The sequence below is a fragment of the Streptomyces sp. ITFR-6 genome (assembly GCF_031844725.1).
In the GTDB taxonomy this organism is placed as follows: domain Bacteria; phylum Actinomycetota; class Actinomycetes; order Streptomycetales; family Streptomycetaceae; genus Streptomyces.
In genome coordinates, this window is record NZ_CP134612.1 from 8,288,051 (window position 1) to 8,343,498 (window position 55,448).

Below are 55,448 nucleotides of genomic sequence, written 5' to 3' on the forward strand. Positions count from 1 at the left end.
CTGGCCCGTATCCCGCTGGCCGCCTTCCGCGGCTACCGCTCGGTGCACGCCCAGAACCTCGCCCAGACCAGCATCTCCTCGGCGACCTTCGGTGCCGCGAACAGCCTGTTCCTGCCGATCGGCATCCCGTTCCTGTTCGGACTGCCCGACATGGTGCTGCCCATGCTCATCGGGGTGTCCGCCGCGATGCTGGTGGACGCCTGGCTGCTGTACCGCCTCTTCAACACCCCCGCCTTCCCCGCCGACAACCCCTGGCCGCCCGGCATCGCCGCGGCCGAGGCCATCAAGGCGGGTGACGGGGGCGGCCGCCGCGCCAAGGTGCTCGGGGCCGGTCTGCTGGCCGACGCGCTCGGATCGGCCTTCTCGCTGCCGATGTCGGCCTTCGGCGTCGCCCTGATCGGCGGACTCGGCGCGATGATCGCGTTCGGCGCGGGCCTGCTGACCAGCTCGTACGCGGACACCCTGACCGGCGTCGACCTGAACGCGATCTACCTGCCGCACGGCATGATGAACGGCGCCGGCGTGGTCGCCCTGTTCCAGGTCGGACGCGTCGTCCTCGACGGCCGTACCGGAAAGGCCGCTACGACGACGGCGGCGAGCCGGAACTCCGGGCGCCGCGTCGGCCGTTCGCTGGGCATCGGCGGCGGCGCCTATCTCGTCATCGCGCTGCTGCTGACCCTCGGCACCGGCATCGCCACCCACATGAGCCCCGGCATGCTGACCGGGTTCATCGTGTACGCGACGGCCGCCGCCTTCGTCCACGAGCTGCTGGTCGGGATCGCGGCCATGCACGCCGGCCGGTTCCCGGCCTTCGCCGTCGCCCTGATCACCGTCCTGCTCGGCATCCTCATCGGATTCCCGCCGGAGGCCCTCGTGGTCCTGGCCGGCTTCACCGCCGCCACCGGACCGGCCTTTGCCGACATGGGCTACGACCTCAAGACCGGCCACCTGCTGCGCGGCGGGGACGCCGATCCGGCCTTCGACCTGGAGGGCCGCCGTCAGCAGCTGATCGCCGCCATGATCGGCTTCGGTGTGGCGGTCGTCGTGGTGCTCGTCTCGTACCGGATGTTCTTCGACAACGGGAAGGTGCCGCCCATCGACGCGGCCTACGTCGCCGCGATCAAGGCCGGCCCCTCCGCGGAGACCGCGCGCAACCTCGCCCTGTGGGCGATTCCCGGCGCCCTGGTGCAGCTCCTGGGCGGGCCGCGCCGACAGCTCGGCATCCTGCTGGCCACCGGCCTGCTGATCACCACTCCCATGGCGGGCTGGATGGTCGCGGCGGGCCTGGCCTGCCGGCTGCTCGCGCCACGGGTGCTCGGCCCACGCGTCCAGGAGGACCTGGAGGTCTTCGCCGGCGGCGCCATCGCGGGAGACGCCCTCTACTCCTTCGGCCACGGAGCGTTCGACGCCCTGCGCAAGTAGCCGGACGGCCCGAACACCCGGCCGCCCTTCCGGACAGCCCCCTCAGAGAAGAAGAGAAGAAACGTGAAGCGACAGTTGACCCATGAAGACATCCGCGCGGCCGTGTACGGCGGCGCCGTGCTCGGCGGGGGCGGCGGCGGATTCGTCGGGCGCGGGCTGCGCACCGCCGAACTCGCCCTCCAGGTGGGTGTGCCGGAGCTGTGGACCGCCGACGAGTTCGCGCCCGAGGACCTCACCGCCACCGTCGCCGTGGTGGGAGCGCCCGCCGCGGCGGACCCGCTGGTGCTGCCCACGCATCTGCTGCGCGCCCTGGAGCTGCTGCGCCGCGACCTGCCGCGCCCGCTCGCCGCGATCCACACGAACGAGAACGGCGCCGAGACCACCGTCAACGGCTGGTTCCACTCGGCGATGACCGGATTGCCCGTCATCGACCTGGCCTGCAACGGGCGCGCCCACCCCTCCAGCGTGATGGGCGCGATGGGGCTGCACAAGGAGGACGGATACCGCTCCGTCCAGGGCTACGCGGGCGGCAAGCCGTACACGTATGTCGAGGGCGCCGTCGCCGGCGGGCTTGAGGCCACCTCGTCCGTGGTCCGGCGCGCGTCGGTGGAGGCGGGCGGCTGGGTGGGCGTCGCCCGGAACGCGGTCGAGGTCGGTTACGCCACGCGGCACGGCGCGCCCGGCGCCATCGGCTTCGCCATCGAACTCGGCCACCGGTTCCTGACCGACGGCCCGGCCGGCGCCGCGCGGCACCTGGGCGGCGGGATCGTCGCCACCGGCACGGTCCGGGAGTACCGCTGCGAGCAGCGCGAGGGCCTGGACGTCGGCGTCGCCGTGCTGGACGACGCCGAGGGCACCACGCTGCACTTCGTCAACGAGTACATGACGCTGGAACTGGGCGGCGAGCGCAGGGCCGCGTTCCCCGATCTGATCACGACGTTCGACGAGGACGGGGCGCCGCTGGCCTCCGCCGACGTCGCGGTCGGCAAGGGGCTCAGTGTGCTGTGCGCCCCGGCCGCGAGCCTGCTGCTCTCGCCGACGATGCACATGCCCGAGGTGTACGCCCCGGTCGAGGAACTTCTCGGCTTCTCCTTCGCGCCCGAGGGCAGGACCCTGGCCCATGCCTGAACCCGTAGCCGGACGCGCCGCACCGAGCGGCAGCCGGCCGACTGTGCGCCGGGTAGGCACAGTCAGCCGGTGGTGTGACCTGGGTCACGCTCAGCCTTTGCTTGATTTGCGCAAATTTATGCAAAGCGGTGGCGGTGGAGCGTGTGCGCTGGTGGCGGTACCGGCGACTGCCTGGCGCGGGGTGGCTGATGGCGCCGGATGAGCAAGCGGGAACGTCCGCGCGCCCTCGGTTCTGCCGATCCGTCACTTTCTCCGAATTACGCCTGCACAGTTGTTCGTTGCCAGGTGTTGTTGAGAGTGAAGGGCGCACCACCGCGTACTTCCCGGGCTCGAAGAAGCGCCCGGCTCTCCGCACGAACAGAGGCTCGCGCCTGTGACGATCCACCTCGTAGGTGACCTGATGAGCCTGGCGGTCACGATCCGCGTCTTCGGCAAGGACGCCCACACCCTGCTGCGCCACCTGGCGGCCGCGGGAGTCCGGGCCGGGGTGAGCGAGCTGAGCCGCCGTCCCCGTGACCGGAAGGAAGGCCGGTGACCGAGTACCGAAGCCGCACCCGTCCGGGTACAGAGCCGATGACCCAGCAGCTCCCCGACCTCTCGTTCACCGCCTTCCACCAGATGAACCGGCCGCGCTACATCCACTACGCCGAGACGTTCCTGCACAACCGCCACGATGCCGAAGAGGCGATCGACAGCGCCTTCGAGCAGCTTCTGCGCACCTGGGACAAGGTCCTGCTCGTCGAGAACCCGTCCGGCTACGCGTGGACCGTCATGCGCAACAAGGTCAACGATCACAGCCGCGCGCGCAGGCGCCGGCCCCCGCTGCTCGACGACGAGGCCTTCAACACCTTCGCCCTGCGCGACGCCGTGGATCCGTACGGCCAGATCACCGAGTCCCTCGCCCTCATGCGGGCCATGCGGCAGCTCACCGAGCGTCAGCTCGACGTCATGGTGATGACCTACCTCCACGGGCTCAACGCCCCCGAAGTGGCCGACGTACTCGGCATCACCAGCGCCACCGTGCGCTCCACGGTCCGGCACGCGACGCGCCGGCTGCGGGACATCCTGGGTCCGGACCGCGCCATGGAAGGGCGACGATGACACGCCACATCACGGAGTTCCTCTCCCGCGCACGCCTCGTCACCACCCCCTACACCCAGGACGACATAAACGCCGCGGAGATCCGTCTCCTCGCCCGCCTCCACGCCGCCGGCCCGTCCTGTGCCCCGCCGCCGGCCGTTCCCGTACCGGAGGAGCCGACGGAGCAGGAAGCGGCCCAGAACCTGCAGACCCTCTGCGAGACCGTCGTCACCCGCAACACCGCACTCAGCACCCTGGACACCTTCCTCACCCCGCAACTCCCCGAACCCCCGGGCGCACGGGTCCTGGGCTGCATCCTCCAGCTCGCGGAATCCGAGGAGAACGCCCGCTTCTGGTGGCAGTACGCGGCCGGCGCCGGCGACCCCGCGGCCTCCTACTGCCTCTACCTCCACCACCTCGCACTCGGTGAGCACGGTGAGGCCCGCTGGTGGTACGAACAGACCGAGCAGATCCAGAGCGCGCCCCCCTCCACCGACGGCTTCGCCGACGCCGTGCCCGACGTCACCGCCGACGACGTGCCGGGCATCGTCAGCGACGCGCTCAACGCCGTGACGACCACCGACGCGAGCCTGCTGCCCACAGCGCTGCGCATCCTCGGCGCGCTCAAGACCGAACCGGCCCCGGTGCCCGCCATGATCGGAGCCGTGCTCGACTACGTACCCGCGGCGGTCTGCCACATAGACGACTTCGAGCTGCCCCTGCCCGCCCCCGGCTTCACCGACCACATCCGCAGCCTCACCGCCGGCAGCGCCCCCGCCCCCGGACGGCCCTCCGTGCGCAACCGGCTCCAGCCCCGCCCCAAGTCCGCCCGCCCGCTCATCGCCGCCGCCCGCCGGGAGCCCAAGTGGTGCTGGGGGTAGCGGTGCGCCGCACCGGTCCCGGCGTCAGCAGCCGGTCCGGCCGAGCGCCGCGGCGAGCTCCGGCACGTCGGGCGGGTTGGCCCCGGCCCTCGCGACGGTCACGGCGGCAGAGGCCGCCGCGTGGCGCAGGACGTCGGTGACCGTGGCCCGGTCCACCGCGCGGAGCCGCTCCCGTCCCTCCGCGCCGAGGAGCCCGTGCGCGGCGAGTGCGTGGAGGGTGCCCGACATGAAGGCGTCCCCGGCCCCCACCGTGTCCGCGACCTCGACGGGCGGCGCGCCGGCCGGCACCCGGCCACCGGGCAGGACCGCCAGGGCTCCGTCGCCGCCCCGGGTGACCAGCACAAGGGCCGGCCCGGCGGCGAGCCACCGCTCGGCGACCCGCTCCGGCTCCTCACCCGGGTACAGCCACTCCAGGTCCTCGTCGCTGGCCTTGACCACATCGCTGAGCGCGACACAGCGCTCGACCTCGCGCACGGCCGCCTCGTGGTCCCCCATCAGCTCCGGCCGCACATTGGGGTCGTAACTGACCGTCGCGGCCGTCCGCAGCGATTCGACGGCGGCGACGACGGCGGAAGCACCCGGCTCCATCACGGCCGCGATCGACCCGGTGTGGACGTGCCGGGGTGGCCGTTCCAGGGAGACCGGGCCCAGCGTCCAGGTGATCTCGAAGGTGTACGCGGCCCGCCCGGCGCCGTCCAGGGTGACGGCGGCGGACGGCGTCGGGGCCGTGGCACCGTCCGTGCGGACCTCGACCCCGGCACCGGCCAGATGGTCGCGGATCCGCCGCCCGTGAGCGTCCGGACCGAGCTGGGTGAGGAGGGTGACGTCGTGTCCGAGTCTGGCCAGGCCGTACGCGACATTGGCCGGGCTGCCTCCCGGGTGGACCCGGTCGGCGGCGCCCGGCAGCCGGACGATGTCGGCGACGCATTCACCGATGACCAGCAGGTCGTTTCTGTCGAGCATGAGGGTGGGGTCTCCTGGACTACGAGGGCCGGACCGCCCGCGGGTGGCGCGGGTCCGGCCCGGAGCCTCAGCGGCCGGCCAGCGCGCGGCCGAGGAGCGGCAGCAGCCGGTCCCAGTGTCGCTGAAGCCCGGAGGCGCTGAACGCGTCGGTGTCGGACATGGTGAAGCCGTGGGCGGTGCCCGGGTAGACCTCACAGGTGTGGCTGACGCCTGCGGCGTCCAGCGCCTGGTTGAGCTCGCTGAGGCTCTCCGGCGTCATGTCGCCCTCGGCGAGGCCGAGGTGGACCTGGGCGGATACCTCGGGGAAGCCGTGGTGCGGGCTGTCGGGCGCGTCGGTGACCAGGGCGCCGGGGTGGAATCCGGCGACGGCCGCCACCTGGTCGGGATACGCGGCCGCGGTGCGCATCGCCAGGGTTCCGCCCATGCAGTAGCCGATCGCGGCGACCGGTCCGGCGCTGACCTCGGACCGACTGGTGAGGAACCCGAGGTAGGCCTCGGCGTCGCGCAGGGCGCGTTCGCTCGTGTGTGCCTTGATCAAGGGCATCACCTGGGCGAAGACCGCGGGCCGGGCCTCGGCGCCGATGTGCTCGGGAAGCTCGATGACCGGTGCCGGACCGTGCCGGTAGAAGATGTTGGGGACGAGCACGTAGTACCCGCGCCCGGCCAGTTCACGTGCCATCTCCCCCAGCACCGGCCGCACGCCGAAGGCGTCCGGGTACAGCAGCACGCCCGGGTGCCGCTCGTCACTGTCGGGGAAGACGGCGAGTGCGTCGGCCCGGCCGTCGGCGGTGGGGATCAACAGCGTCTTGGCAGGCACGTTCTTCCTTCTTCGGACTGGTGCGCGTACACCGTCGGAGGGCGACGGGGCGAAGACCTCAACCCGCGAGTCCGGGAAGTCAGTTCACTTTCGCCAGCAAAGTACAACCTGTACGGCAGCAAACGCAATGACTGTTGTGCCTTGCCCGCGGTGAACACCCCGGCCTCCGGCGGCAGCGGTGGCCGAGGAGGAATCGATCCATGACACAGAGCACGGCGGGGGAGTGGCGGGCCGCCCTTCCGGGACCGCAGTGGGCGCGGGCGGACCGGAATTTGCTGCCGCTCACGGATGTGATCCCTCGGCTCCCGCCGGAACCAAGTGGCACGGGCTGATGGGTGATGAGCGATGGATCACGGATGTACCGTGTTCGTACTTGAGTTCGAGCTGGCTGTGGCGGCCGCACGAGGAGACAGAACCATGAATGAGAACACGCTTTCCGCACCGCATCCCGCGAGCGCGCATCCCGCCCGCGTGTACGACGTCTGGCTGGGCGGGAAGGACCACTACGTCGTGGACCAGGAGGCGGCGGAGCTCGCCGCCCAGGCCAACCCGACGATCGTGCCGTCGGTCCGGGCCAACCGCGCCTTCCTCGGCCGCGCCGTACGCCACCTCACGGGCCTCGGTATCCGCCAGTTCCTCGACATCGGTACGGGAATTCCCGCCGCGGCGAACACCCACGAGGTGGCGCAGGAGGCAGCCCCCGAATCGCGTGTCGTCTACGTCGACAACGACCCGATCGTCCTCACCCACGCGCGGGCGCTCCTGGTCAGCGGCCCCGAGGGGCAGACCGACTACGTGCAGGCCGATGTGCGCGACGTGGAGACGATCCTCGAAGCGGCGGCCCGCAACCTGGACCTCGACCAGCCGGTCGGCCTCATGCTCGTGGCGATCCTTCAGTACATCAAGGACACCGAGGACCCCTGGGACATCACCCGCCGGCTGCTGGACCGCCTGGCCCCCGGCAGTCACCTCGTGCTGTCGCACCCGGCCGCCGACGTCACCGCGCCCGAGGTTGCCGAGTCCATGCGGATCTACAACGAGCGGGCCGCCAGCCACGCCTCGGCCACTCCCCGCACCCACGCCGAGGTGCAGCGCTTCCTCGACGGCCTGGAGACCCTGGAACCGGGGCTCGTCACCCTGACCCGCTGGCGTCCCGGTCCGTCCGACATCGCGGACGACACCCTGCCCATGTGGTGCGCCGTGGCCCGCAAGCCGTAACGGCCCGGTTCACCGTCACCAACCGCCTTGCCGGCCGAGTCTTGGTCTCCTACCGGGCGTTGCAGCGTGCGGAGAATGGCCGCGAGGCCATGGGGGTCGCGGCGGGCGATGTTGTGACCGACGGGAAGTTCGTGAACCCGCCATGCCGCGTCGTCACGCAACCGTTCGGTCAGGGCGAGGAACGGGCTGTCCGGCCACCGCTGATGAACGTCCGGGCGGGCCGCGTGTGTCCGGAACCGTCCCGCAGTCCGACCGACTGGATGAAGCTCGCCAGCGGGTGCGGTCGTGCGCGCGGATCGAGCCCGTCGGGGACCGCGACCCACCGGCCGTCGGCGCGGGAACCGGCGACGAACAACTCCCGGAAGCTGTCGCTGGTCGGGGACCAGCACGAATCCCCGTCGTCCGGAACATAGGCGTCGATGAAGACGAGGTGATCGAGGCGGGCGCCGAGCCTGTCCGCGACACCGGCGATCACCATCCCGCCGTAGCTTTGCCCGCACAGCGCCAGCGGTGTCCCCGCGCAGCGCTCGATGATCTCCGCCACCTGGTCGATATGGGTGTCGAGGTTCGGCGGACGGTCCGCATCGGCCGGGCCGTCCGGATCCAGCCCGGCCAGGGTCACCGCCTCGACCTGATGACCGGCCCGGTTCAGCTCGGCGGCCACTGAGTCGAAGGCCCACCCGCCCTGCCAGCCGCCCGGCACCATGACGAATTTCATCGGGCCATCGTAGGCGGCGAGATGCGCGACCGATACCGCTCGGAGCGGGATGCGACCGTGTTAGTACAACGTATTGACAAAGCGTGGTGACGGTTCCTAGGTTCTCAGGCGATCCCGCCCGGCCCGTCATCGCCCAGCAGGCACCCGAGGCGTGCGATCGCCCCGCGCAGGAGACGCCGCCGTGCGCGGACCGCTCTGCCGGCTCTGCCGCGTATCCATGGCCTACTCCCACACGAGGTGAACCATGCACCGCAGAAGGCTCCGAGGAAACTCACGTCGGTTCGGTGGCGTCGCTGTCGCCGTCGCCGGCACACTGTTCGGCTTAATTTCCGGCACCGGAGGCTACGCGGAGGCCGCGGCCGTGGCTTCGGTGGGGGCCTCCGCGGGTGCCCCTGCCGGGAGAGCCGCGACGGCCGGCGCCACGACGCCGTTCGTGACGGTCGAGGCCGAGTCCGGGACGCTCGGCGGTGCCGCCCGCGTCCGCTCGATCAGGCCCGGAGCGACGGTCCCGGCCTCGGCCTCCCTGGAGACCGAGGCTTCGGGCAACGCGCTGGTCGAGCTGGAGGACCCCGGTGACGCGGTGTCGGTGCCGAACAGTTCGGGCCGGAGCGCCAACACCCTCGTCGTACGTGCCTCCATCCCCGACGCGCCGGACGGCGGCGGGATCAGCGCGTCGCTGGACCTGTACGTCAACGGCACGTTCCGTCAGGCGATCACGCTGAGTTCCGCGCAGGCGTGGAACTACCGCGAGGCGACCACGAACCCGGACGACCCCAAGTCGGGCGGGATGCCCTACCGCTTCTACAACGACTTCCCCGTCTGGGTCTCGGGCGCCCCGATCCCGGCCGGCGGCACCATCACGTTCCGCAAGGGATCCGGCGATGCGGCCTCCGTCTACGACGTCGACTCCGTCGACCTGGAGAACGTGGCGTCCGCGCGGCCCCAGCCTGCAAACTCCCTCTCCATGGTGAGTTATGGCGCAGATCCGGAGTCCGGGAAGGACTCCACCGTCGCCATCCAGAACACGGTGGACGCCGCCCGCCGGCAGGGGAAGACGGTGTGGATCCCGCGCGGCAGATACCTGACGAACAGCCTCGAACCCACCCCGCTGGACTTCACGGGTGTGACGGTGGAAGGCGCCGGGATGTGGTACTCGACGCTCTACCGAAAGAGCCCGCTGCCCGCGACGTCGTGGCGCTCGAAGACCCTGGTGGGATCGGGCACCACGCTGCGCGACATCCAGATCGATTCGAACGCCGTATGGCGCGGGGTCGGCGGGACCGGCGGCGCGGATTACGGCATCAACGCCAGCGGATGGCTGGTCCAGCGGATCTGGACGCGGCACACCGACGCCAACTGGCTCTCCGGGTCGAACGGCCTCATCGAGGACAGCCGGACCTCGGACGGCGAAGATCCTCAACAACACCGCGATCGCGCCCTGGTGGGCCAACGGCATCCGGGTGGCCGGCGGCGAGAACGTGGAGGTGCGCGACAACCTCGTGAACAGCGTGTCCTCGAACAGTGCCCTGGACATCGGCGTGTTCGGGGATACCGGACACCCCCTGGAGTCCGCCACGATCAGCGGCAACGTACTGATCGGCGGTGGTGGCTGGAACAGCGTCCGGCACGGGGTACGGATCGGCTCCCCGAACAGCGCCTCGCTGTTCCCCGACGCCTATACGCATGTCACCCTGAGCGACAACGTGATGCGCGGGTCCTTCCGGGCCGGCCTCTTCGTCGACCTGACGCGGGTCGATGTGACGCTGAGGAACAACACCATCGACGGCCCGGCGGCGCAGGGAATCCTGGTCGGCTCCGGCGTCACCGGCACCGGAGCCTTCGCGGGCAACACGGTGACGAACCTCCGTCCGGGCCAAGTGGCGCTGCGGAACGATTCCCCGGCCACCTTCCACATCATCGACTGACATCACGTCAGGCCGGGGCGGTCCGGCCGAGGCCGCCCCGGCGCACTTCGTAAAGTGTATTGACAAAATATGTTCACCGTTCGTACGTTCTTGTCGCACCCAGCCGACGACCGGCCTGAGCAGCGGTAACCCCCGCTTCCCTCCCCCCAATCGGTCGGCCGAACTCGCCCAGACCCCTACCGCCGCACCCGGTATGTGCGGCGCCGACGGGAGCGTGCAATCACCGTGACCACCCACACCAGGCGGGCGCTCGTCGTCCGCGGCGGTTGGAACGGGCACCAGCCCGTGACGATCAGCGACGGATTCCTGCCGTTCCTCAAGGAACGGGGGTTCGCCGTCGAGACCTCCGAGGACCTCGCGGTGTACGAGGACGCGGAGAAGCTCGCCGCCACCGACCTCATCGTGCACTGCTGGACGATGGGCACCATCACCCCCGAGCAGCGCGAGAACCTGTCCGCGGCCGTACGGGCGGGCACCGGTCTCGCCGGCTGGCACGGCGGCATCGTCGACTGCTTCCACGACCACGGTTACCACCTGCTGACCGGCGGAAAGTTCGTGATGCACCCGCCGGGCTTCCACGACCACACCTACAACTTCCGGCCCGAGCGCGCGGACCACCCGGTCATCGCGGGCCTCGACGACTTCTCCGTGCACACCGAGCAGTACTGGGTCCTCACCGACCCGCGTATCGACGTCCTGGCCACCACCACCTTCCCGGCCGCGGAACCGCACGGCGGGCCCGCTGTGATGCCCGCCGTGTGGACCAGGACCTGGGGCGCCGGCCGGGTCTTCGTCTCGACCATCGGGCACAAGCCCGACGACTTCGACGTGCCTCAGGTCCGCACGCTGACCGAGAGGGGGCTGCTGTGGGCGAGCCGCTGAGGCCCTTGAACATCGGCATCGTGGGCGCGGGGAAGATCAGCGGCGCCTATCTGTCCACGCTGGAGCGGCTGACGTCCGTCCGCCTCACCGCTGTCACCGACCTCGACACCGGCCGCGCGCGGGCCCTCGCGGAGCAGGCCGGTGACGGGGTCTCCCTCGCACCGACCGTCGCCGGTCTGGTCGCCCGCGACGACGTGGACGCCGTCCTCAACCTCACCGTCCCCGCCGCGCACGCGGACGTCGCTCTGACGGCACTCGCCGCCGGCAAGCATGTGTACGGCGAGAAACCCCTCGCCGCCGACCGCGCGGAGGCCGACGCCGTGCTCGGCGCGGCGCGCGCGGCCGGACTGCGGCTCTGCTGCGCCCCCGACACCGTCCTGGGCACCGGAACGCAGACCGCGCGCAGGGCCGTTGACGACGGTCTGATCGGCCGGCCGGTCGCGGCCACCGCCTTCATGACGACCGCGGGCCACGAGAAGTGGCACCCGGACCCCGAGTTCTACTACCGCCCCGGCGGCGGCCCCCTGCTCGACATGGGGCCGTACTACCTGTCGGCTCTGGTCCACCTGCTCGGCCCCGTGGTCAAGGTGACCGGCGCGTCCTCCCGGCCCCGCGCAGAGCGGACCATCGGCAGCGGGCCCCGCGCCGGACAGACCTTCCCGGTCGAGGTGGATACCCACATCACGGGCGTCCTGGAGCACGCGGACGGGGCGCTGTCCACGCTGGTGATGAGCTTCGACGTGCGCGCCGCGCGGCTGCCCCGCATCGAGGTGCACGGCACCGGCGCCTCGCTGTCCGTGCCGGACCCGAACCACTTCGACGGCCCCGTCGAGATCCACCGCGGCGAAGGCTGGGAGACGCTGCCCGTGTCGGCCGGCTATCGAGGCGCGGGCCGGGGCGTGGGCCTCGCGGATCTGGCCGAGGCGCTCCACAACGGCCGCCGGCACCGCGCGTCCGCAGAACTCGCCGCACACGTCCTGGACGTCATGCTCACCCTCATGGACGCGGCGGAGGAGGGCCGGGCACTGCGCGTGACCACCACCTGCGAGCGCCCCGCTCCGGTGGCGGACACCAGCCTCTGACCTGCCCCGACCGCCGACGAGCCCCCGACAACCCCCCGCCCGCTCGACAACACCCCGCTCCAGAACACCTCACACGGAGCCCCCGTCGAGCCCCGCGCCCGCTCGCAGCAACAGGAGACCCCTTTCATGCACGACGACCGGAACCTGGTCGAAGCACGCCTGGACCGCGTCCTCAGGGAACGCATCCGCCCTGCCGTCCACCCCGTCACCACCCCCCTGAACGTGGAGATCTGGTCCACGTCGGGCGAACCCGTCCCCGTAGCCGAGGGCCTCACGGCGCCGAACCGTTCCATCACCCCGGGCACCGCGTGGGGTGCGCCATGGGGGATGAGCTGGTTCAAGGTCACCGGGACGGTCCCCGCCGAGTGGGCGGGCCGCACCGTCGAGGCCGTGCTCGACCTCGGCTTCACCCCGCGCGCGCCCGGCTTCCAGTGCGAGGGCCTCGTCCACCGGCCCGACGGCACCCCGGTCAAGGGCCTCCACCCGCGCAACTCGTACGTCCGCGTCGGATCACCGGTAGCAGGCGGGGAGCAGGTCGACTGGCGGATCGAGGCCGCCTCGAACCCCGACATCGACGCGAGCGGCGTGCCGTTCCAGCCGACCCCGATGGGCGACAGGGCCACCGCCGGTGACGCGCCGCAGTACGTGCTGGGTGAGATGAACCTGGCCGTGTTCGACGAGACGGTGTGGAACCTGGTCATGGACCTGGAGGTCCTCGGCGAGCTGATGGCGGAACTGCCGGTCGAGAGAGCGCGCCGCTGGGAGATCCTCCGGGCGGTCGGGCGGGCGCTGGACGCCGTCGACCTCCAGGACGTGAACGGCACGGCGCGGGCCGCGCGCGACGAACTGGCCGGTGTGCTCGCCGCCCCGGCCGTTCCCGCCGCGCACCGCATCAGCGCGGTCGGGCACGCGCACATCGACTCGGCGTGGCTGTGGCCGCTGCGGGAGACGGTGCGCAAGGTCGCCCGTACGACGTCGAACATGACGGCCCTCCTGGAGGACGAGCCGGACTTCGTCTTCGCGATGTCGCAGGCGCAGCAGTTCGCCTGGATCAAGGAGCACCGCCCCGAGGTCTACACGAAGGTCAAGAAGGCGGTCGCGGACGGCCGGTTCGTGCCGTCCGGCGGGATGTGGGTGGAGTCGGACACGAACATGCCGGGCTCGGAGGCGATGGCCCGTCAGTTCGTGTACGGCAAGCGGTTCTTCCTCGACGAGTTCGGCATCGAGAACGACGAGGCGTGGCTGCCCGACACCTTCGGCTTCGCGGCCGGGCTCCCGCAGATCATCAAGGCGGCGGGCTCCAAGTGGCTGCTGACGCTGAAGATCTCCTGGAGCAGGACGAACACGTTCCCGCACCACACCTTCCAGTGGGAGGGCATCGACGGCACCCGGATCCTCACCCACTTCCCGCCGGTCGATTCGTACAACTGCGAGATGAGCGGCCGGCAGATCGCCCACGCCGCAGGGAATTTCAAGGAGAAGGGGGTCGCCTCCCGGTCGCTCGCGCCGACCGGATTCGGTGACGGCGGGGGTGGTACCACCCGCGAGATGGTCGCCAAGGCCGCCCGTATGCGCAGCCTCGAAGGATCGGCCGTCGTGGAGTGGGAGACCCCCGCCGGCTTCTTCACGAAGGCCGAGGCCGAGTACCCCGACCCGCCCGTCTGGGTCGGAGAGCTGTACCTCGAACTGCACCGCGCCACCCTCACCAGCCAGGCACAGACGAAGCGCGGCAACCGGCGCAGCGAATCGCTGCTGACGGAGGCCGAGCTGTGGGCCACGACGGCCGCGGTACGGACCGGGTTCCCCTACCCGTACGAGGAGCTGGACCGGATCTGGAAGACGGTGCTGCTGCACCAGTTCCACGACATCCTGCCCGGCTCGTCCATCGCCTGGGTGCACCGCGAGGCGCGCGAGACCTACGCGCGGCTCGCCGCGGAGCTGGAGGACATCATCGGCGGTGCGCAGCGCGCGCACCCCGGCTGCGCGCCGTCATCCACGCCGCCGGGACCGTCAAGTCCCTGGTGAGCGACGCGGTGTGGGAACGCGGCATCGTGGTGTCGTCGGCCGACGTCGCCGCAACGGCGGCGCGCGCCAGGGCACTCCTGGCCGACGTGCTGTCCCGGCCCGCGCACGCCTCCGCGCACACCCTCTCCGCCGTCGGCCACGCACACATCGACTCGGCCTGGCTGTGGCCGGTCCGCGAGACCGTACGCAAGTGCGCGCGCACCTTCACCAACATGACCACGCTCGCCCAGGAGTACCCCGAGCTGGTCTTCGCCTGCTCCTCCGCCCAGCAGTACGCGTGGATGAAGCAGCAGTGCCCGGACATCTACGCCCGCATGAAGAAGGCGGCCGCCGACGGCAGCTGGGTCCCGGTCGGCGGCATGTGGGTCGAGGCGGACGGGAACCTGCCGGGCGGTGAGGCGCTCGCCCGTCAACTCGTCTACGGACGGCGCTTCTTCGCCGAGGAGTTCGGCGTCGGGCAGCCCGGGATCTGGCTGCCCGACTCGTTCGGGTACACCGCCGCCTACCCGCAGCTCGCCAAGCTGGCGGGCGCCGAGTGGTTCCTCACCCAGAAGCTCTCCTGGAACGAGACGAACCGGCTGCCCCACCACACCTTCGAATGGGAGGGCATCGACGGCTCGCGCGTCTTCACCCACTGCCCGCCCGTCGACAGCTACAACGCCTCGCTGACGGCCGGTGAGAACGCCCACGCCGAGGGCAACTTCGGTGACAAGGGCGTCGCCGCCCGCTCCCTCGTCCCGTTCGGCTACGGGGACGGCGGCGGCGGCCCCAGCCGCTCGATGCTGGAGAAGGCCCGCCGCCTGCGCGACCTCGAAGGCTCACCGAAGGTCGTGGTCGAGTCGCCCGACGCCTTCTTCGAGGCGGCGCGCGCCGAACGCGAGGGCGCGCGACTGCCCGTCTGGCGCGGCGAGCTGTACCTGGAGAACCATCGCGGCACCTACACCAGCCAGGCCCGCACTCCTCAACGCCGGGCCGTACAAGCGCCGCGAGGTCGCCGTCCTCGCCGGCGACTCGGGGTTCCCCGGCGCACAGCGTCTGGCGGACGGGCGTACGGCGGTCCTCGCGGAGACCGGACCGCTGGCCTCAGGCGGCACGGCCGAGACCCACGAGCCCGTCACGGCCCGCGCTCAGGACGGCGGATTCGTCCTCGGCAACGGGGCGCTGACCGTCGTCGTGGACCGGCGCGGCCTGATCACCTCGGTGTACGACCACACGGCACGGCGGGAGGCGATCGCCCCCGGCACCGTCGGCAACCTCCTCCAGCTCCACCCCGACGACCCGAACCTGTGGTCGGCGTGGAACATCGACTCCTACTACCGCGACGTCGTACGCGACATCGACACGTGCGAGTCGGTGGCACTCACGGACGAGGGACCGCTGCTCGCGTCGGTGCGGGTCGAACGCGTCCACGGCGACTCGCGATTCGTCCAGCACATCGAACTCGCCGCCGAGAGCCGCCGGGTGACCGTCCGCAACGACATCGACTGGCAGGAGCGCGACACGGTGCTGAAGGCCGCCTGGCCGCTGGACGTGCACGCGGAACGGGAGAGCGCGGAGATCCAGTTCGGCCATGTGCAGCGGCCCACCCACGAAGACACCAGCTGGGACGCCGCCCGCTTCGAACTGTGGGCGCACCGCTGGGTGCATGTGGGCGAGCGGCACTGGGGCGCCGCGCTGCTGACCGACTCGACCTACGGGCACGACGTGCGCCGCGACACCCGCCGGGACGGCGGAACCACCACGACGCTGCGGCTCTCCCTGCTGCGCTCCCCGCACAGCCCCGACCCGCAGGCCGACCGGGGCACCCACCGCTTCAGCTACGCGCTGCTCGCCGGCGCCGGGATCGAGGAGGCCGTCGCGGGCGGCTACGCGCTGAACCTGCCGCTGCGGGCCGCCCCGGCAGAGGCCGCCGCACTGGTCACGCTCGACACCACCGATGTGGTGGTGGAGTCGGTCAAGCTCGCCGACGACCGGAGCGGCGACGTCGTGGTGCGGCTGTACGAGGCGTGCGGGGGAGCGGTCGGGGCCCGGCTGAGCGCCGGATTCCCGCTCGCCGGGGCACAGGACTGCGACCTGCTGGAGCGGCCGGAGCGCGAGCTGGCGCCGGAGGACGGGGGAGTCGGCCTCGCGTTCCGGCCCTTCCAGATCCGCACGGTGCGCCTGCGACCGGCGGTGAGGAAGTGAAGTCATCCGGAGGGAGGGATAGTTGTGCCGAGGGGCCCGTCCGCCCCCGGCGCGCTGTCCGGCCCGCGTCGTACCATTCCATCGATTCTGTTGCCGTCGCAGGCGGGGCGGCGATCGGGCCGCCGCCCGCAGAGGCTGGGAGAGACACGTTGACGAGCAAGACGGCGAGCACGGAGAAGGGCGCCATCCGGCGTGGCACCAACCTGCCGAGGATGGGGGACTTCAACGAGTCCGTGATCCTCGACGCCATCCGCCGGCGGGGGCGCGGCGGACTGAGCCGGGTGGAGCTCGCGCAGGCCACCGGCCTGTCCGCGCAGACCGTCTCCAACATCACCCGACGGCTGCTGGACCAGGGCCTCGCCCGTGAGTCGGGCAAGCACAACACCGGCAGCGGAAAGCCCCGCACCCTGCTGGAGATCGTCCCCACCTCCCGGTACGCGGTGGGCGTCCACCTCGACCCCGCCGTGATCACCTGCGTCCTGGTGGACCTGCTCGGAAAGGTCGTCGCCCAGCGCAGCCGCCGTACCCCGAGCGGCGGCGACACCGACGGGACCGTCGCGGACATGGCCGCGTCCGTGTCCGGGATCGTGGCGGAGTCCGGGATCGACGACGGACGGATCCTCGGCCTCGGCATCGCCGCGCCCGGCCCCATCGACGTCACCGCGGGATGGGTGGTGGAACCGCCCGAGCTGCATGGCTGGGGCCGCTATCCGCTGCGCGACCGGCTCAGTGAGGCGACCGGGTTCCCGGCCCTGCTCGACAAGGACGTCACGGCCGCAGTCGTCGCGGAGCGCTGGGCGGGGGCGGGCACCGACAGCCGCAACCTGCTCTTCTTCTACCTCGGTACGGGTTCCGGCATGGGGCTCGTGGTGGACGACACCGTGCTGCGCGGCGTCTCCGGGAACGCGGGCGAGGTGGGCGGGCTCGGCGCCGCCTGCTCGACCCGGACCCTGGTGGAGGAGGCCATCGCCCTCGGCGTGCTCGGCAGCGAGTACACCGTGCTCGATCCGGCCGACGCGCAGAGCGGACTGGAGCGCCTCGGGCAGCTCGCAGCGGAGGGGGACGCCCAGGCGGACGGCATCATCGAGCGGCTGGGGCTGCGCGTCGGCCGGGGGGTGTGCGCGGCGGCGACGCTCCTGGACGTCGACAGCATCGTCTTCGGCGGACCTGCCTGGCACGTACTGGGCGAGCGTTTGCTGACCACCATCGAGCCGATGGTGGCCCGATCCCCGTTCGTCAGGGCGGCCCACCCCACCACCGTCGCCTCGACCGTCCTGGGCGAGAACGTGGCCGCCGTCGGAGCGGCCTCCCTCGTCCTCGACCGGGCGCTCTCCGCCCAGCCGAGGTCCCTGCTGCTGGGCTGAGGGGACGACGGGCGAGGGGACACGCGGACCGGGGGAGCCCGGGGACATCAGGCGTACGCCAGCATAATGCGTTTGCAATAGCCCGCGCATGCAATTATTGTTGTCGCTTGTAAGGCGCTGTTGCACGCGTGCCCCCCGGAGGGAACGAGACATCATCAGCTCCATCCCGAACATCACCCTCAACAACGGCGTCACCATGCCGCAGCTCGGCTTCGGGGTCTTCCAGGTCCCCGACGAGGAGACCACGGCCGCCGTCGCCAAGGCCCTCGACGCCGGATACCGCAGCATCGACACCGCCGCGATCTACGGCAACGAGCGGGGCGTCGGCCGGGCCCTCGTCGAATCCGGCATCGCCCGCTACGAGCTGTTCATCACCACCAAGCTGTGGAACGCCGACCAGGGCTACGACTCCGCGCTGGCCGCCTTCGACGCCTCCCTGGACAAGCTCGGGCTCGACCACGTCAACCTCTACCTGATCCACCGGCCGACCCCGGCCCGCGACCTCTACTCCGAGACCTGGCGCGCCCTGGAGAAGCTCCTCGCGGACGGGCGCACCCGCGCCATCGGCGTCTCCAACTTCCAGCCCGCCCACCTGGAGCGCCTGCTGAAGAGCGCCTCCGTCGTCCCGGCCGTCAATCAGATCGAGCTGCACCCCGGCCTCCAGCAGCGGGAACTGCGCGACTTCCACGCCCGCCACGGCATCGCCACCGAGGCCTGGAGCCCGCTCGCCCAGGGCGCCGTCCTGAGCGACGAGGCGGTCCTCTCCCTCGCGGCGAAGCACGGCAGGAGCCCGGCCCAGATCGTCCTGCGCTGGCACCTGCAGACCGGCAACGTGGTCATCCCCAAGTCGGTGACCGAGGCCCGCATCCGCGAGAACCTCGACGTCTTCGGCTTCCGGCTGAGCACCGAGGGCATCGAGGCCCTCACCGCCCTGGACCGCGCCCTGCGCACCGGCCCGGACCCCGACACCCTCAACTGACCCTCCCCGGTCACCACCACACCCCCACGCACCAGATCGAGGCACCACCCATGACCATCCGCTCCCTGCTGCCCGGCCGCATCGGCTTCGGCACCGCCCCCCTGGGCAACATGTTCCGCGCCATCCCCGACGAAGAGGCCGCCGCCACCGTGCGGGCCGCCTGGGACCAGGGCATCCGCTACTTCGACACCGCCCCGCTGTACGGCGCCGGCCTCGCCGACAAGCCGCGCGAGGAGTACGTCCTGTCCACCAAGGTCGGCCGGGTCATCCTCGACGAGGTCGAGGCCCCCGCGAGCCGCCGACTCGGAGAGAAGGGCGCCCTCTTCGAGCACGGGCGTCCCAACAGGATCGTCAACGACTACAGCGCCGACGCGACCCTGCGCTCCGTCGAGGACAGCCTCAAGCGCCTCAGGACGGACCGCCTCGACATCGTCTGGGTCCACGACATCGCCCAGGACTTCTACGGCGACGACTGGCTGGCCATGTACGAGAGCGCCCGCACCGGTGCGTTCCGCGCCCTGACCCGGCTGCGCGAGGAGGGGGTCATCAAGGCCTGGGGACTCGGCGTCAACAAGGTCGAGCCGCTGGAGCTGACCCTGGACCTGGACGAGCCGCGCCCCGACGCGTTCCTCCTCGCCGGCCGCTACACCCTGCTCGACCACTCGCGGGCCCTGCAGCGCCTCCTGCCCGCCGCGGCCGAGCGCGACGTCGACATCGTCGTCGGCGGCCCCTACAGCTCCGGCATCCTCGCCGGTGGCAACCACTACGAGTACGCCGAGGCGCCCGCCGGCATCGTCGAGAAGGTGAGCCGGATCAAGGCGCTGGCACAGGAGCACGGCATCGGCATCAAGTCCGCCGCGCTCCAGTTCGTCCTGGCGCACCCGGCCGTCGCCGCGGCCATCCCCGGCGCGACCCGCCCCAGCCGGATAGCCGAGGACCTCGGTGCCCTCACCGAGAACGGCCCGTACGCCTTCTGGGCGCTGCGGGACCAGAAGATCATCGCCCACGACGCGCCCGTTCCCGTGCGGGAAGCGTCATGACCGCCACCACCGTCACCCTCACCACCGGGTGGTCCGCGGACCGTGTCTGGCAGCTCATCGGCGGCTTCGGCTCCCTTCCGGACCGGCTCCCCTACATCAGGGAGAGCCGGCTCGACGAGGGTGCCCGGCTGCGCACCCTGACGAACGAGGAGGGCGGCGTCATCGTGGAGCGCCTGGAGTCCTTCGACGAGCAGGCCCGCAGCTACGCCTACTCCATAGTCCGGGCCCCCTTCCCGGTCACGGACTACCGCTCCACGCTCCGGGTCGTCGACCTGGGCGCGGCGGGGTCCAGGGTGGAGTGGTCGGGAACGTTCACGCCGGACGGAGTCGCCGACGACGAGGCGACCGCCCTCTTCGAGGGCATCTACCGCGACGGACTCGCCGCGCTGGAGAAGACCCTCGCCGCCTGACCCGGCGGGCACTCCGGAACAAGGACACCTGAGACACCAGCCGCTCACCGCCCCTGTGCTCCCCAGGGGCGGTGACGACCTCTCATCCCTCCGCAGGGCTTTCGACGCGGTGCTGTGCGATTTCGGCAACGTGATCCGCTTCTGTGACACGACAAATACTAAGGCCGCTTGATAAGGTAGCCTTAGTATGTGAACGAAGATAACGAAGACCTGGACCCCGGAAAGGTCGCCGCCTCCCTGCTCGTGGGCGTCGGAGCGCTGTTGCGGCGGGTGCGGCAGGTGCCCACCGGGGGTGGGCTCACGATGCCGGAGCGGACCGCTCTGTCGCATCTGGAGCGTTCGGGGCCCACCACCTCCTCCGCGCTGGCCCGGGAAGTACAGATCACCGCCCAGGCCATGGGGGCGACGCTCGCCGCGCTGAGGTCCCGGGGCCTGGTCGAGCGCAGCCCCGACCCGGACGACGGCAGGCGCGTGGTGCTGACGGTGGGTGAGGCCGGCCGGCGCGAGCTGCGGGACAAGCGCAACGCGCGCACCGAGCTCATCGCCCAGGCGCTGGCCGGTGGCGCGTTCACTCCGGCCGAGCTGGAGCAGCTCGCGGCGGCGGGACCACTGCTGGACCGGCTGGCCCAGAACATCTGAACATCTGGCACCGACGCGACCACGAGGAGTCAGACGGATGACGGACCCAGCCGGGACGCGCGCCACGAGCGCCACCCGCAGCTCGCCCGGTGACCGGTACAAGTGGACAGCGCTGACGAATACGACCGCCGCGGTCTTCATGTCCGCGTTGGACGGCTCCATCGTGCTGATCGCCCTGCCGGCCATCTTCAGGGGTGTGCACCTGGACCCGCTGGCCCCGGGCAACATCGCCTACCTGCTGTGGATGATCATGGGGTACCAGCTGGTCCAGGCCGTCCTGGTGGTCACGGTGGGGCGACTGGGCGACATGTACGGCCGGGTCCTGATCTACAACTCCGGGTTCGCGGTCTTCACCTTCGCCTCGGTACTGCTGTCCTTCGACCCGTTCGACGGGGGCCACGGAGCGATGTGGCTGATCGCCTGGCGCCTGTTGCAGGCCGTCGGCGGCTCGATGCTGACGGCGAACTCGGCCGCGATCCTGACCGACGCGTTCCCCGAGGAACAGCGCGGCTTCGCCCTGGGCATCAACCAGGTCGCCGCCCTGGCCGGGATGTTCATCGGCCTGGTCGCCGGGGGACTGCTGGCGGCCTGGGACTGGCGGGCCGTGTTCTGGGTGAACGTGCCGGTCGGAGTGTTCTTCACGGTCTGGGCCTACCGCACCCTGCGGGAGACCGGAAAGCACGGCGGCGGCCGGATCGACTGGTGGGGCAACATCACCTTCGCGGTCGGACTCAGCGCGGTCCTGATCGCGGTCACCTTCGGCCTCCAGCCCTACGGCGGGCACACCATGGGCTGGACCCATCCGCTGGCTGACGGACTGATAGCCGGGGGACTGATCCTGCTGGCGGCGTTCGTCGCCATCGAGAACCGTGCCTTCGCGCCCATGATCGAACTGAGCCTGTTCCGCCTCCGGGCCTTCACCTTCGGCAACCTGGCGGGCCTGGCCATCTCGATCGGCCGAGGCGGAATGCAGTTGGTACCGATCATCTGGCTGCAAGGCATCTGGCTGCCGTTGCACGGCTACGACTACAGCGACACGCCCCTGTGGGCCGGCATCTTCATGCTGCCGCTGACGGCCGGATTTCTCGCCGCCGGGCCCGTCTCCGGCCATCTGTCCGACCGGATCGGCTCCCGGGGCCTGGCCACCGGCGGCGCGCTGCTGTTCGGAGCGAGCTTCCTGGGGCTGATGTTCCTGCCGATCGACTTCAGTTACTGGATATTCGCTGTGCTGATCACGCTGAACGGGATCGCCAGCGGCATGTTCGCCTCCCCCAACTCCTCCTCGATCATGGGCAGTGTGCCCGCCCGGCTGCGTGGCGTCGCCTCCGGCATGCGCGCCACATTCCAGAACTCCGGCACCGCTGTCTCCATCGGCGTGTTCTTCTCCCTCATGATCGCCGGGCTGGCCGGCAGCCTCCCGCACACGCTGACCGGCGCACTGCAGCAGCAAGGCGTGCCGGCGCACGTCGCCGGCCAGGTCGGCAGCCTGCCCCCGGTCTCCTCGCTCTTCGCCGCACAGCTGGGCGTCAATCCCATCCAGCACCTGCTCCAGCCCACCGGCGCTCTCGCCCACCTCACCGAGGCGCAGCAACAGGCCCTGACCGGACGCGAGTTCTTCCCGTCCCTGATCGCCGGCCCCTTCCGCTCCGGCCTGATCATCGTGTTCGCCTTCGGCGCCGCCCTCGCCCTGCTCGCCGCGATCGCCTCCGCTCTGCGCGGCAGCAGCCCCGCGTCCAAGGCCCCGGCTCCGCACGAGACCCCGACCGACGCCCCCCTCGCACGACCGCAGGGGTGGTTCAGCGGCCGCGACCATCGAGCCCTCCGGCCCGGCAACGGGCCGGCATCCACAGGAGAACCAACCGCATGACACTGACTACGATCGATCCCAGGCCCGCACTCGTCGAGATCGACCTGCAGAAGGGCATCGTCTCCGCCCTGGCCGGCAGCCCACTCGCCGCCACCGCCGTCGAACAGGCGACCCGGCCGGCCGCCTCCTTCCGACGCCACAACTTGCCCGTGGTCCTCGTCAACGTCACCGGACGCGCCTCGGGACGTACCGACGCCGGACGGTCCGGGAACGACGCGCCCGGCCCGCCGGCTGGGCGGACCTCATCGACGAACTCGATGTCCAGCCGGCCGACCACCTGATCACCAAGCGGCGGCGCAGCGCGTTCCACGACACCGGACTCGACACCCTCCTGCGAGACCTGGGCATCACCCAGACCGTCCTCGCGGGCATCTCGACCAGCGCGGGCGTCGAGTCGACCGCACGCTCTGCCTCCGACTACGGCTACCACATCGTCATGGCCACCGATGCCATGTGCGACCCCGACCCCGACGCCCACCGCCACAGCATCGAACGCGTCTTTCCCAAGATCGGTGAAACCGCCATCACCGCCGAGGTCGTCGCCATGGTCGAGGCGGCACGATGACGCTGCTCGGCCGGCTCCTGCACAACCGCAGAGCGGGCGAGGCCCATACGGCGTGGAACCTGCCGAATCTCCAGAGCCCCGCACCGCTGACCCTCACCAGCCGGCACTTCGCCCACGGCGATGCCATGCCACCGCGACACGGTGCGAAGAACATCGGCGGCGAGAATCTCTCCCCCCCCACCTGGCCTGGACGGCGCCGCCACCCGGTACTGCCCAACTCCTCCTGGTGGTGGAGGACATCGACGTCCCCCTGCCCAGACCCGCCGTGCACTGCGTCGCTCTCGTCGACCCGGCATCGGGGGACCTCGGCCCCGGCGCCCTCGACGCGCGGCGGCCGGCGACCGGGGTGCGGGTGCTCCGTTCCACCATCGGACGCGGCTACCACGGCCCCGCGCCCATCAAGGGCCACGGACCACACCGCTACACCTTCCAGCTGTTCGCCCTCGGGGCCACTGCGGACGGCGCCCTCGGCGCGGCGGCCGACCGGACACGGCCCCGGGCACTCCTGGGCGCCGTCACCGCGCCCGTCCTCGCCCGGGGCCGGCCGACCGGCACCTACGAACGCTGACCGCCGGCATGCGGCATCTCCGCGACAGGGTCACGGCTCCCGGATACCGGCCGATCCGGGCCGCCGGCCGGCTCGGCGCCCCGCAGCGCGGCCTCGACCCGGCGGTTGCCGGTCATGGAGGCGGTGAGGGCCGTCATGGTGAGGAGAACTCCGGCGGCGGCGTAGAGCGGGGTGCGGGGTGCGGACACCGTACGAGGTGGCCAGCCATCCTCCGGCGAAGGCGCCGAACGGGGCCGCGCACATCGCGAGCATGCGGGAGGTGGAGGCGACCCGCCCCATCAGGTGGGCCGGGACGATCGCCTGCCGGAGGGAGGGCGCGAGCACCATCGTGGCGCCCATGCCCGCCCCGCAGACGGCGAGCGCGAACCCGGCCACGTACGGATTCGGGGCGGCGGCAAGCCCCAGGACGGCAAGGCCCTCGACCGCGGCCGTACAGGTCAGCGCGGTGCCGGTGCCGAGCCGCCTGCCGAGGAAGGAGGCGATGCCCGCCCCGAGCAGCCCGCCGGCGGCCTCCGCCGTGAGCAGCAGGCCGAAGCCGAAGGTGCCGATGCCTAGACGGTCGTGCGCGAAGAGAGCGAGCACGGTCTCCACGGCGAGGAAGGCCACGTTCCCGACCGCCGGACGGAGCGCGAGCCCGAGCAGCAACCGGTCCCGGAACACGTACGAGGCCCCGTCCCGTGCCTCCCGGAGCAGTGACGCGCGGACGCCCCCGGCAGGCCGGGGCACGGCGGGCAGCGACCGTACGAGCAGCGCGGAGAGCGCGAACGACACCGCGTCGGCGACCAGCGGAACCGACCGGCCGAGCGCCAGCAGCGCACTGCCCGCGGGCGGACCCGCGAATCCGGACATGGCGGTCTGGGCACCGCGCAGCCGGGAGTTGGCGCGCTCCAGGTGGGCGGGGTCGCGGCCGAGCAGACCGGGCAGGTAGGCCGTGGCGGCCGTGTCGAAGAAGAGTCCGCCGAGGCCGAGCAGGAAGGCGACCGCCGCGAGCAGCGGAATGCTCAACACGTCGAGCACCGCGGCCGCCGCCGGTATCACGAGCAGCGCCGCACGGGCCGTGTCCGCGATCCACATCGTGCGGCGGCGGTCCCAGCGGTCCATCAGCGCGCCGCCGACCACCCCGAAGAGCAGCCACGGCAGCGTCCCGGCGGCCGTGACGACGGCGAGTGCCATCGGATCCCGTGTCAGCGTCAACGCGAGCAGCGGCAGCGCGGCATGCGTCACTCCGTCACCGAGCGAGGAAACGGTCTGAGCGGTCCACAGCCGCCCGAACTCGGTCGGCAGCTTTCTCACGTCCGAGGTCACTTGGCGTCCCCCTCGGCCTGCTCGCGCGGCCCCGGCCGGAACAGCGCGAAGGCCAGCGACACGTCCGGCAGCGCCGGATCCGACAGCTGCCGGTACTCGTCGGCCAGCTCCTCCAGCCTCGCCCCCAGTTCCGTGAACTGCTCCTCCGTGAGCCGCAGATGAGCCATCCGCACATACCGCTCGCCATCCACGGGTGCCGCTTCCAGGTCCGCCACCGCATGCCGCATCAGCACATCAGGCTGTCCGGTCCCCGGATCCGGCAGCACGATCGCCCGCGCGGCCATCGCGTAGTACCGCTCGGTGACGCCCCGGACCTTCCGCGTCCGTACGACCTTCACCAGACCGGCCCGCTCAAGCAGCCGCACGTGATAGCTGGAACTCCCCTTCGCGAGGCCCACCCGCCCGGCGATCTGCGTGATCGTCGCCGGTTCGAAGCGGAGCACGGCCATGATCCGGTGGCGCGTGAGGCTGGAGACGGCGCGCAACGACATCTTTGATCATGGTTCAGCTGCTCCTTCGACGGGCGGGTGACGACAGCGCCGCGAGAACCAGTTGAGAGAACCGATCCGACATTCAGACTGGAGGACTACGATCGTTCGCGTCCATCGAAGAGTTGTGCACGGAATCGTGTGAGGAAGCCACATGATCGACCCGCGTCTGCAGACCCTCCGGGTACTTGCCGGGACCGGTACCGTCACTGCCGCGGCGGAGTCCCTGCACCTCACCCCCTCCACCGTCTCTCAGTAGCTGCGCCGTCTCGCCGCCGAGCTGAATGTGCGTCTGCTCGAACCGGACGGCCGCCGGGTCCGGCTCACGCCCGCCGCCCGCACACTCGTCGAACACGCGGATGTCCTGCACGCGCAGTGGGAGCGGGCCGCCGCAGACCTGGCCGCGCACCGGAACAACGGCCCGGGTGACCTGCGTATCACGTCGGTTGCCACGGCGCTCGGCCCCCTGGTGGTACCGGCCGTCGCCCGGCTGCTCTCCTGGCACCCGGGGATGACGTACTACATCGGTGAGGATCCGGAGGCCGACCGCTTCCGGATGCTGCTGACCCGTGAGCGCGACATCGCCGTCGTCATTCCCGCCCCCGGCACACCTTCCGCCGACGACGAACGCTTCGAGCAGCACCTGCTGCTCCAGGAGCCGCAGGATCTCCTGGTGCCGCGGCTGCTCCTTCGCCGGCCGCGCCTCGGTCGAACTGCACGAGGCGGACACCGAGACCTGGCTCCGCGCCGGCGACCCCCGGGACCAGCACCTGCTGCTCACCTCGGCGTGCGCGGCAGCGGGCTTCTCACCCCGTGTCACCCACAACGCGGTCGACTGGTCCGCGATCGCGGCGCTGGTGGCCGGCGGCCACGGAATCTGCCTGCTGCCGCGCCTCGCGACGTTCCCCCGGGGTCATCAGCTCGTACGCGTGCCGTTGACCGGCGACGTGGTGCCGACGCGGCGGCTGGTCGGCTTCGTCCGGCGCGGCGGGGGGAACACGCCTCTGGTCAGTGACGGGCTGCGGGCGCTGCGGGAGTCCGCCCGGCTCGGGGTACCAGATCTCTCATGACCGCCGCAGGCAGCGAGGGGTTGGCGGCGGCAGCCTCCACCACCTGCCGGCGTCGTCGGCGAGCAGTTCGACCACGGTCCGGGGCGGAAGGGCCGGATGGCGGGCGGCCAGGGGCCGGGCCCGGCTGTCGGTGAGCAGGCGAGCAGTGCCGGACCCGTCGCGTTGCGGTGCCGGGCGATCTCACGCAGTGCTCTGCGGGCCGGTGGATCGTGGCGGGGCAGCTCTTCGAGCAGGGCCGGCGGTGTGTCCGGATTGGCCGCCACCCCGGCCATGACCTGGACTCCGTGCCGTCCGATCATGGTCCGCAGCTGATCCTCCGACAGGCCCGGGTGCGGCGCTATGGACTTGACCACCTTCGCGTCGGGGTCGGCGGCCAGCCTGTCACGGACCCCGGCCGGCAGATCGCGTCGTTGGGCCAGGAACATCCGTACCGAGGGATGCGACGAGCGGGACAGATCCTCGGTCTCGGAGGCGGTGGCGGCGGATATCCGCGGCAGCAGCGTCGGTCCGATCCTGACGGCGGCCGCGAGCCGGGGAAGTACGTCCAGCGGCACCCGGGGGTTGTGCGCGAGTGTGCGCTGCACATCGTGGCCGTGGTCAGCGGCCAGCTTCCGGATGAGCGCCGTGCCGATCGCCGGGTTCTCCGCGAGTTCGGCCCGGACTCCGGGAACGGGATCGTCGGCGAGCCTCAGCCCGGTCTTCGGCGGCAGGCCGGGGTGGGCTGCGAGCGCCCAGCGCAGCATCATGGAGGGGTGGCCGGCGAACCGGAGGAGAGCCTCGACCGGCGCGGCGGGATTCCGCAGCACCCGCTCGGCCGTTTCATGGACGGTGGATTCGTGGGAGCCGTCGAAGGAGGCGCCGGACCGCAGAGCGCAGTCGGGCCGGGGGCAGTGCGGATCGTGCACGAAGGGTGTCTCCACGCTGTCGCAGACCAGGCAGCGTTCCGCCGGGGGAAGCCCTTCACCGGTGGCGAGCGCGGCCAGCAGGTCCGGTGGCGTGGCCTCGTTCGCCGCGGCCGCGAGGCGGACCTCCGCGTGAGGATGACGGGCGAGCCGGGCCGCCAGGCCGGCTGTTGTCCACAGCGCCAGTTCCGCGACGACCCGGATGTCCGGGTCCGAGGCGAGCGTCTCCCGTACGTCGTCCGGAAGCCCGGGGCAGGCGGCCAGCTTCTCCCGGCGTCGCACATCCGGGTCCGTGGCGAGGAGCCGTGCCCACTCCGGATCCCCGGCACGCCGGTCGAGCAGGGCGAGCGCTGCGTCCGGCTGCGTGACGGGATCGATGTCGGCGGCGGTCAGCAGACCCTCGTACGCGAGTCGTTCAGCACTCTCCTCGACCCGGGCGGCCAGGGCGACCGCCTGCTCGGGGCTGAGGTCGGCACGGCGGCCAGGCTCTCGGCGATGTCCGCGTCCGCCACCGCGATCAGGCGCTGCACCAGCTCGGGGGGCAGAGCCGCGTTGACGGCGAGGCCGCACACGGCAGCCCATACTGCCCGCCCCGCGATCGCCCCCACAACCGGCAGCTGACCGGCACCGAAACCGCGGCCACCGTCGCTCCGGCGCGTGAGGGCTGTTCCGCGATCCCCGGCGGGCGCGCGACGTCGGCTGCACCACCTCGCCGCGTTGTCGGGAACGCCCGAATACCGGTCAATGGAGCGCTTCGAGCAGGGGAACCGTCTGCTCGGGTCCCGGTAGCGCGTTGATCTCCTCTCCGATCCGCTCGGCGGCGCGGCGGTAGGCGACGTCGCCGAGTGCGGCCGAAACGGACAAGCGCACTTCCTCCGGGGTGACGGTGACCGGGTCCAGAACCTGGGCCGCACCGAGTTCGGCGCACCGCCGCGCGTTGTACGGCTGGTCCGCGCCGAGGGGGAGCAGGACCGACGGCAGACCGTGGGCGAGCGCCCCCATCAGGCTGCCGGAGCCCGCGTGCGAGACGACCAGATCGCACCGCGGCAGCAGCAGCTCCTGAGGAATGAACCGTTCGACCCGGACGTGGCCGGGCAGCGGCCCGAGCTCTGCGGGATCGACGCGCCCACCGACGGTCACGACCACGTTGACGGGAAGCGCCTGGAGTCCGGCCAGGACCCGGGCGAACAGGTCAGTGGTGTTGTTCACGGTGCCGAGGGTGAAGTACACGGTAGGCGTACGGGGCGCGGTGCCGACCGGACCGACGGCCGTCGGCCGGAACGAGAAGGTGTGGGCCGGCAAAGGGAAGCGGGGGTCCCGGAAGCCCGGCGGGAACGGCGACAGCACCAGGTGCCGGTCCAGCATGGCGAGTTCGGGGTCCGGCCGCAGGCCGTAGGCGGATCGCAGCTCGTGCAGCGGCTCTGCGACGACTTCCCTGCGCAGAAAGCCCCCGGCCGCGAGCACGAGGACGGTCGCGCAGGGAACGGCGAGCGACTCGGCCGCGATCGCGGAGCCGGAGTCGACCTCGTCACGCACCAGGACATCGGGCTTCCAGGCACGGGCGTGTTCAAGAACGGCCGCGGCATGCCGCCGTGCCCCGCGCCGGGCGAAGCCCTCCGCGAGGTGCCGCACATCCGCCTCCGGATCGGGTGTCTCCACCGTCCGGCGTTCCGAGGCCTCCGCAACTTCCGCACGTCCGCGCGGCTCGCTCGTGGCGAACGCGGTGAACCCGGCGGCCGCGATCTCGGGGCCCCTCCCACCCGCACCGGCGAAAGCGACCGTGTGTCCTGCGGCCCGAGCTGCTCGGGCCACCGGGATCAGAGGTCGGAAGTGGCCGCTGCCGCCGATGAACGTGAACAGGATGCGCATCGGGTGAGGCTAAGGGCTGCGCCGCCCCCGGGCTACTGGCGCCGGTCGCGGGCGGAGTCCGCGCAGCAGGCCGTCCGGCGGGAACATGCAGCCGGGGGCAACGGTGCGGAGCCGGTGCGCCTACTGCGGCGGGTCTGTCAAACGAGCGGTGTAACTCGGGTTGTTGAGGGTTGTTGAGGGTTACTGGCGTGCTGCGGAGAGTCGGCCGTCGAAGGTGATGTCGAAGGCGTTCAAGGCTGTCTTCCAGCGCATGGTCCAGCGGGCCTGGCCCTTGCCGGTCGGGTCCAGCGACATGATCGCCATGTAGACGCGCTTCAGGGCGGCCTGCTCGTTCGGGAAGTGGCCGCGGGCTTTCACCGCCCGTCGGATCCGCGCGTTCACGGACTCGATCGCGTTGGTGGTGCAGACGATGCGTCGGATCTCGGTGTCGAAGCGGAGGAAGGGAGTGAACTCCTCCCAGGCGTTCTCCCAGAGCCGGACGATCGCTGGATACTTCTTGCCCCACGTGTCGGCGAACTCCGCGAACCGCTCGAGTGCGGCCTCCTCGGTCGCCGCGGTGTAGACGGGCTTGAGTACCTTGGCGATCTTGTCCCGGTCCTGGCGGGCTGCATAGCGGAAGGAGTTCCGCAGCAGGTGGACCACGCAGGTCTGGACGGGTGGTGCGGGGCCAGACGGCCTCGACTGCCTCGGGCAGGCCCTTGAGCCCGTCGCAGACGGGCATGAGGACGTCGTTCACTCCGCGGTTCTTGATCTCGGTGAGGATGTGCATCCAGTGCTTGGCACCCTCGCCGCCGTCGCCGGCCCACAGCCCGAGGATGTCCCGCCGGCCCTCGGCCGTGACGGCCAGGGCAACGTAGATGGGCCGGTTCGCCACGGCGCCGTCGCGGATCTTCACGTGGATAGCGTCGATGAAGACCACCGGATCGACTGAGTCCAGGGGCCGGTTCTGCCATTCGGCCATGCCTTCGAGGACCTTGTCGGTGATCGTGGAGATCGTCTGACGGGACACCTCGGCGCCATAGACCTCGGACAGGTGGGCCTGGACCTCACCGGTCGTCAGGCCCTTCGCGGCGAGCGAGATGACCATCTCGTCGACGCCGGAAAGGCGCTTCTGGCGCTTCTTGACGATCTTCGGCTCGAAGGAACCCTCGCGGTCGCGGGGCACGGTTATCTCCACCGGGCCGACGTCGGTCAGCACGGTCTTGGCTCGGGTCCCGTTGCGGCTGTTGCCGCCGTTCTTCCCGGCAGGATCGTGCTTGTCATAGCCGAGGTGGTCGGTGATCTCACCCTCGAGAGCGGACTCCAGGAGTCGCTTCGTCAGCTGCTGGAGCAGCCCGCCCTCGCCGGTCAGCTGCAGGCCCTCGGCCTGAGCCCGGCCCACGAGCTCGTCGATCAGCCGGTCATCCACAGACTTCGGCGGCACCGGTTCAGACGGCTCGACAGTCTCGGCCTCGGTCACGTTGTTGCTGGTCATCGATGCATCTTCCATGATCGGGAGTTACACCGAACGTTTTACAGTCCCGCCGCTCGCCGCCCGGGCGAGGGTTCCGACGAAGCGACAAAGTCCGTACATACCGGCTGATGCCTTCCCGTGGGCGTCTCAGTCCTCGGCGGCCTCCTGGTGTCGCTCCGGCCGCTGTGCTAGAAAGACTGGCGTGACAGGCGATCGTCTTCTGGTGGAGTGTCTCCACATCGATCTCTGCCGCGTTTCCAGCGCTTCCTGTTGAAGCCTGCCGCGGCGTCCACAGCGATGCCTGAGTGACGTCCCCGTGAAGCTCACGGGCCGTACTGATCTCCCCTCCCGATAGGCCGCGGGCCTCGCGCGTTCGGCGTGCCCCCATCCAGCTGTGTCCGCGCAACTCGCCCTGCCGATCTGTCCCCAGGCCCGGCGCCACTCCATGCCACCGGAGAGCTCTTCATGTCCATGCCCATATCTGTACAGGAGCGGTCCGCGGAGTCGGGCCCGTCCAGCGAGCAGGCCCGGGTCGATCGCCGGCCTGAACGCGCCGCTCGGTGGCGCCGGGTGGGGCTCCGGTCGCTGGCGCTCGTCGCTCTTCTCGCTCTGTGGCAGCTGGTGGTCTCGCTCCAGCTGTGGTCACCGGTACTGGTGCCGTCGCCCGGCGCCGTGTGGCGGGCGCTGCTGGAGACCTCGGGGACCCACGACGGGGTGCGCGGCTATCAGGGACACACCCTGATCGAACACCTCGGCGTAAGCCTGCGCCGCATCCTCATCGGCGCCGGTGCGGGGGTAGTCGCAGGGCTCGTCATCGGGCTCCTCATGGGCACGCTGCCGTGGGTACGGGTCGTGCTTGAGCCCGCGGTCGCGTTCCTGCGCACGCTGCCACCGCTCGCCTACTTCAGCCTGCTGATCATCTGGTTCGGCATCGACGAGGCGCCCAAGCTCTGGCTGCTGGCCATCGCGGCGATGCCGCCGGTCGCGGTGGCCACCGCGTCGGCCGTGGCGTCCGCGCCGACCGCACTGGTGGAGGCCGCCCGCGCGATCGGGGCCCGGCGCGGACAGGTCGTCGCCTCCGTCGTCCTGCCTTCTGCACTGCCCGAGATCCTCATCGGCGTCCGCCTCGCCTTCGGCATCGCGTACTCCTCGGTGGTGGCCGCGGAGACGGTGAACGGGCTGCCGGGGATCGGCGGAATGATCCGCGACGCCCAGCGCTACAACCAGTCCGACACCGTCGTCCTCGGCCTCTTCGCCATCGGCATCTCCGGCCTGCTCATCGACGCAGTGCTGCGGGGGCTGGAGAACCGGCTCGCACCGTGGCGGCGGCACGCATGACCGGGGGCCGAGTACCACTCTTCCGCGTACCGCTTCCCTCATTTCGTACCCCTTCTCTTCCCGCTCGTACTCATGCTCGTACTCGTCAGAAGGACACGCATATGCCCAGAACACGCGGTTGGCTCCGCACCTCCTCGCTCGCGGCGGCACTGGGAGCCTTGCTGGTAATGACCGCGTGCGGCCAGGGCGGTTCCGGGGAGGAGGGAAAGGGCGGCGGCAAGACCATACGGATCGCCTACCAGGCCTTCCCCAGCGGTGACTTGATCGTCAAGGAGAAGGGGTGGCTGGAGAAGGCGCTGCCGGACTACACGATCAAGTGGACCAAATTCGACTCCGGCGCCAGCATCAACACCGCCTTCGTCGCAGGGGCCGTGGACCTCGCCGCCATCGGGTCGAGCCCGGTCGCCCGAGGGCTCTCGAAGCCGCTGAACATCCCCTACCAGGTCACCTGGGTACTGGATGTGGCCGGGGAGAACGAGGCCCTGGTCGCCCGCAACGGCTCCAAGATCTCCTCGGTCAAGGACCTGGAAGGGCACAAGGTGGCGACCCCGTTCAGCTCCACCTCCCACTACAGCCTGCTGGCCGCTCTCGACAAGGCAGGCGTGGACGCCTCGAAGGTCCAGCTCCTCGACCTTGAGCCGCAGGACATCCTGGCAGCCTGGACGCGTGGTGACATCGACGCCTCGTACGTCTGGCTGCCGACCCTCGACGAGCTGAAGAAGACCGGCAAGGTGCTCGTCTCCAGCCGCGAGCTCGCCGCGTCCGGACATCCCACCCTCGACCTCGGGGTCGCCTCCACCGCCTTCATCAAGGCCCACCCGGATGCGCTGCCCGCCTGGCGGAAGGCGCAGGCCCAGGCGCTCGACCTCATTCACGACGATCCCACAGCGGCCTCCACCGCCGTGGGCAAGCAGCTCGGTATCAGCCCCGGCGAAGCGGCCGCACAGATCAAACAGGGCATCTTCCTCAAGCCTGCCGACCAGGCGGACGCCAAGTGGCTCGGCACCCCGGGCAAAGTCGGCGGGCTGGCGGACAACCTGCGGAGCGCCGCGCAGTTCCTGGTCGACCAGAAGCAGATCGACGCGGCACCCGACCTCGACACGCTGCGCAAGTCCGTCTACGTCGAAGGGCTCACCGATGCCGTCTCTCCCTGACATCGACAAGGACAGCCGCGACGCCGACGAGGACGCCGCCCACGTCGATGGAGCAGCGGCCCCTGCCGTGGAGAAGGACGACCCGACCGGTGCCACGCGTACCGAACGGGCCGCTGCGGAGGGCGCGGAGCCGGCGCCGACGGCTGTCTCCGTGCACGACGTCCGCCATACGTACGGTCGTGGTGCGGAGGCCGTGACCGCGCTCGGACCGGTCACGCTGGAGATCCCGGCCGGCGAGTTCCTCGTTCTCGTCGGCCCGTCCGGGTGCGGCAAGAGCACCCTGCTGCGGCTGATCGCGGGCTTCGAGCGGGCCACCGAGGGGACGGTCACCGTCAACGGCGAGACCCCCGAACCCGGCCGACAGGCGGGAATCGTGTTCCAACAGCCTCGGCTCTTCCCCTGGCGCACGGTCGGCGACAACATCGCTCAAGCATTGAAGTACGCCCGCGTTCCGCAGGCCGAACGTGCCGGCCGCATCGCCGAACTGCTGGAGCGGGTCGGGCTGGCCGACACCGCCGACCGCCGCACCTGGCAGATATCCGGAGGCCAGCAACAGCGCGTCGCCATCGCCCGCGCACTCGCGGGCGGCAAGCGGCTCCTGCTGCTCGACGAGCCGTTCGCCGCGCTCGACGCGCTCACCCGCGAGCGGCTTCAGGAAGATCTCCGGACGGTCAGCGCGCAGACCGGAACCACCTCGGTCTTCGTCACGCACAGCGTCGACGAGGCCGTTTTCCTCGGCACCCGCACCGTCGTCCTCTCCGACAGGCCGGGAACCGTCGCCCTCGACATCCCCATCGGCCTGCCCCGAACCGGCGTCGCCCCCGACGACCTGCGCGGCCTGCCCGAGTACGCCGCGCTGCGCGCCGAGATCGGAACAGCCGTACGCAACGCCGCCCGCTGACCGCACCCCGCCGAACCGGAGGAGAGAACATGACCGCCGCCATCGAGACCCCGACCGGCACCCCGCCCGCCCTGCGCGACCACCGCGTCCCCGCCGACGGACTCTACGAAGGCCCGCGCACTCTGCGGCGGGTGCCCGAGGGATGGACCGACCGCCCCTACGACCTGTTCACCGTAATCCCGTTGGGGCGGGTCCTCGGCGCGGAGATCCACGGCCTCGACCTGTCGCGGCCCGTCGGCCCGGCTCTGCGCGCGGAGCTCGACAGGGCGCTGCTTGAGTGGAAGGTGCTGTTCTTCCGCGACCAGCACCTCACCTCCCGGCAGCAGCGTGACTTCGCCGGGCACTGGGGGGAGCTGGAGACCAACCCGCTGCTCGCCAGCGGTGACGACCCCGAGGTCGTCCGCCTGGACCGGACGGCCGTACCGACGTTCGAAAACATCTGGCACGCCGATGTGACCTTCCGCGAGCGCCCGGCCCTCGGGGCGGTCCTCCAACTGCGCGAGGTGCCCCCTGTCGGCGGCGACACCCTGTGGGCGGACATGGCCGCCGCCTACGACAACCTGCCGCTGGAGGTGAAGGAGCGCATCGAGGGCGCGAGGGCCGTGCACGACTTCATTCCCGGGTTCTCCCGCTTCTACCCGGCGGACCGGCTGGCGCCGCACCAGGAGGAGTTCCCGCCGGTGGAACACCCGGTGGTGCGGCGCCACCCCGGTACGGGGCGCCGGACCCTCTTCGTCAACGCCTCGTTCACCACCCGGATCGTGGGCTTCTCCAGGGAGGAGAGCGACCGCCTGCTGCGGCTGCTGTTCCAGCAGGCCCATGCCCCGGAGTTCCAGGTCAGGTTCAGCTGGCGCGCGGGTGATGTCGCGTTCTGGGACAACCGGGCCACCCAGCACTACGCGGTCAACGACTACGCCCCGCACCGCCGGGTGGCCGAACGCGTCGCCATCGCCGGCGACCGCCCGTACTGAGAGCCGTTCGTCAGCAACGCCCGCGAGCCGCTCTCCGGAAGCCGTCCGGAAGCCGTCCGGAAGCCGTCCGGAAGCGTCCGGGCACGGCTCCGGAACGTCCCCCGAGGCCGAGTCCGGCGCGGCGTCACCTCGGACCGTGCCTGATGGGTGTCTGCTGTCGGGTCGGGTACGGTGCCTGGCCGGCGCCGTGACCACCTGCGCGTATTTCTGGTGGATCACCGGGTAGGCGGTCGGGCAGCGGAAGAGCTCGACCCATTACGCGGCGTGAGGGCGGACAGATGGCTGACGGCATGCTGGAAGAGGACCTTTACCGATTCGAGGAGCTGCTGGACGACGGGGAGCGCAAGACACTCCACCGCGTCCGGGAGTTCCTGCGCGAGGAGGTGGCCCCGCATGCGGACACCTGGTGGGGCAAGGCGTCCTTCCCGCACCACTTGATCCCGCGTTACGGGGAGTTGGGCATTGCCGGCCTGGCCTTCGAGGAGCGCGGTACCAGCACGGCGAGCAGCCTGCTCAGCGGCTTCATCGCGATGGAGATGGCCCGCGTCGACGCCTCGATGGCCACGTTCTACGGCGTGCACGCCGGACTGGCCATGGGCAGTATCGCCCGCTGCGGTTCCGCCGAGCAGCGCAGCCGCTGGCTGCCCGCGATGGGACGGATGGAGAAGATCGGGGCGTTCGCACTGACCGAACCGCAGGGCGGGTCCGATGTCGCGGCGGGTCTGCGGACCACCGCCAGGCGTGACGGCGACACCTGGGTGCTCAACGGCGAGAAGCGATGGATCGGCAATGCCACCTTCGCCGATTTCGTGGTCGTCTGGGCCCGGGAGGACGGCGGCGAGGGTGGCGTACTCGGCTTCGTTGTCGACAGCTCGACGCCCGGGTTCTCAGCGAGCATCATCGAGAACAAGATCGCCTTGCGAACAGTGGAGAACGCCGACATCGTCCTCAAGGACTGCCGAGTCCCCGAGGAGAACAGGCTCCAGGAGGCCCACGGCTTCCGTGACACCGCGGATGTCCTGCGGCACACCCGGAGCGGTGTGGCCTGGGAAGCCGTGGGCGTGATGCTGGCGGCATACCGCATCGCCCTGGACTACACGCGCGAACGCGAGCAGTTCGGCGGGCCGGTCGCCCGCTTCCAGCTGGTCCAGGACCTGCTGGTACGCATGTTGAGCGACGCCACCTCCTGCCTCGGGATGGTCGTGCGGCTCGCCCAGCTGGAAGACGCGGGCACCTTCCGCGACGAGCATTCGGCGATGGCGAAGGCCCACTGCACGACGCGCATGCGCGAGGTCGTCGGCTGGGGGCGCGAGCTCCTGGCCGGCAACGGGATCGTGCTCGACTACAGCATCGGCCGCTTCGTCGCCGACGCGGAGGCGCTCTACTCGTACGAGGGGACCAGGGAGATCAACACACTCATCACAGGGCGCGCGGTCACCGGACTCGGCGCATTCGTCTGAGTCGCAGGGCGAGAGGGCACCCATGGCCGGGCGGCTGGGGCTTGAGGGCACCAGGGCTGACGCCGTCGTCGGGCAGGGGCGGCGGCCGAGCCGGATCGCCGTGGCTGCGCCCTGCCCCCGGAGCATGGGGCGCCCGGAAGCCGGCGAAGTCCGCCGCGAACAGGCGGCATTGATCAGCAAAGTTCGTATCGGTGCCCCCCACGCGTACTGGACGGTGACGGCGCTGAGCAACAACTTCGACGGCGCCAACGCCGCCACGATGCTGCCGACCGCACCCCGCCCTGCCCGGAGCACCTGGGCCTACAGTGCCGTGGGGCGGCAACTGACCGACGGAAACACGGACAACCACCGAGGGATGGGACTCTCCGGTCAGCCCCAGGCCGACCCAGGGCACCCGTACGTCACGGCTCGCCTGGGAGAAAGCCAGGCCCGTCACCGGGCACGCACGGCGCCCCGGAGAGCGCATCTCTCCGGGGCCGCCTCTCCCTGAACGCTTCTGGAGCAACAGGCTGATCCTGGAAGCACAGCGGTCCGCAATCCGTCCGCGCGGAGCAGCGTCGTAGCATCCCGCGTCGCACCGGACTGCCTGCGGGAATGCCTCGCCGCCCGCTGGGCGAGGCAACCGGCGGCGGAGCAGGAGGACGAAGAGCGAACCCTCGCACTGTCGGTGGCCGCTGGTCTCGCCCGCCTGCCTGCCCAGCAACGACAACTGCTGACCCTGCGCTGCTACTCCGACCTGACGGTGCGTTCCATCGCTGAGGTGATGGGCATACCGAAGGCACGGTCAAAAGCCTTCTACGGCCTTCTACAGCCGTCTGCATACGGCTGTACACGCACTGCGCACGCAACTCAGCGAGACGAAGGTGATCCACGATGACTCGACCGACTGAGGACGAGGAGAACCAGCTTCGCCGGGCGTCCGCGCTCATCGGTGAAGAGGCGGCCGGCCCGGAGTCCGCCGAAGAATCCGGGCAGGACGCGGTACGCCGGAGATTCGTGCACTCCCGGCCGGAACGGAGAAGGGGACGAGCGGCCCTCTTGGCCGCGGGAGCTGCCGGCGCGGCCGCTCTCGTCATTGGGGTGGCGATGGCAACGAGCGGCGGCTCCTCCGCTCCCGCTGCCGACGGGACGACCCGCGGACAGACATTCCCCGAGCTCCTGGCGTGCTCGAAAACCATCGTCGAGGGAACGCTGCAAGGTGTCGGCCCAGCAGGCAAGTCGCATGTGCGGGTGACCATGTCGGTGGACCAATGGCTGAAGCCCAGGACGGGACTCGACACAGCCACCTTCGTCCTGGCCGATCCCACCCAGCGAGACCCGGAAGAAGCCTATGGCCAGGGCAACCATGTGCTCATGGTGATTCCCTCGAACCATGACCAGATCGCCACCACTTTCTCCTTCCGGGGACAGGAAATCCCAGCGACGCGAGACCGGATCATCCGCACGCTGCCAGGCGTAACCGACGCTGACTGCCCGACTGACTTCCGCTGACCCGCGAATCCCAAACGATGACAGAGTCAGGAACTGCTGGCCCACCACTGTGCCACGAAGTACTGCAGCCCCTCTCGCCCCGAAGCAGGGGAGTAGCAGGCCAAGTCGTAGCAGAACTGACGCTCAGTAAGGTAACCGAGATGGTGGGTGCGACCGAGGGCGGTTCCATGAGCTCCCGCCCGGAGAGGCTGTACCCCCGCAACGGGTCGAGCACTGCCGCGCACCGGTACGTGAAACGGCCTCGCTGCTCGTTCTCGGCTCCTCACTGATAATGATGTCCGGTCTCCGGTTCGTCCGCCAGCTGACCCAGGCGGGGAAGCCGGGTGCTGAGCGTCAACCGGGAGTCGACCCGGGGGCGGCGGGCACACCGTCACCGGCATCACTCCGCCGCTCTGTCCGGCCCCCACCGCTGTCGCAGACCTACTTGGCGTCCCTGCCCCTCTCCCCGTCGCTGGCGCGGCGGGCTGAGCGGAGCTTGAGGACGAGCGGCAGCAAGAACCACGCTGCGCCGAACCACACCATGACGGCTCCGACGAGCAACTCCGCCAGAGTGTCGGTGAGGACGGTGTGCAGCAGGAGCAGAAGTGTGCACCCGATGGTGAGCGCGAGCAACACCATGCCGCACACCATGAACCGGCCCGCGATGACGACCACTTCGTCCTTCATCTGGGACCCCGAGAGGAACCGGTGCAGCGCGACTGGCGCTATGAGCGCTCCGATGGCGGCGGCTCCGAGTACGACGGTGACCACGTAGACACGGTGATCGAAATCTCCCAGGCGTTCGAATCGCTGAGTGAAGGCGACGCTTAGTAGCTGTTGTCGTTCCGATCGTGCGGGGTGGGCGTCGAACGGGAGTCTCGATCGGGTGACCGTGGCCGGCTGCGGGCATGAAGGCAGGGCCTCTTGGTAGCTCGGGGTTGCGAAGCCAACCGAGATCCAGGAGACCCTGTTGCCGCAGTTGTACGTGCTCGCGCCGGTGGAGTTCAACTCGGCTGCTCTGTCGTGTGATTGTGTCGCTCACCGGTTCGGGAATGCGGCCGACCATCCGGAGCGTGTTCGGCGGTATCCCTCGGACATGACGGACGCGGAGTGGGCCGTGGTCCGGCCGCTGCTGCCGGTGCCGGGCTGGCTGCGAGGTCGGGGCGGGCAGCCGGAGGCGTACTGCCACCGGGCGATGCTGGACGCGATCCGCTATCTGGTCGACAACGGGATCAAGTGGCGGGCCATGCCGGCCGACTTCCCGCCGTGGGACCGGGTCTATGCGTTCTTCCGCCGCTGGCGCGACCACGCGCTGGTCAGAGAGTTCCACGACCGGCTGCGCGGCCGGGTCCGCGAGGAGTCGGGGCGAGATGCGGAACCGACGGCCGGCGTGATCGACTCGCAGTCCGTCAAGGCGGACGCCGTCGTCGGCGCCGACAGCCGCGGCTTCGACGGCGGCAAGCTGATCAACGGCCGCAAACGGCACGTGGTGGTCGACACCCTCGGCCTGCTGCTGGGCGTGATGGTCACCGCGGCGGACATCGGCGACCGCGCCGCCGCGAAGGTGCTGCTTGAGCGGGTGACCGACGCTCACCACCGGCTGGAACTCGTCTGGGCCGACGGCGGCTACACCGGCAGCCTCGTCAAGCACTGCCTGGCCGCGCTCGCGCTGGTCCTGGCGATCGTCAAGCGGAGCGACGACATGCGCGGCTTCGTGGTGCTGCCCAAGCGGTGGATCGTCGAGCGGCTCTTCGCCCACCTGATGCGAAGCCGCCGTCTGGTGCGTGACTTCGAACGATCCATTAGCAGCGCCGAGGCGATGATCTACTGGTCGATGACCATGATCATGACCCGCCGCCTGGCCCGCTCACGCTCTGCGCGAGGGTGAACCGGCCCGGTGCCGACTCGGCCAGCCAGCCCCGCGCGACCAGGCGTTTCGCCTTCGACCGCAGCCCCTCCACCTTGGCAGGCACCACGTCCAGGCCGAACGCAGTGGCCATCTCCTGACAGGTCAGCGGCCCTTGACCGAGACGGCCCCGATCCTCGATCGCGGCCAGGATGCGCTGGTAGTCCACCGACAGTGCCGTCCCGGCCAGCCCCTCGCGCCACATCGGAACCTGCGACCTCGCCTTCACCACCAGAGGTGCAGACGCCTCCACCTCGGTTCCCGTCACAACACCCTCCGGCACGTCAATGGCGCCCACGCCGGCTGAGTCACCGCCCGGCGCGGACAGCACCGCACCGACACGCTCGCGGGCGATCGTCCACTCCGACCACTCCTGCTCGGCCACCGCGAGCTCGGCCTGGATGCGGTCCGCTTCCTCACGCAGCCCGTCCACACGACGACGAGCGGCAAGCTCGTGCTGTTCCAGCAGTCCGACAACCGACGGCATCCACGGCCTCCACGAGAGCGACGAAACGACACCCCATCACTCCCACACCGACGCCGCCCCTACCCCTGACCAGCGAAAACACAGTCGTCAGACTCGGAAAGACAACAGCGTCTGAGAAGGAAGCCGAAGAGGATCTGGATGCCGGTCTGCGCGACCCGTGTCTCCTGAAGGATCTCGTTCCACCGGCGGTTGACCCGCTCCCTGGGGTCCTCCCACGAAGGCTTCTCCGAACCTCTGTCCTTCTCACGCCCCAGACCGCGGACGCCCGTGCCGGGCGCCCGCGGTCTGCCGTTCTCGCTGTCCGAGGGCGCGGAGTCCAATGACTTCATGTCGCCTCCTCTCATTGGCACACGTGTGCCCCCAGTGGATTCGGCTACGCCCTCATCAGGGCCGGAACCCGAACGAACCTGCAAGGTGCGCGTGCGTGGGGCACAGGGAGATTCGTGGCCCGTACCTCACCGCTGCTCTGACTCTCATCAGAGCACCAGAGGGCATGCCGCAGGCTTTGCGATGGGCGGCTGAGGAATTCGCTGACCAGTGTGGGCCGACTGGGCATGCTCGTCCGTCCTTCTGCAATGGCTAAGGATCGAGGCCTGCGACGAGCTGCTACTGGGCGTGGAAGGCCGCATCCGGGAGCGCGTCTCCGACCATCGGATTCGCCTCCACGCCAACTACGGCCGGCGCACTTCACCGTCACGGAAGCCCGCCGCAGGCGCGATGCTGAATAGGTCGACATGCGCGGGCCCTCCCGAGGCGTCTCCAGCAGATATGGCTGCAGGTCAGGGAGACGAAGGAATCGTGGAGTTCGGCGCGGCGTCCCCAGCGGATGGCGAGGCGTTTCAAGTGGTGAAGCAAGGCGAAGAGCCGCTCGACGACATAGCGGAGTTTGCCCAGGCCTTTTGACGTTCGGGCGGCCCTCCCTGCAGATGGCGGGATGGACCCGGTGCCTGGTGCAGCTCGTCTCGATGCGGGTTGGAGGCGTGGCCCTCGCAGCCGAGCGGGGCTTCGGGGGGTTGTGGTGGCGCGGTGCCGAATTCCTCTACCGCGTCGGTGGCCTCAAGCGCTGAGCACGCAACTGGCCCCGGGCCGCCGACTACTTGTATGCCTGGCTCAGCGCCCAGATCGCCCAAACGATCACAGTCAGCGGAATCAGGACAGCCGCGGCGCCGAGCACGACACCCGCCCGCGCCCGGAAGCGATTGGCTTCCTCCCGGCACCGCATCCTGCGCAGAGCGATGATGCCTGAGACGACCGCAGAGATCCCCACGGGCACGATGAAATACACGGGCAGAAGGCGGAACCATATCGGGACCGGAGGGGGAAGAAAGGGGCAGGCCATCATCGATACAGCCGCAGCGCCCAGTACAAGTGCCGTCGTCCCCGTCGACTCCTGCTGCGCCGCCACCTGTTCGCTCGATCCGGCTATCTGCTCATCGGAACTCATGTTCGGGATGTCAGGCAGTAGGTATCGCGCTCCGCTTGGGTGCGAGTACCTAGGTTGTCCTGAGTAACCCTCTGCCGGACCACAGCGAGTGGGACGAAGCACAACCACCGACAGTTGCTGGAAAGGCGTGGGCACGCGGACGGTGGAGCAGATCATCGCCAGTGCTGCCCGGTGCTGGGCTGCTCACGCGTACGCGGACGTGCTTTACTCCGCGGCCTGATGATCTGCGGGTCCTTGTCGGTGATGGTTCGGCATCGTGGTGTGAGCGAGGTAGTCGCGCCGGCGCCACCGCACCCCGGACGTGCTGATCGTGTACGTGCGCCCGTTGTCCTCCAGAGCGAACGTCGCCAGCTGCCCCGTGGACACGTCCGTGAGCGGTGTCGAGCCGGCCTGCCACGCCTGGAGGGGGAGCTCTCCCGTTGAGTGCGGACGGGTGACCTGGCGGCTGCTCCACGAGGTCACCCAGTCCAGCAGCAGCCCCACAAACGCCTCAGACGTCAGAGGCGGGGCAAAGGACGACGCCAGCACCGCTTCCCTGCTCGGAGCGTGCGCGGTGACCGCCACCCCGGTGATCGCCTTGGTGGCGCAGCCGATGAACCAGGTGCCCCACGGCGTGACCAGCTCACCCGCCACATCGACCTCGACAGGCACATGCTTGTGATCGCCCTCCCACACCGCGTTGCGGTGCGTCGCCGGCCACTTCCCGAAGAGCGACTGGTTCGCCAACCGCATCCGGGCCAGGCACGCCACCGTCCACGCGATACTGGACGCCGGCCACAGCCGCCGCTCCATCGACCGCCAGCTCCGCATGACCCACCGCACCGTCAAAAGCCTCGCCAACGCCGCCAGGCCCGAAGACCTCTTCCACGGGCAATGGCAATACAACCGGACCTCCGCTTTGGACGACTACAAGCCCTACCTCGACGAAAGCTGGAACGAGGGCGCAACCAATGCCTGGAAGCTTCTGCAAGGAGATCGTCCCGCTCGGCTACAAGGCAGCTACGGGATCGTCAGCGCCTACATCAGGAAGAAGCGCACCTCACCCGGACCGATCACCGCACAGCCACCGGCGCCCCGCCTGGTGACCACATGGATTCTCAGCCGCCCAGAATTCCTCACCGAGATCGAACAACTCCGGCTCAAGACGGCCTTGGTCAACTGCCCCGAATTCGACGCCCTTGCCGGTCACGTCAGGTCCTTCGCTCAGATGCTCACCGAGCGCCAGGGCGAACGACTTCCGCAGTGGATCGGCAGATGTTCGGCCGGGCCGGCTTCGCTCTCCTGCGGAAAAGAGTTCTCCTGGCCAGCTGACCACACCCACCCATAGGGTGACGGGGACGAGAGAAGATGCACTATGGATCCCCGCATACCCCGCCTGCGTCGCAAGCTGGCAGCGATCCCGTTCCAACCACTGCGCAGCCACTCCTTCGGTGAAGAGCAACACCAGTTCTGCCTTGGTCCGAAGCTGGCGGAAACACGCGTCACTGCGTTTGAGGCCGAGCACAACATCGTCCTCCCCGGCGCCTATCGGCAGTTCCTCACGCACATCGGCGGCTCTGGCGCGGCGCCGTTCTACGGCCTCATGCCGCTGGGTCAATGTTGCCTGCTGGTCATGAATCCGTGCGGAGAGCCAGGAACACCCCGTGGCTTCGACGACGCAGGACCCGGGGATCACGAAGGCGACCTCTTCCTCCGCGTTATCGAGATGGGCTGCACCGACGTATGCCTCATCGCAGTGACCGGTCCCCTCACCGGTCGCGTCCTGATTGGCAACAGCGACGGGTTTTGGGGCCCCAACGTCTCCTCCGCCACCGACTTCCTCGACTGGTATGAACGCTGGCTCAACCATATGAGCGCCGGACTCGACAACCGGGCCCTCGAACTCACTTCACCTCGACTCCGTGCCCATCCAGACCGTCATCGCATGGCCCCGAAAATCTGACTGCCCGTAACTACTCCACGGAAAGTGCGCCAGAACCCGAGCTTGGGCGGGTCTGTCAAACGAGCGGTGTAACTCGGGTTGTTGAGGGTTGTTGAGGGTTACTGGCGTGCTGCGGAGAGTCGGCCGTCGAAGGTGATGTCGAAGGCGTTCAAGGCTGTCTTCCAGCGCATGGTCCAGCGGGCCTGGCCCTTGCCGGTCGGGTCCAGCGACATGATCGCCATGTAGACGCGCTTCAGGGCGGCCTGCTCGTTCGGGAAGTGGCCGCGGGCTTTCACCGCCCGTCGGATCCGCGCGTTCACGGACTCGATCGCGTTGGTGGTGCAGACGATGCGTCGGATCTCGGTGTCGAAGCGGAGGAAGGGAGTGAACTCCTCCCAGGCGTTCTCCCAGAGCCGGACGATCGCTGGATACTTCTTGCCCCACGTGTCGGCGAACTCCGCGAACCGCTCGAGTGCGGCCTCCTCGGTCGCCGCGGTGTAGACGGGCTTGAGTACCTTGGCGATCTTGTCCCGGTCCTGGCGGGCTGCATAGCGGAAGGAGTTCCGCAGCAGGTGGACCACGCAGGTCTGGACGGTGGTGCGGGGCCAGACGGCCTCGACTGCCTCGGGCAGGCCCTTGAGCCCGTCGCGGACGGGCATGAGGACGTCGTTCACTCCGCGGTTCTTGATCTCGGTGAGGATGTGCATCCAGTGTTTGGCACCCTCGCCGCCGTCGCCGGCCCACAGCCCGAGAATGTCCCGCCGGCCCTCGGCCGTGACGGCCAGGGCAACGTAGATGGGCCGGTTCGCCACGGCGCCGTCGCGGATCTTCACGTGGATAGCGTCGATGAAGACCACCGGATCGACTGAGTCCAGGGGCCGGTTCTGCCATTCGGCCATGCCTTCGAGGACCTTGTCGGTGATCGTGGAGATCGTCTGACGGGACACCTCGGCGCCATAGACCTCGGACAGGTGGGCCTGGACCTCACCGGTCGTCAGGCCCTTCACGGCGAGCGAGATGACCATCTCGTCGACGCCGGAAAGGCGCTTCTGGCGCTTCTTGACGATCTTCGGCTCGAAGGAACCCTCGCGGTCGCGGGGCACGGTTATCTCCACCGGGCCGACGTCGGTCAGCACGGTCTTGGCTCGGGTCCCGTTGCGGCTGTTGCCGCCGTTCTTCCCGGCAGGATCGTGCTTGTCATAGCCGAGGTGGTCGGTGATCTCACCCTCGAGAGCGGACTCCAGGAGTCGCTTCGTCAGCTGCTGGAGCAGCCCGCCCTCGCCGGTCAGCTGCAGGCCCTCGGCCTGAGCCCGGCCCACGAGCTCGTCGATCAGCCGGTCATCCACAGACTTCGGCGGCACCGGCTCAGACGGCTCGACAGTCTCGGCCTCGGTCACATTGTTGCTGGTCATCGATGCATCTTCCATGATCGGGAGTAACACCGAACGTTTTACAGTCCCGCGAACCCGACGTCACGCCGAACAGGAGGTGTACAAAGCGAAAGCAGGGGCAGATGAATATTTTTGACGTCTTGTTAGTGGCGTAGCTCACGCTAGGTTTGCGAGCGGCAATCCTTCGATTTGGGCGTGATTGCCACGGCTTGTGACCTTCCTCTCCTCGTTATCTTCATGTCTGCACCACATGAGTGGCATGCGCACTGCAAGAGACCGAGGAATGATGACGCTTCACATACCCGCGCCAGAAGAGCGCGGCCGCCCCTGGTCGGGGGCGAGCCTGCGCTACATCGCGGGCGGTATCGCTCTTGCCCTGGCGGTGACGCTCGTTGACGGGACGAGTACCGCGTTCGCCGACGCCCCCCGGGTGGACAGCGCCCCGAAGAAGCCGGCGGCGACTCAGGCTGCGGACATCCCTTCCGCCCGGGTGGCCGCGAGGCTCTCTGGCAAGCGCGTCGAGGCCCTCTCCGAGCGTACGGAGACTTCAACGACCTGGGCCAACAAGAACGGTTCGCTCACCACCGAGCTCACCGCCGGCCCGATGCGGTTCGAGGACGAAGTCACCGGTGAGTGGAAGGGTGTCGACCTCGACCTCGTCCGTGACTCCGACGGCTCGATCTCGCCCAAGGCTCACCCCCAGGGGCTCGAGCTCGCGGGCAAGACCGGCACCCGCGCCACATCGCTCAAGTCCGCGCAGAGTTCCAAAGCCACGGATCTGGTGACCCTCGGTGAGGGGGATGAGCAGATCACGCTGCAGTGGAAGGGCGGCCTGCCCACGCCGAAGCTCGACGGCACCCGCGCCACCTACGCCGAGGCAGTCCCCGGCGCGGACGTGATCGTCGAGGCGACACGCACCGGCTACGAGCAGTTCGTCGAAATCCAGAAGAGCCCCGCCTCCGCCGGCTACACGTACACGCTGCCGCTGAAGGCCAAGGGCCTGAAGGTCAAGCAGCAGGCGGACGGAAGCCTGCTGTTCACAGACCGGAAGAACAAGAAGCGGGCGGTTATGCCCGCCCCGCTCATGTGGGACGCGAAGGTCGACAAGGTCTCCGGCGAGCATGTCAACCGGGCCAAGGTCGGCATGAAGGTCGTCCAGCACAAGGGCTCGGTCGACCTGGTCCTCACCCCGGACGCGAAGTTCCTCGCCGACCCCGACACGGTGTACCCAGTGACGGTGGATCCCTCCACTTCCGCCCTGGGCAACGTTTTCGACACCTACGTCCAGCAGGGCGAAACCGTCGACTGGTCCGCCGACACCGAACTGGACCTCGGTCACCCCGGCACGACCAACGGTGACGGCACCCCGCGCACCGCGCGTTCCTTCATCACCTGGAACACCGCCCCGATCTCCGACGCCCTGGTCTCGGATGCGAAGCTGAGCCTGTTCAACTTCCACTCCGGCAACACCACCTGCACGGCCCAGTCCTGGGAGGTGTGGTCCGCCGGCAAGGCCTCCACAGCCTCCCGGTGGACCTCGCAGCCCGCCTGGACGGCGAAGAAGGCCACCTCCACGGAGACCAAGGGCAACCCCTCCTGCACCGCAGCCCCCGACGGCTGGATCAACGCCGACGTCACCGACCTGGCCCAGGAATGGGCCTCGGCGAAGAACGCCACCTCCGGCATGGGCCTGCGAGCCACCAGCGAGACGAACACCGCCCAGTGGAAGCGGATCAACTCCGCCAACAACGCAGCCAACCCGCCCAAGCTGGTCGTCACCTATAACTACCGGCCTCGCACGGGCACGAAGCAGGAGGCCGGTCCGCCGTACTTCTCCTACGGCGGCGCCTACACCGTCAACACCCTCACCCCGACCTTGCGTGACACGTTCGTCGACTCCAACGGCGACAAGGTCAACGGCACCTTCCAGATCTTCGACAACGCCACCAACACCCAGGTCGGCGACGTCATCGTCTCCCCCTACGTGCCCTCCGGCCAGGTCGCCTCGGTCAAGGTCCCCGCCGGTGTGCTGACCAACGGCAAGACGTACAAGTTCCGCACCAACCCCTACGACGGCGCCCACTACAACGTGGGCTGGTCCGCCTGGAAGACCTTCACCGTCGACACCGCCGCCCCCTCGGCCCCCACGAAGATCGTCTCCACCGACTACCCGACCAACGCCTGGGTCAAGGGCACCGGCCAGGCCGGCACCTTCACCGTCACCCCGCCGGCCGCCGACCACAACTGGCTCGAATGGTCACTGGACGGCGTCACCTGGACCAAGGTCACCACCAACGGCGCCGCCGGCGACAAGCCCATCTCGATCGCACCCGCCCGCGACGGCACCCACACCCTTCAGGTGCGCTCCGTCGACAAGGCCGACAACAAGTCCGAGGCGATCGAGTACACCTTCCACGCGGGCCCCGGCGGGTTCATCCAGCCGAGCGAGGGCGAGCGAACTGCCCGCCGTGTGCCACTGGTCGCCGAGGCCGACGCAGCCAAGTACGACAGTGTCTCCTTCTTCTGGCGCCGTTCGGAGGCCGACCCGTGGGTGAAGATCCCCGCCGGTGATGTCACCTCTGGCGGCACCGCCTTGACCGCTTGGCCGGTAGCTCTCAGCGGCGGCAAGAACTCCACGCTGGCCTGGAACGCCACCAGCACGGTCGACCCCGACGGCACCGTACAGATCAAGGCTGACTTCACCGGCCCCAACAGTGCCGCAGGCAGCACCCAGCCACTGACGATCGTCGTCGACCGCAATGCGGACGGCGCGGCGTCCGATGAGATCGGTCCTGGCTCGCTGAACCTGCTCACTGGCGACTACACGCTCTCCGAGAGCGATGCCTCGTACCTCGGCCTGTCCGTGAACCGTACGGCGTCCTCCCGGACCCCCGACGCCGGTGCGAAGCAGGAGGGACAGGCCGCCATCTTCGGCAAGGAGTGGACGACCGGCACGGCGGCGGAGCTGACCGACTCGGACTACAGCCACCTGCGCCAGACGTCCGCGACCGCCGTCGTAGTCATCACCGCTGACGACAGCGAACTGCACTTCACCGCCAACGCTGCCAAGACCGGGTGGATCCCAGAACCCGGTGCCGAAGATCTCACCCTCAAGGGCAGTGTGAGCGGGAGTTTCACGCTCTCCGATACCGACGGGGCGGTCACCGCCTTCACCAAGCCCGACGCCGCCGCCTCCACCTGGCAGGTCTCCTCTACGCTGCTGGACGGCCTGGCGAACTCCACCACCACCGTCGTCTCCGAAACGGTGACCGTCGACGGCAAGAAGCTGGCCCGCCCTAAGCGGGTCATCGCCCCGAGTTCCGGCGCCACAGTCGCCGCCTGTACCGGGGATCCGGCGACTAAGGGCTGCCGCGCCCTGGAGTTCGTCTACGCCACCTCGACCACCGCCACCAGCAGTGCCCTTGGCGAGATCACCGGACAGGTGAAGGAGATTCGGCTGTGGTCCACCGCTCCCGGCGCGGCCGCGGCGACCAGCAAGTCGGTCAGGATGTACCTCTATGACGAGTCGGGACGGCTCCGTCAGTCGTGGCATCCGCAGATCTCTCCCTCGCTCAAGACGGAATACGCCTACGACGGAGTGGGCCGCGTCACCCAGGTAACGGCTCCCGGCGAACTGCCGTGGAACTTCACCTACGGCAAGGCCGGATCCAGCAGTTCAGCCGGTGACGGTATGCTGCTCAAGGCCTCCCGTCCTGGCCTGAAGCAGGGCACCGCCGACACCGTCGAGGGTGAGGCCGCCACCACCGTCGTCTACGACGTTCCACTCAGCGGGGCCAACGCCCCGTACCAGATGGCCGCCGCGAATGTCGCCACCTGGGGGCAGGCGGACGTCCCCACCGACGCCACCGCAGTCTTCCCCGCCGACGCGACACCAGCCGGCAACTCCGGCGATAGCCTCGGCACCGGTTCCTACACCCGGGCAGGCGTCACTTACCTGGGCATATCCGGCCGCGAGGTCAACAGCCTCACCCCCGGCGGACACGTCACCACCAGCGAATCCGACCGCCATGGCAACACCGTCCGTGAACTGTCGGCAGCCAACCGCTCCGTCGCACTGGGCACTACACCCGCCGACAAGGCGACACAAGCCGAACTCGGCATCGGGCAGATGACCTCGGCCGAACGAGCCGAGCTGCTGGCCACCCGCTCGGTCTACAACGAGGACGGCACACGGGAACTGGAGGAGTTCGGCCCGTTGCGCCGAACCGACCTGACCGCGGATCTCAAGTCCGGCGCCACCACCTTGGTGGCCGCCGGAAGCCCCGTGACCGCTCGTAGCTGGACGGTCAACGCATACGATTCCGGACGCCCGACCGACGGCAGCGCCACAGTCAAGGACCAGGTCACCAAGGTCACGACCGGGGCCCAGGTACGCGAGCACCCGGGCGTGCAAGGGGACACCCGGGTAAACCAGACCGCATTCGACTGGGCTAAGGGCGTGGCCACCAAAACGGTCCAGGACCCGGCAGGTCTGGCGATCACCACCTCGACCGAGTACGACGCCCAGAGCCGGGTCACCAAAGAAGTTCCGCCCGGCTCCACCGGTTCTGACGCCGCCGCTCGTGTGACCACCTACTGGTCCGCCACGGGTACCGGCGCCTGCGCCGGACGGCCCGAATGGGCCGACCTGGTCTGTTCCGTCGGCCCTGCTGGCGCGATCACCGGCGGGGGAGCCAATCCCACCGCGTTGCCGACCACCACCACGGAGTACGACTGGTGGGGCAACGCGGTCAAGGTGACCGACGTCGCTAACGGCGTTACCCGCACCACCTCCACCAGCTATGACAGCGCCGGCCGTCCGGTCACCGAGAGCGTCACCGGAGGCCTGGGCCAGGCCGTGCCCGACAGCACCATCGAGTACGACCCGGCGAGCGGCAAGACCATCAAGACAACCTCGCCGACCGGCGGGACGATCACAGAGGCGTTCGACAAGCTCGGCCGACAGATCTCCTACACCGACGCCGACGGTGGAGTGACCACCACCGAATACGATCGGCTCGACCGCCCGGTCAAGAGCACCGACAACAGCCCGTCGACCGTCACCTTCACCTACGACCACGCCGCCGAACCGCGTGGCCTGGTAACGAAGACCACCGACTCCGTCGCCGGGGTCTTCACCGCCGCCTACGACGCCGACGGATCCGTCGCGTCCGAGAAACTGCCCGGCGGATACACCCTCACCCAAACCGAGGACACCACAGGGTCGGCGACCGACCGCACCTACACCCGTGACAGCGACGGCACCGTCCTGGTCTCCGACACCGTGACCGAGTCCGTGCACGGCCAGGTCACCACCCACGCAGGCTGGTCCGACCAGAGCTACGGCTACGACGCGGTCGGCCGGCTCACCACGGTGCAGGACACCGCAGACACCGTCTGCACCCGCCGTACCTACGGCTTCGACCAGCGGACCAACCGGACCTCCCTCGGCACAGCCACCGCAGCACCGGGGACCGACTGCCCCACCACCGCGGGCACCACCAAAACCTCCACCTACGACAGCGCAGACCGCCTCACCGACACCGGCAACACCTACGACGCGTTCGGACGCACCACCGCTCTGCCCACACACGGGACCGTCGGCTACTTCGCCAACGACCTCGCCTACCAGCAGACCGCGAACGGCAAGCGGCAGACCTGGCAGCTCGACGCCACCCACCGCTTCCGTTCCTGGAAGACCGAAACCGGCAACGGCACCACCTGGACGCAGACCGGGTCCAAGCTCAACCACTACGACGGCGACGGCGACAACCCCCGCTGGATCGTCGAGGACACCGCCACCGGCACACTCACCCGCAACGTCGACTCCGCCGCCGGTGACCTCGCGGCGACCACCAGCAAGACCGGCGACGTCGTCCTGCAGCTCACCAACATCCACGGTGATGTCGCCCTTCAGCTACCGCTGGCCACATCCAAGGCGCCCGTCGCCCTGGACAGCGACGAGTACGGCAACCCGCGCGACGGGCAGGCCCCTGCCCGCTACAGCTGGCTCGGCGGCAAACAACGATCCGCTGAAACCCTCACCGGACTCACGCTGATGGGCGTGCGTCTGTACAACCCGACCACCGGGCGCTTTCTGTCCACCGACCCGGTCTACGGCGGAAATGCCAACGCCTACGACTACGTACACGCAGACCCGGTCAACCGCTTCGACCTCGACGGCAAGTGGAGCTGGCGCAAGGCATGGAAGAGCACCAAGCGATTCGTCAAGAAATACAAGTGGGACATCGCGCTGACTGCGGCTAGTTTCGTCCCGGGACTGGGTGCTGCAGCCTGGGCCTATCGCGCCTACCGGGTGGTGCGGGTGGCACGCCTGGCCCACAAGATTAATTATGCTCGCGGCAGCATCCGGGCCACGCGTGCCACCTCCTGGCTCGCGGGCCGAATGTGGACCGGCCGTGGCGCCGTACGAGGGGTGGCCAACAATGGTGCCAGGATGTGGTCGCGGGGCAAGTACTCCTACCGGTCAGCTGCCCGGAAGGGTAAGTTCGGCAGGTCCTCGAACCTCACCTGGGGAGCGAAGAACCACCACAACTACTTCAACTTCCACATCAACCACGTAAGGATTTCGCGGTGGGGTCGGTACTGATAGACCGCTCGTCCTGGCCACAGGACGGCAGGATCGGTCGTATCACCGCAGGGGAGTACGCCGGGTTGTACCTGCTACTCGCTGCGGAGATCAATGGCTCATGGGCCTTCTACATCAGTAAAGACCCGAGAACCGGGAAATCCGACGAGCTTGCGCACGACGACTTCTGGGCCGAAGACGAGGGCGCACCTCGACTCGTCGAGGAGATGGCGGTGGAATGGGCCGCCGACTCGGAAGACGAGGCGCTGGAAAAAGAGATCTTCGACATCCGCAGCGAATGGCACAAACGGCGGCGTAGAGGCTCCGTGATCCGGTCACTGTTCCGACGTCCGGCGCAGTCCGACTGACCTACCTGGGGCCGCCGGCCGGAGCAAGCTTCCGGCCGGCGGCCCCACTCGTAGAATTGGCCGCAGTTGTGGATAACCGCTGCGAGGGCTCACAGGCCGGCAGCTGTCGGCCGGTCCGCACGTCTGTATCTCGTGAAGGCAGCAGGAGAGTCCAGGTCGCACCCCTGACCTGCGAACGTCGAGCGTCACGGCCACAACGCCGAGCCCCGCGCCTCCAACTTGAGCCCGGGGCTGTGCGGGAAGCGGTCAGAGGTTGTCCGGGGCGGCCTCAGTAGCCGGTGTCACGCCCAGTCCACGCCCAGGGCGGCGAGAGCGGAGAGCTGATCGGCAGTGAGCCTGTCACGCCTGGAACGCATGTTCGAAATCCATACGCCCAGCTTCACGGCCACCGGCTCCGCCTCGCCGTCGACCGCGATCTCTTCGCCGTGGCCGCGCGGCACCGGCCGGTCCGCGCCCTCCCGTTCCACCCACTGAGCGAGAGCCGCCAGGCCCCGCTGGAACGCCTGCTGCGCCTTGCTCGGGCCCTTCGTCGCGGACGTCGTCGCCGGGGCGGGAGGCGGGGTCTCAGCGCCCTTGATGCCCAGCTTGGCCAGCCGTTCCCGCTGTTCGGTCGACAGCTGCGCCCACGTGCCCGGCTCCTGCTGCCGCCACCGCCACTTGCCCACGTCATCGCCCTCGAAGATGACGCCCGGCGCGATGTAGGGCAGGACGCCGTCGGCGTCGACCAGGTCCGCGAGGACGCGGTAGTGGCGCTGCCAGTCCAGCGGCCAAGGGCAGTCCCAGTCCGGGTCGATCGCCGTCAGCTGCTTGGCGCGCTCCTCCGCCCGCCCCGCGTCCTTCCCCAGGCCGCCCTTCCGGCGCAGGTTCGCGAGATGCTGCCCGACCGGCACCATCGCCTCGCCCTCGCCCCACACGGCGTCCTGCCGGGGTGCGAGGTGCCCCGTGGCCCGCCGGTAGGAGCGGAGCGCGGCGAGCTTGTTCTCCCAGGCTTCCTCGCCGGGCTCCCAGACCATCCCGGCCTCCGGCGCGTCCAGCAGGGTCTTGCGCCGTTCCTCGAGTTCGCCGGCGCGCAGGGCCTTGCGCTGCTGGTGCACCCATCGCCCGAGGGGGAAGTCCTTCGTGACGCCGACCTCGGTCTCGACGTCATACGGGACGGCGTGGACGCCGGTGATCTCGTTCTCCGCCCGCCAGCGGATGAGGGCCTGGTAGCCCTCCAGCCACACCAGGGACTCCGGCCGGTAGACCCGGGTCCGGAGGAAGGCCGCGATGGTCGCGGCGTCGCGGGGGCTGGAGAAGTGGAGCAGGGCGGCTTCGGCGGCAGCCTGGGTGTCGTCGTCCTCCTGGTCCTCGCCGTCACCCTCGCCGCCGACGGTCCCGACGATCTGCCCGTCCTCGTCACGCCGGACGTGGACCTTGCGCTTCCCGCTGGTGAGCGCGCGGGAAGCGAGCTGCTCAACAAGTCGCTCATCATGACTGCGCAGGCCCTGGAGGACCGCCACAAGGGGGCGGAAGCTGGCGCTGGCGACCATGTCGGTGGGGTCCTCGTTGGGCTCCAGGAACACCGGCACGATGATCCTGGCGACCTTGGTGGAGCCGTCCTTGTTGAGCCGGAGCGCCCGGCCGATGTTCTGCACGATCTCCACCTGCGAGCCGCGGGTGTCCGCGAAGCAGACCGCCTCGACTCCCCGCTCGCCGGTGATGTCGACGCCCTCACCGAGGACGCGAACGCTGGCGAGGAACGCGCGGTGCACCCGGTGCCCGGTGGCGTTGATCCCGTTGGCGAACTGGCGCAGGGCCTCGCGCCGCTCGGACACGAGGTGGTCGCCGCACAGCCAGGCCGACCACACGCGGTCCGGGGGTACGTGGCGGCCGGCCTCCAGCTCGTAGAACTCCGCGTCGATGGAGGACTTCGGCAACGCGTCGGCAGCAGCCAGGTCGGCGTCGGACGTGTCGTTCAGGTACAGCTCGGTGGCCGTCTCGGGGAGCTTGTCCGCGAACGCGCGGGCCTCTTCGACCTTCTGGTGGAACGTCATGACCGTACGCAGGTTGTACGCCGCGGCGTGCTCCAGGAGCGCGGTCTGCAGAAGCGCCAGGCGCCGGCCCCGCCGCGCCTCTTCGGACTCCCCGAGAATCGGCGAGGGATCCCGGATCTCCAGCACGTCGATCTCGAACCCGGCGAGGATCTCCCGCTCGATCGCCTCCGAGAGCCCCAGCTCCGCGAGCCACGCGCCGTACGTGCCCTCCGGGTCATCGGCCATGGACGCGATCTCCGCCTCCTGGCTGGGCGTTCTCGCGTTCTTGTCTGGTGTGGTTCTCGTTTCAGTGTCCGGGTGGTGGATGCGGTTGAGTGGGCCGTTCGGCGTTGTTTTGTGGGGTGTCCGGGGTGGCGGTCGGAGGTGTTGGGGCTGGACAGTGAGGTGAGGGCAGTTGGTCAGTGGTTGAGAATTGGCTGGTCATCAGGCTGAAGGCTCCAATGGAGTAGTCTCCTTGTTGATCGTTTTTGGTGGGCTGCAGGTGCCCGTTGTGGTGGGGGGCGTGTTGGTGGGGGCTGCGGCGGATGCTGAGGTGTTGCGGCCGGTCGCGGGATATCAAGCCCGCGCACGACAGCATCCACAGCTTCGATCTGGTGAGGTCGGAGCGTGAATCTCTCTGCACTCGCCATATCGGATCTCCGAGAATCCAGGAATGAACGGTCGGCCATCAAAGGCAGTGGCAATCTGTTCGGGATACTACACAGCACATCGATGATGCATGATGTGACGCATGTGAGGTTGATGCACGGGTATCATCGTAGCGGATCGGTGTTCACCAGAGGGAGTTTCAGGCGATCTCGTCCTGGCGATGGAGTCGCCCCGAGCAGGGGTGATGGTCTGTCTGGTGCGGGTGGAGCGAAGCGGAATCCGCACCCTCAGGTCCGGGGCCGGCACTCGGTCCAGGGTGATGGGGTGTCATGGCTCGGGGGTAGATGTGTTCTCGGGATGCTACACAGACCAGCGGTGATGCACCGTCACCCTGTAGCCAGCCGTTCCGGCGGAGCCGGAACCCGGGTGGGGGAGCGAAGCGGACCCGCCCCGCTGTTCGGGCTGGAGCGAAGCGGAGGCCCGTGGATTGGAGCGAAGCGGAAATCAGAAAGCCGCGAAGCGGCTTCCATCACTTCGGCCGGGCTGCGAAGCAGCCGGTTCACTTCCCATCGCGCAGCGATGA

General features: G+C 69.7%; 39 protein-coding genes and 11 pseudogenes (1 of these 50 cut by a window edge). 35 read left to right on the forward strand and 15 right to left on the reverse strand.

The features are described 5' to 3' along the window. The 5 genes from RLT59_RS37490 to RLT59_RS37510 form a co-directional block, all read left to right on the forward strand. Nucleotides 1–1,422, forward strand: partial view of an OPT/YSL family transporter gene (locus RLT59_RS37490; protein WP_399127040.1) — the 3' portion only. Its footprint begins 117 nt before the window's first position; 1,422 of the gene's 1,539 nt are visible here — the last part of the coding sequence; the start codon falls outside the window, past its left edge; it ends in the stop codon at nt 1,420–1,422. Between the two features lie 63 nt (nt 1,423–1,485). Further along, the gene (locus RLT59_RS37495; protein ID WP_311307522.1) at nt 1,486–2,550 is read left to right on the forward strand and encodes an S-methyl thiohydantoin desulfurase domain-containing protein; all 1,065 of its coding nucleotides are present in this window, start codon (nt 1,486–1,488) and stop codon (nt 2,548–2,550) included. Between the two features lie 373 nt (nt 2,551–2,923). Beyond that, complete coding sequence (locus RLT59_RS37500) at nt 2,924–3,085, forward strand: hypothetical protein (protein WP_311307523.1); 162 nt, start codon at nt 2,924–2,926, stop codon at nt 3,083–3,085. Further along, nucleotides 3,082–3,651: a sigma-70 family RNA polymerase sigma factor gene (locus tag RLT59_RS37505; RefSeq protein ID WP_311307524.1), complete on the forward strand. Its 570-nt coding sequence runs from the start codon at nt 3,082–3,084 to the stop codon at nt 3,649–3,651. The genes RLT59_RS37500 and RLT59_RS37505 overlap by 4 nt, the downstream gene beginning before the upstream one ends. Continuing rightward, nucleotides 3,648–4,511 (forward strand): hypothetical protein, encoded by an 864-nt coding sequence (locus RLT59_RS37510; protein WP_311307525.1) that lies wholly within the window; start codon nt 3,648–3,650, stop codon nt 4,509–4,511. Before RLT59_RS37505 ends, RLT59_RS37510 begins: the two co-directional genes overlap by 4 nt. Before the next feature lie 24 nt (nt 4,512–4,535). On the opposite strand, the gene RLT59_RS37515 is transcribed toward RLT59_RS37510, so the two are convergent. Further along, nucleotides 4,536–5,474 carry a carbohydrate kinase family protein gene (locus RLT59_RS37515; protein ID WP_311307526.1) on the reverse strand — a complete coding sequence of 313 codons (939 nt, stop codon included), beginning with the start codon at nt 5,472–5,474 and terminating at the stop codon, nt 4,536–4,538. Between the two features lie 67 nt (nt 5,475–5,541). After that, complete coding sequence (locus RLT59_RS37520; RefSeq protein ID WP_311307527.1) at nt 5,542–6,291, reverse strand: dienelactone hydrolase family protein; 750 nt, start codon at nt 6,289–6,291, stop codon at nt 5,542–5,544. 417 nt (nt 6,292–6,708) lie between these two features. On the opposite strand from RLT59_RS37520, the gene RLT59_RS37525 reads away from it, so the two are divergent. After that, nucleotides 6,709–7,509, forward strand: coding sequence for an SAM-dependent methyltransferase (locus RLT59_RS37525; RefSeq protein WP_311307528.1), 801 nt, complete (start codon nt 6,709–6,711; stop codon nt 7,507–7,509). A gap of 169 nt (nt 7,510–7,678) precedes the next feature. Here RLT59_RS37525 and RLT59_RS37530 read toward each other — a convergent pair whose 3' ends face one another. After that, nucleotides 7,679–8,227, reverse strand: coding sequence for an alpha/beta fold hydrolase (locus tag RLT59_RS37530; protein ID WP_311307529.1), 549 nt, complete (start codon nt 8,225–8,227; stop codon nt 7,679–7,681). A gap of 244 nt (nt 8,228–8,471) precedes the next feature. Between RLT59_RS37530 and RLT59_RS39550 the strand changes: the two are divergent. From RLT59_RS39550 to RLT59_RS39560, 13 genes and pseudogenes are all read left to right on the forward strand, one after another. Beyond that, a pseudogene (locus tag RLT59_RS39550) lies at nt 8,472–9,341 on the forward strand (glycosyl hydrolase family 28-related protein); the annotation flags it as partial. Nucleotides 9,342–9,687: 346 nt separating this feature from the next. Further along, a complete protein-coding gene (locus RLT59_RS37545) occupies nt 9,688–10,152 on the forward strand; it encodes a right-handed parallel beta-helix repeat-containing protein (protein ID WP_311307531.1) in 465 nt (154 codons plus the stop codon). 225 nt (nt 10,153–10,377) lie between these two features. Then, nucleotides 10,378–11,034: a ThuA domain-containing protein gene (locus RLT59_RS37550; protein WP_311307532.1), complete on the forward strand. Its 657-nt coding sequence runs from the start codon at nt 10,378–10,380 to the stop codon at nt 11,032–11,034. Beyond that, a complete protein-coding gene (locus tag RLT59_RS37555) occupies nt 11,019–12,116 on the forward strand; it encodes a Gfo/Idh/MocA family protein (protein ID WP_311307533.1) in 1,098 nt (365 codons plus the stop codon). The genes RLT59_RS37550 and RLT59_RS37555 overlap by 16 nt, the downstream gene beginning before the upstream one ends. A gap of 126 nt (nt 12,117–12,242) precedes the next feature. After that, a pseudogene (locus tag RLT59_RS39555) lies at nt 12,243–16,325 on the forward strand (alpha-mannosidase). Nucleotides 16,326–16,474: 149 nt separating this feature from the next. Next, the gene (locus RLT59_RS37570; RefSeq protein ID WP_311307534.1) at nt 16,475–17,689 is read left to right on the forward strand and encodes an ROK family transcriptional regulator; all 1,215 of its coding nucleotides are present in this window, start codon (nt 16,475–16,477) and stop codon (nt 17,687–17,689) included. A gap of 196 nt (nt 17,690–17,885) precedes the next feature. Then, on the forward strand, nt 17,886–18,668 hold the full coding sequence (locus RLT59_RS37575; protein WP_399126784.1) for an aldo/keto reductase: 783 nt from the start codon (nt 17,886–17,888) through the stop codon (nt 18,666–18,668). A gap of 50 nt (nt 18,669–18,718) precedes the next feature. Further along, nucleotides 18,719–19,708, forward strand: coding sequence for an aldo/keto reductase (locus tag RLT59_RS37580; RefSeq protein WP_311307535.1), 990 nt, complete (start codon nt 18,719–18,721; stop codon nt 19,706–19,708). Then, nucleotides 19,705–20,118 carry an SRPBCC family protein gene (locus tag RLT59_RS37585; protein ID WP_311307536.1) on the forward strand — a complete coding sequence of 138 codons (414 nt, stop codon included), beginning with the start codon at nt 19,705–19,707 and terminating at the stop codon, nt 20,116–20,118. Before RLT59_RS37580 ends, RLT59_RS37585 begins: the two co-directional genes overlap by 4 nt. Nucleotides 20,119–20,307: 189 nt before the next feature. Further along, entirely contained in the window at nt 20,308–20,757 is a 450-nt protein-coding gene (locus RLT59_RS37590; RefSeq protein ID WP_311307537.1) for a MarR family winged helix-turn-helix transcriptional regulator, read from the forward strand. 37 nt (nt 20,758–20,794) lie between these two features. Then, a complete protein-coding gene (locus RLT59_RS37595; protein WP_311307538.1) occupies nt 20,795–22,624 on the forward strand; it encodes an MFS transporter in 1,830 nt (609 codons plus the stop codon). Continuing rightward, nucleotides 22,621–23,189 (forward strand): annotated as a pseudogene (locus RLT59_RS37600) (isochorismatase family cysteine hydrolase). The gene RLT59_RS37595 and the pseudogene RLT59_RS37600 overlap by 4 nt, the downstream one beginning before the upstream one ends. Then, nucleotides 23,071–23,757, forward strand: coding sequence for a YbhB/YbcL family Raf kinase inhibitor-like protein (locus RLT59_RS39560; RefSeq protein ID WP_399126787.1), 687 nt, complete (start codon nt 23,071–23,073; stop codon nt 23,755–23,757). The pseudogene RLT59_RS37600 and the gene RLT59_RS39560 overlap by 119 nt, the downstream one beginning before the upstream one ends. On the opposite strand, the pseudogene RLT59_RS37610 reads toward RLT59_RS39560, so the two are convergent. Together RLT59_RS37610 and RLT59_RS37615 are read right to left on the reverse strand one after the other, a co-directional pair. Next, nucleotides 23,745–25,062 (reverse strand): annotated as a pseudogene (locus RLT59_RS37610) (MFS transporter). The gene RLT59_RS39560 and the pseudogene RLT59_RS37610 sit on opposite strands and share 13 nt — an antisense overlap. Continuing rightward, nucleotides 25,059–25,553, reverse strand: a complete 495-nt coding sequence (locus tag RLT59_RS37615) for a helix-turn-helix domain-containing protein (protein WP_311307540.1) — start codon at nt 25,551–25,553, stop codon at nt 25,059–25,061. The pseudogene RLT59_RS37610 and the gene RLT59_RS37615 overlap by 4 nt, the downstream one beginning before the upstream one ends. A 151-nt stretch (nt 25,554–25,704) precedes the next feature. Here RLT59_RS37615 and RLT59_RS37620 point away from each other — a divergent pair, with 151 nt between their 5' ends. The 3 genes and pseudogenes from RLT59_RS37620 to RLT59_RS37630 all read left to right on the forward strand — a co-directional run bounded on the left by RLT59_RS37620 (nt 25,705) and on the right by RLT59_RS37630 (nt 26,620). Further along, nucleotides 25,705–25,809, forward strand: a complete 105-nt coding sequence (locus RLT59_RS37620; protein ID WP_311307541.1) for a helix-turn-helix domain-containing protein — start codon at nt 25,705–25,707, stop codon at nt 25,807–25,809. 210 nt (nt 25,810–26,019) lie between these two features. Further along, a pseudogene (locus RLT59_RS37625) lies at nt 26,020–26,172 on the forward strand (LysR family transcriptional regulator); the annotation flags it as partial. Then, entirely contained in the window at nt 26,120–26,620 is a 501-nt protein-coding gene (locus tag RLT59_RS37630) for a LysR substrate-binding domain-containing protein (RefSeq protein WP_311307542.1), read from the forward strand. The pseudogene RLT59_RS37625 and the gene RLT59_RS37630, both read left to right, overlap by 53 nt. On the opposite strand, the pseudogene RLT59_RS37635 reads toward RLT59_RS37630, so the two are convergent. From RLT59_RS37635 to RLT59_RS37645, 3 genes and pseudogenes are all read right to left on the reverse strand, one after another. Next, nucleotides 26,559–28,094 (reverse strand): annotated as a pseudogene (locus RLT59_RS37635) (hypothetical protein). The gene RLT59_RS37630 and the pseudogene RLT59_RS37635 overlap by 62 nt on opposite strands. Before the next feature lie 169 nt (nt 28,095–28,263). Further along, on the reverse strand, nt 28,264–29,391 hold the full coding sequence (locus tag RLT59_RS37640) for a glycosyltransferase (protein WP_311307543.1): 1,128 nt from the start codon (nt 29,389–29,391) through the stop codon (nt 28,264–28,266). 180 nt (nt 29,392–29,571) lie between these two features. Then, nucleotides 29,572–30,865 (reverse strand): annotated as a pseudogene (locus RLT59_RS37645) (IS256 family transposase). 444 nt (nt 30,866–31,309) lie between these two features. Between RLT59_RS37645 and RLT59_RS37650 the strand changes: the two are divergent. The 8 genes and pseudogenes from RLT59_RS37650 to RLT59_RS37685 all read left to right on the forward strand — a co-directional run. After that, nucleotides 31,310–32,182 carry an ABC transporter permease gene (locus RLT59_RS37650; RefSeq protein ID WP_311307544.1) on the forward strand — a complete coding sequence of 291 codons (873 nt, stop codon included), beginning with the start codon at nt 31,310–31,312 and terminating at the stop codon, nt 32,180–32,182. Between the two features lie 101 nt (nt 32,183–32,283). Further along, nucleotides 32,284–33,336 (forward strand): taurine ABC transporter substrate-binding protein, encoded by a 1,053-nt coding sequence (locus RLT59_RS37655; protein ID WP_311307545.1) that lies wholly within the window; start codon nt 32,284–32,286, stop codon nt 33,334–33,336. Beyond that, nucleotides 33,320–34,237, forward strand: coding sequence for an ABC transporter ATP-binding protein (locus RLT59_RS37660; RefSeq protein WP_311307546.1), 918 nt, complete (start codon nt 33,320–33,322; stop codon nt 34,235–34,237). Before RLT59_RS37655 ends, RLT59_RS37660 begins: the two co-directional genes overlap by 17 nt. Nucleotides 34,238–34,266: 29 nt before the next feature. After that, nucleotides 34,267–35,208: a TauD/TfdA dioxygenase family protein gene (locus RLT59_RS37665; protein ID WP_311307547.1), complete on the forward strand. Its 942-nt coding sequence runs from the start codon at nt 34,267–34,269 to the stop codon at nt 35,206–35,208. A gap of 278 nt (nt 35,209–35,486) precedes the next feature. Continuing rightward, nucleotides 35,487–36,668 (forward strand): acyl-CoA dehydrogenase family protein, encoded by a 1,182-nt coding sequence (locus RLT59_RS37670; RefSeq protein ID WP_311307548.1) that lies wholly within the window; start codon nt 35,487–35,489, stop codon nt 36,666–36,668. Between the two features lie 667 nt (nt 36,669–37,335). Next, nucleotides 37,336–37,545: a sigma factor-like helix-turn-helix DNA-binding protein gene (locus RLT59_RS37675; protein WP_311307549.1), complete on the forward strand. Its 210-nt coding sequence runs from the start codon at nt 37,336–37,338 to the stop codon at nt 37,543–37,545. After that, the gene (locus tag RLT59_RS37680; RefSeq protein WP_311307550.1) at nt 37,542–38,159 is read left to right on the forward strand and encodes a hypothetical protein; all 618 of its coding nucleotides are present in this window, start codon (nt 37,542–37,544) and stop codon (nt 38,157–38,159) included. The genes RLT59_RS37675 and RLT59_RS37680 overlap by 4 nt, the downstream gene beginning before the upstream one ends. A gap of 181 nt (nt 38,160–38,340) precedes the next feature. After that, a pseudogene (locus RLT59_RS37685) lies at nt 38,341–38,627 on the forward strand (NAD-dependent protein deacetylase 1); the annotation flags it as partial. Here the strand turns inward: RLT59_RS37685 and RLT59_RS37690 are convergent. After that, nucleotides 38,580–38,972 (reverse strand): annotated as a pseudogene (locus RLT59_RS37690) (DUF6328 family protein); the annotation flags it as partial. The pseudogenes RLT59_RS37685 and RLT59_RS37690 sit on opposite strands and share 48 nt — an antisense overlap. A 262-nt stretch (nt 38,973–39,234) precedes the next feature. On the opposite strand from RLT59_RS37690, the gene RLT59_RS37695 reads away from it, so the two are divergent. Then, nucleotides 39,235–40,026: an IS5 family transposase gene (locus RLT59_RS37695; protein ID WP_311304303.1), complete on the forward strand. Its 792-nt coding sequence runs from the start codon at nt 39,235–39,237 to the stop codon at nt 40,024–40,026. Here RLT59_RS37695 and RLT59_RS37700 read toward each other — a convergent pair. The 4 genes and pseudogenes from RLT59_RS37700 to RLT59_RS37720 all read right to left on the reverse strand — a co-directional run bounded on the left by RLT59_RS37700 (nt 39,983) and on the right by RLT59_RS37720 (nt 42,785). After that, nucleotides 39,983–40,531 (reverse strand): hypothetical protein, encoded by a 549-nt coding sequence (locus RLT59_RS37700; RefSeq protein WP_311307551.1) that lies wholly within the window; start codon nt 40,529–40,531, stop codon nt 39,983–39,985. The two genes, RLT59_RS37695 and RLT59_RS37700, sit on opposite strands and share 44 nt — an antisense overlap. A gap of 113 nt (nt 40,532–40,644) precedes the next feature. After that, a pseudogene (locus RLT59_RS37705) lies at nt 40,645–40,785 on the reverse strand (DUF6328 family protein); the annotation flags it as partial. Between the two features lie 839 nt (nt 40,786–41,624). Then, nucleotides 41,625–41,975, reverse strand: coding sequence for a G protein-coupled receptor family protein (locus RLT59_RS37715; protein ID WP_311307552.1), 351 nt, complete (start codon nt 41,973–41,975; stop codon nt 41,625–41,627). A gap of 204 nt (nt 41,976–42,179) precedes the next feature. Beyond that, on the reverse strand, nt 42,180–42,785 hold the full coding sequence (locus tag RLT59_RS37720; RefSeq protein WP_311307553.1) for a hypothetical protein: 606 nt from the start codon (nt 42,783–42,785) through the stop codon (nt 42,180–42,182). Between RLT59_RS37720 and RLT59_RS37725 the strand changes: the two genes are divergently transcribed. Together RLT59_RS37725 and RLT59_RS37730 are read left to right on the forward strand one after the other, a co-directional pair. Beyond that, nucleotides 42,784–43,302 (forward strand): hypothetical protein, encoded by a 519-nt coding sequence (locus RLT59_RS37725; RefSeq protein ID WP_311307554.1) that lies wholly within the window; start codon nt 42,784–42,786, stop codon nt 43,300–43,302. The genes RLT59_RS37720 and RLT59_RS37725 overlap by 2 nt on opposite strands. Nucleotides 43,303–43,329: 27 nt before the next feature. Further along, nucleotides 43,330–43,917, forward strand: a complete 588-nt coding sequence (locus RLT59_RS37730) for an SMI1/KNR4 family protein (RefSeq protein ID WP_311307555.1) — start codon at nt 43,330–43,332, stop codon at nt 43,915–43,917. A gap of 98 nt (nt 43,918–44,015) precedes the next feature. Here RLT59_RS37730 and RLT59_RS37735 read toward each other — a convergent pair whose 3' ends face one another. Continuing rightward, nucleotides 44,016–45,308, reverse strand: a complete 1,293-nt coding sequence (locus RLT59_RS37735) for an IS256 family transposase (RefSeq protein ID WP_311307556.1) — start codon at nt 45,306–45,308, stop codon at nt 44,016–44,018. 265 nt (nt 45,309–45,573) lie between these two features. On the opposite strand from RLT59_RS37735, the gene RLT59_RS37740 reads away from it, so the two are divergent. Both RLT59_RS37740 and RLT59_RS37745 read left to right on the forward strand, forming a co-directional pair. After that, nucleotides 45,574–51,897 (forward strand): DNRLRE domain-containing protein, encoded by a 6,324-nt coding sequence (locus tag RLT59_RS37740; RefSeq protein ID WP_399127042.1) that lies wholly within the window; start codon nt 45,574–45,576, stop codon nt 51,895–51,897. After that, complete coding sequence (locus tag RLT59_RS37745; RefSeq protein ID WP_311307557.1) at nt 51,882–52,244, forward strand: hypothetical protein; 363 nt, start codon at nt 51,882–51,884, stop codon at nt 52,242–52,244. Before RLT59_RS37740 ends, RLT59_RS37745 begins: the two co-directional genes overlap by 16 nt. Nucleotides 52,245–52,525: 281 nt before the next feature. Here the strand turns inward: RLT59_RS37745 and RLT59_RS37750 are convergent. Next, a pseudogene (locus RLT59_RS37750) lies at nt 52,526–54,523 on the reverse strand (Helicase associated domain protein); the annotation flags it as partial. Nucleotides 54,524–55,448: the final 925 nt, after the last annotated feature.

Coding starts and splice junctions, on each gene's coding strand:
- RLT59_RS37715 (WP_311307552.1), bottom strand. CDS start 41,975: ATGAGTTCCGATGAGCAGATAGCCGGATCGAGCGAACAGGTGGCGGCG.
- RLT59_RS37580 (WP_311307535.1), top strand. CDS start 18,719: ATGACCATCCGCTCCCTGCTGCCCGGCCGCATCGGCTTCGGCACCGCC.
- RLT59_RS37700 (WP_311307551.1), bottom strand. CDS start 40,531: ATGCCGTCGGTTGTCGGACTGCTGGAACAGCACGAGCTTGCCGCTCGT.
- RLT59_RS37730 (WP_311307555.1), top strand. CDS start 43,330: ATGGATCCCCGCATACCCCGCCTGCGTCGCAAGCTGGCAGCGATCCCG.
- RLT59_RS37585 (WP_311307536.1), top strand. CDS start 19,705: ATGACCGCCACCACCGTCACCCTCACCACCGGGTGGTCCGCGGACCGT.
- RLT59_RS37515 (WP_311307526.1), bottom strand. CDS start 5,474: ATGCTCGACAGAAACGACCTGCTGGTCATCGGTGAATGCGTCGCCGAC.
- RLT59_RS37670 (WP_311307548.1), top strand. CDS start 35,487: ATGGCTGACGGCATGCTGGAAGAGGACCTTTACCGATTCGAGGAGCTG.
- RLT59_RS37655 (WP_311307545.1), top strand. CDS start 32,284: ATGCCCAGAACACGCGGTTGGCTCCGCACCTCCTCGCTCGCGGCGGCA.
- RLT59_RS37525 (WP_311307528.1), top strand. CDS start 6,709: ATGAATGAGAACACGCTTTCCGCACCGCATCCCGCGAGCGCGCATCCC.
- RLT59_RS37595 (WP_311307538.1), top strand. CDS start 20,795: ATGACGGACCCAGCCGGGACGCGCGCCACGAGCGCCACCCGCAGCTCG.
- RLT59_RS37530 (WP_311307529.1), bottom strand. CDS start 8,227: ATGAAATTCGTCATGGTGCCGGGCGGCTGGCAGGGCGGGTGGGCCTTC.
- RLT59_RS37720 (WP_311307553.1), bottom strand. CDS start 42,785: ATGCGGAGCTGGCGGTCGATGGAGCGGCGGCTGTGGCCGGCGTCCAGT.
- RLT59_RS37735 (WP_311307556.1), bottom strand. CDS start 45,308: ATGACCAGCAACAATGTGACCGAGGCCGAGACTGTCGAGCCGTCTGAG.
- RLT59_RS37575 (WP_399126784.1), top strand. CDS start 17,886: ATGCCGCAGCTCGGCTTCGGGGTCTTCCAGGTCCCCGACGAGGAGACC.
- RLT59_RS37650 (WP_311307544.1), top strand. CDS start 31,310: ATGTCCATGCCCATATCTGTACAGGAGCGGTCCGCGGAGTCGGGCCCG.
- RLT59_RS37680 (WP_311307550.1), top strand. CDS start 37,542: ATGACTCGACCGACTGAGGACGAGGAGAACCAGCTTCGCCGGGCGTCC.
- RLT59_RS37615 (WP_311307540.1), bottom strand. CDS start 25,553: ATGTCGTTGCGCGCCGTCTCCAGCCTCACGCGCCACCGGATCATGGCC.
- RLT59_RS37660 (WP_311307546.1), top strand. CDS start 33,320: ATGCCGTCTCTCCCTGACATCGACAAGGACAGCCGCGACGCCGACGAG.
- RLT59_RS37740 (WP_399127042.1), top strand. CDS start 45,574: ATGACGCTTCACATACCCGCGCCAGAAGAGCGCGGCCGCCCCTGGTCG.
- RLT59_RS37620 (WP_311307541.1), top strand. CDS start 25,705: ATGATCGACCCGCGTCTGCAGACCCTCCGGGTACTTGCCGGGACCGGT.
- RLT59_RS37725 (WP_311307554.1), top strand. CDS start 42,784: ATGACCCACCGCACCGTCAAAAGCCTCGCCAACGCCGCCAGGCCCGAA.
- RLT59_RS37695 (WP_311304303.1), top strand. CDS start 39,235: ATGACGGACGCGGAGTGGGCCGTGGTCCGGCCGCTGCTGCCGGTGCCG.
- RLT59_RS37665 (WP_311307547.1), top strand. CDS start 34,267: ATGACCGCCGCCATCGAGACCCCGACCGGCACCCCGCCCGCCCTGCGC.
- RLT59_RS39560 (WP_399126787.1), top strand. CDS start 23,071: ATGCCATGTGCGACCCCGACCCCGACGCCCACCGCCACAGCATCGAAC.
- RLT59_RS37510 (WP_311307525.1), top strand. CDS start 3,648: ATGACACGCCACATCACGGAGTTCCTCTCCCGCGCACGCCTCGTCACC.
- RLT59_RS37640 (WP_311307543.1), bottom strand. CDS start 29,391: ATGCGCATCCTGTTCACGTTCATCGGCGGCAGCGGCCACTTCCGACCT.